Genomic DNA, 56,103 nt, shown 5'->3' with positions numbered 1-56,103 from the left:
GACTATCTAACATTTCTGTAAATATTAAAGAAGGGGCTATTCATTTAAGACGAGTGAATAACAGAGTTGAGTGTTCTTTCTATGCGGGGCGTTGGGACACTATTTCTTTTTACGGGAGCAGTAATCCTAAATTCACGAGGAAAAATCACGCCAAGCGAATGGATATTTTACCCCCTCCGAGAATACCAGCTGGCTTCCGTACACGCACGCCTATTATGCTTCCTTTTTATAGCGATGACGGTGATGAGGTTGCAGTGGTGTATGTTGCTAGTCTAAGTGATAGAGCTTATATTGAGTTAAGATTTAGGGATAAAGTACCAACAACAGACCTTGATTATATGCGTCTTCCAGTCGTCAGTTGGATAACTGACGACCCATTCCCTGAAGTTCTGCCTTAATTTAAATAAAATGCGGTCAATTTTGGCCGCATTTTGTTACCCCGTTTTTCACACTTCCAACCGCTCGCACTGCTCTATTCTCTCGATCACAATAAAGACATTATTTAACCAATAGAAACCATAGGGCTAAAATATGTCTGATGAATATCTCCATGGGGTCAAGGTAACGGAAATTGCCGAAGCCTTGCGAACACTCACCACATCATCCACTGCCGTGATCGGTTTAGTGGCAACGGCAGCAGATGCAGACGCAACTGTTTTCCCACTCAATAAACCCACTCTTTTAACAGGTATCACCGCCGAAGTTCAAGCGAAAGCCGGTAAACAAGGCACATTATCCCGTGCGTTAGATGGCATTGCGGACATCGTGAATTGTAAAGTGGTCGTCATTCGTGTGGAAGAAAACGACGATGAAAGCACCATGAAAGCAAACGTCATCGGCACAGTGGACAGCGACGGCAATTACACTGGCTTAAAAGCGTTCTTGGTATCTGCTGCCGTTTGTGGCGTGAAACCGCGTATTTTCTGCGTGCCGAAGTATGACAGCCAAGATGTTACCACCGAGCTTTTAAGCGTGGCGAAAAAACTGAATGGCTTTGTGTATGCATCGTGCGGTTCAGCCAAAACCAAAGAAGAAGCGGTGACTTATCGCCGTAATTTCTCACAGCGTGAATTAATGCTGATTTTCGGTGACTTCTTATCGTTCAACCCGAACACCAAAGCAACTGAAGTGGATTATGCCGTTGTCCGTGCGGCAGCAATGCGTGCGTATCAAGACAAAGAATACGGCTGGCACACTTGCATTTCAAATAAAGGATTAACTGGCGTGACTGGCGTCACTAAACCACTTTCATTTGACATTAACGACAGTGCGACCGATGTCAACTACTTGAACGAACAAGGCATCACCTGTTGTGTGAATCACAATGGCTTCAAGCTATGGGGATTACGCACCTGTTCAGCCGACAAATTATTCATCTACGAAAACTACACCCGCACAGCACAAGTGTTGAAAGACACTATCGCACAATCCTTTGATTGGGCAGTGGATAAAAACATCAGTGTGATGTTGGTGAAAGAAATCGTGGAAGCGATTAATGCGAAATGGCGTGAATATGTGGCGAAAGGTTACTTAGTCGGTGGTAAAGCATTTATCAATTCATCACTGAACACTGCCGCAACCTTGAAAGATGCAAAATTACTTGTGTCTTATGATTACTGCCCTGTTCCGCCATTAGAACAATTAGGCTTTAACCAATACATCAGCGATGAATACCTTGTGGAATTCGCCGCAGAGATTGCCAAAGTAGGAGCATAACAAATGGCTTTACCACGTAAATTAAAACTCATGAACTTCTTGGCAGACGGTAATTCTTACCGTGGCCAAGTCACCGAAATTACCCAACCTAAATTGGCAATGAAACTGGAAGAATACCGTGCAGGCGGCATGATTGGTCCAGTGAAAGTGAATTTAGGCGTGGAAGGCTTGGAAGCGCAATTCAAAATGGGCGGTTACATGACCGAACTCATCAAAGAATTTGGCGGCAAAATTGACGGTTCAGCATTACGTTTTGCGGGTGCATATCAACAAGACGACACGGAAGAAGTCACCGCCATTGAATTGATTATGCGTGGTCGTTTCAGCGAAATTGACAACGGCACAAGCAAATCAGGCGATGACACCGAACAAAGCTACACCGTGCCATTAACCTATTACAAAATCATCGAAAACGGCAAAGATTTGGTCGAGATTGATTTGCTCAACTCAATCTTTATTGTCGGCGGCACTGACCGCTTGGCAGAACACCGTTCAGCGATTGGCATCTAATCTCCACCTAGCCCCGCAAGGGGCTTTTATTAAATCACTCCACCACGCTTAAGCGTGGCATTTTTAAAGGTATAAAAAATGAAAAACGAAAACAGCAAAGTGATCACATTAACGAATCCGCTTGTGCGTGGCGAAACTAAAATCACCGAAATCACAGTAAACAAACCAACCGTGCCGGCATTAAAAGGCTTGAAAATGTTTGACGTGTTACAAATGGACGTGGACGCATTACAAGTGTTACTCACACGCGTGACAAATCCTGTGTTGCACAAATCTGACTTTTCCACAATGGAAGTGGCAGACTTCACCGAGCTTGCGGCGGTGGCTGTCGGTTTTTTAGGGAAGAATTCGGAAGCGGAAGCGACCGAATAATGATTGCCGCCACGGTAGAAGATGCCATGGCGGACATTGCATTAATTTTCCATTGGCAACCACAAGCCTTTGAGCAAATGACATTTGCCGAATTAATGACATGGCGAGAAAAAGCAAGGGAACGAAATGAAACAGAAAATGATTAATTATTTATTGAATATGCCACGGCATATTGTGTGGCGTGGAATCTTTATTCTTTCCATCTCATTTTGGTTGCTTGTGATTTTCGGCATTGCATTTCTCTTTCGCTAACTCACCAAGTGCGGTCAGAAATCACGGGATTTTTTGACCGCACTTTTCTTTAGGATAAAACATGAAATCAATTCTAATCTTCTTTTTCTATTTTTTATCAATTATTGCTGTCACAGGGTACGCCACGTTTTTGATGTATCACAACATTGACGGGTGGGGATGGGTTATTTTTATTGATGTTTTATTGATGTTAATGACCGTCAAAGTTGAGGACGATAAATAATGTTTCAAAACTTTGCTTTAGCCGCACTTGGGATGTTTGTTTTTACACGGCAAACCGTGCCTTTCCAAAGCTTAGACCGCACATCAACGTGGCGACATCCAACTAATGCGATTGTGGGCGCAATGCCGAAATCACAATTCACCGGAAAGGAAAGCGAAACCGTGACAATCGGCGGGCGACTTATCCCTGAAATCACGGGCGGCAGATTTTCCATTAAAGCGTTGGAATTAATGGCAGACAGTGGCGGTGCATTTCCGCTGATTGATGGTGCAACTTTTGAGATTATCGGCTTTTTTGTGATTGAAAATATCCAAGAAACCCGCACAGAATTCTTTGGCGATGGCGCACCCCGTGCCATTGACTTCACGATGAACCTTAAACGCACTGACGATCCGATGCTGATTGCCATTGCAGACAGTTTAATGAGTAATCTTTAATGTTAGGCTTAGACTTTAACGACAATCACCGCACCCCCGCTTTTAAAGTGGTGATCACCACGAAAGACAACAAACAGCAAGACATCACGCAAGTGGTATCAAGCCGTCTGATCAATTTGTCTTTAACCGACAATCGCGGATTAGAAGCGGACACGCTCGACTTAGAATTATCCGACCATGACGGCAAACTGGCTTTGCCGCCACGCAATGCCACAATCAGCCTTGCCCTTGGCTGGAAAGGCGCACCACTAATTGACAAAGGGAAATATTCTGTCGATGAAGTGCAGTTTTCAGGCGGTGCATCATCTGCCGACAAGCTCACCATTCGGGCAAGAGCGGCAGATTTAAAAGGCACGTTCACCGAACAAAAAGAGCGGTCATTTCATCAAAAGAAATTGGGCGAAATCGTCAACGAAATTGCACAAGGAAACAAGCTCAAAAGCCAAGTGGCGAAAGAGCTTGCAAACCGCTTAATCGACCACATCGACCAAACCAACGAAAGTGACATTAATTTGCTGACACGCCTTGCCGAAGAACACGGGGCAATGTGTACGGTGAAAAATGGCACGTTGCTATTTATGCCATTAGGCAAAGGGAAAACCGCCACAGGGAAAGATATTCCACTGCGTAAAATCACCCGCAAAAATGGCGACAACTACAATTTTTCTATTGCTGAAAGTGAAAACTACAAAGCCGTGAGGGCGTATTGGCACGATACGGACAGCGGCAAGCGTGGCGAAATCACAGTGGATGAAAACACCAAGATTGTGAAAAAACAGCGAATGACGAAAGGCAGAACGCTGAAAAACGGTACCGTGAAAGGAAGACGATTAAGCAAACGCAAATACAACGAAATTGAGCAACAAGAACCCATTACAAGTGACAGTTCTCAAATAAAATCACTGCGGCACACATACGCAAGCGAAAAAACTGCCATCACTGCCGCCAAATCCGCCTTTGATAAGCTGAAACGTGGCGTCGCAACATTTAGTCTTGGTCTCGCTTTTGGTGAACCTGATTTAATGCCAGAAACGCCGATTGAACTTTCAGGGTTTAAAGCCGAAATTGATGCAACCAATTGGCTAATTACAAGAGTAACACACAATCTTTCAGACAGCGGCTTTACCAGTCAGATTGAATGCGAATTGAAAGTGGAAGATGAAGAAGTGGACGTGAAAAAGGTGAAAAAATAAAGCCCTCAAATGAGGGCTTATATTATGGATTTTTATTTAATAGCATTTTCATAATTTGCGACACTCGCTTGTTTGCCTGTTCTCTTTGAACGGTAAGAATTACAAAGGCAACAAATAGCACAAAATTTGAAATCACAAATATTACCATGCCATGTTTTGAATCGTAGAAATTAGAGCTTATATTAATAATAAGATTGAATACCCAACCTAATAGCAGTGATGTTCGCCAAGTTCCATAAGAATCATAACTACTCTTTTCTAAATTATAAAGATTAAGTAAGTCATTGTTTGTCATAAGCACCCCGCACATAAATAAAATGTAGCATTATTATATAATATCAAAGGGACCATCTTCTGGCGTTTGCTTGTTGTCTTGTTCTTCACTGGCTTGAGACTTTAAAGACTTAATTTCATCTAAAATGACTTTATTCTGTTCTTTAAGTTCTTTTAATTCTTTTTGGTCTTGTTCTATCATTGCCATTACGTGTTCTTGTTGATGATCATCAAAAATATAATCGAGTCCTTTCTCTCCTGAATATTGCAAAATGAAAAATAATATGTGAAACAAAACAGGAATTATTTTAGGCTTATTTTGCTGAAAGGCTTGTAGAATTAATACCCAGATGGAACAGGCAACTTCTTGAAGCGCAAGATCTTCTTCATTTTCAAATGCATCAACATCTTCAGAAGAAACACTTGGTAAATCTTGGATGCTAGAATCAAATTCATCATCAGTAATTTCATTCTCAAGAGCAGACTTTGAAATTATCGCCACCTTATTAGCTATCTTTAATGCGCTATAAATAGAATCCGAATTGAACATTTTATTTAATTCTATTTCCATTAGCGAATTTTTAAGCAATTCAGAATGTGATGGTTTTAAAAGGTCTTGTATATCTCTTAGATTTATATTTTTTAGTATATTATTTGCTGAAGCATGCAGCGTTTCTGTAAATGATTCTGAATTATAAATAAGGTTGTAAAGCCGTATAGGAAGATCTAATTTATTGTTATTGTTAATCGTCACAAGTTCAGCCCACAGTTTCTCTTTATCAAAATCATTCATTTTATTTCACCAGTCTCAAGCATATAGAAAAAAGCATCTTCATAAATAACTTTCACACCGTGCTTTTCTGCTTTCGCTAATTTAGATGGGCCGACTGTTTTTGACTTCTCACAGATAACCAAAAAATCAGTTTTACTGGAAACATCTGAAACAACTCGCAAATTGTGATCGATTGCGAGTTGTATCATCTCTTCTTTTGCAGCAGCTTTAAATCCACTAAAACAAAACGTAACAGAAAGGCAAGGTGGATTTTTCTTTAATTCCCGCTTTTGAGAATTGATTAAGCTATCGTAAAGGTGGAATTTATCATCGGGAACGTTCAAAGCATATTGTTTCGCATCTTCAATATTGTCAAACTCTTGAATTATTCTGTCATGACGAAGTGTCAATACTCTGCCATAAGCGTGACAATAGCCGATTAAGTAAACATCATTTTCGGCAATATTGGTGATGTGATATGCATTAACTTCCTTGTGAGCATTCATGTAAACAACAAACTTTTCCATTGCCATGTTAGTTCCTACCACTTCCGCCACTTCATCGGCATGCTGAAAACAACACGTCCGTGGATAAATACATCGTCATCTTGCGTGAATGTCCATTCTTTGTATGTTGGGTTGTCGGAAATGACGAGCATTTCTTTTCCCACTTTTTGCAAGCGTTTGATGAATGTTTGGCCGTCAAAGGTGAAAACATAAAGACCATCGGCGGCAAAGTAATTTTCGGAAATATCCACATAAAGCAAATCACCGCTTTCAAGGGTTGGCGCCATGCTATCCCCTTTCACTGTGATCAACTTCAAATGTTTTGCATCAGCACGTCCAAATTGTTGACGGAAGAACGTTAAATCAAATTCTTGTGAAAGCAAGCCTTGTTCGGTTGGGCTTAAATATGCCCCGTTTCCGGCACTCGCTTCCACGTCCAAAATATCAATCCGCACTGTGTTTGGGTTTTGCGGTTCGCTCACTTCTACAATGCGATAAGACGGATCAGGGTCGCCTTCACCTGTTTTTAACCAATGCGGGTCCACATTAAGTGCGGTCGCAATTTCTAAAATATTTTTAGGGTTTAAGGTTTCGCCTCGAACTATTTTTGAAATAGCTTGTTGAGAAACGCCAACCTGCTTTGAAAAAGCATTAACGGAAAGGCGGTTTTCGTGCAATAAATCTTGAAGGCGAGTTGCTAAATCTGACATAAAAATTCTCCTGTTTGTAAAAATACAACTTAAGTTTTAAAAAAACAAGTGAATAATAGTTGCATCTCTTCAACTTTGGTAGTAATATCTATTTCAACTTAGGTTGAAAGGTGATTTTATGAAAGGAATTAAACAAGCAGTTGCACTTTGCAACGGGCAATCTTCCCTTGCTAGAGCTTGCGGAGTGAGCCAAACAGCGGTGCTTAAGTGGCTTTGCGGTGGAAAAATGGATGTGAAATATATTCCCGCCATTATCAAAGCAACAGAAGGCAAAGTAAGAGCCGAAGATTTACGCCCCGATGTGGATTGGGCAGTGATTCGGAATAGTTAAACAATAAAAGGTGGTGTGTATGTGTGAAACAGCAATTCAAGCGGGCGGAAAATTTCTTCTTCGCAAAACAAAAGACGGCAAATACCGTCTTTCATTCACGTTATTTTATGACGATTCTACTTCTGTAGAACATCTTCAAGCGCGTCAAATATTGCTTCAATCTTTTCTGCTTGATCTTCATCAAGAGAAAAATTGTTTAGATGCTGGTCGCGTATGTATTCGTAATATTGATGGAGTGCTTGATGCTGCTGGACAGTTTTATGATGCAAAAGCAGAGCAAGAATTTGCTCAAGCGCGTGAATGCGTAGGCGATTTTGTGAATTTTCTACGGTCAATTCGATAAATTGTTCTTCATTCATAGTGTCGGTTCCTTTGTTAATCGTGAATAAATCAAATTGAGTATAACAAATTAGGTGGGTAAATAGTGAACGTAGATCATAAATGCGCAAATTGCGGAAGCAACAACATCCGTGTGCGAACTTCCGAAAAGATCGGTTTGTTGTCAATCGACGTGTTGGCTTACTGCAACAACTGCGGCACAGAATTAAGAGTGCAAAGCCAAATTACAAGAGTAAGAACGCCAATCTATAACGACCGCCCAGAAGCATTAAGTGCGAATAAGCCGTTAAATCAGATTGACGAGCGTCAGCAAGAAATCGACATCTAGTCTTTAACTTCAATCAAGATTTTTAAACACAGTCGTTTGAAGAAATTCATGCGACAGGATTTTTGCAACCAAAATTTAGGGAGAACAAGAAAATGTCACGTAAAAACTATGTGTACGACAACGGGAAAACACACAAAGAACGTGTGAATGTGTATCAGTTAGAAAAACGTGTAAAAGCGTTGGAAGTACAGAACCAAGCAATTAAACGTCATCTTCAACATCAAATCAACTTAAACCAACAACAAGTGCTATTGAATGAAACACTTTCCGACCGTGTGGCACTGCTTGAAAAAGCAAGTTGGAGCAAGCAAGGGATGTTTGGCCGTTGGTTAAGTTGGGTTCAAGGGAAATAAGCAAGGGGGCGTGTGATGTACGTTTCAGGCAAAGAAAGTGCGGCGGCAAAATTCTGCAAAGAAAATCAAATTGCGGTTGAGCCTGTGCAAAGTTGGGGCGATTGCCGCCATGTGATCGGTAAAAGTCGCTATCGCGTGGAATACGCTTTCAGCAACCTTTCACAAGGCGAAAGAGAAATCCTGTTGGCAATGGCAGAACTCGACATCAATGATTTAGTTAGCACCACATTTTCAGGCGAGAAACTACACCACTACACCGAAAACGGACAACGCAAAATCGCCAAGGCATTTCGCAAAGTGCGGTTGATTTCGGGGATGTTTCCGAAAGGCATTACCGAACGCGAATTCACATTGATTGATAAAGCATTGAATTAGGGGGACGTATGGCAACCGTGATTTTAAGCCGTGGCGCATTGAGCATTGTGGCAAAGGAATATTATCAAAAACTCGATAAGGCACAGGAAAAATTATTCGCTTACATCTATCACTTAGACAAAGGCGATGAAGAACAAGCAAGACAAGCATTTAATGAATTTATTGAAAACGGCGACTTGGCGACAAAAGCACGCCAAATCTTTTTACAAAAATACAGAGATTGGGAGCAATGGCAAGCCAATCCACGGAGAAAAACAGCATGAGAACAAAATTCATCGCCTTTAGAACGGCAAGCGAAACTGCAGCAGAAGCAGAACGTGCAGAATAATATTTAAAAGCCGCACAATTTTGGCGCAAAGCCTATCAGTTAGCACCAAGTACACCGGATGAAGATTGGTGCTTTGCACGTGCAGATCGTTGTTTTAAAGCCGCCATTGATACAGGCGCAATCAAGGTTAGAAAAAGCAGACAGTTAGATTTCAAGGATTTCTTGGAGAAAGGCAATGAGTGATTTTTTCATTGGATTGGCGGTAGTGATGTTGGGCTGTTTTATGGCTGCCGCCTTATTAGATGCCGCCTTGTGTTGGTTGGCAAGTTGGATAAGCAAGCACTTTTAAGGAGAAAACAAAATGAGTACCGATATTTACATCAATTTAGATTGCGGAGCCGAATTACAAATCACCAAGATTGGCGACCGCTTTCAAGTCTTAGAGATTGTCGCAGATAGTGACGGTTGGCGAAAACAAAAAGCCAGAGTGATTGGGCGATTACACAACACCATCATTGGTGCAGTAAATGAAGTCCGCAACTTTGCCTTAGCACAATATGAAGTGCTTTCACTCACTGAAATGGAAAGTGCGATCAACTCAACCAATCAAGCCATTAAAGATTACTTTGATCAGCACAATGAATATTTAGCAAACTTACAAAGAGCATAGAAATAAAATGATGAACTGGGAGCAACAACGAGACAATAACATCGCTAAACGTGATTCAGCGATGGAAGAAGCTCGTTTGGCAAGAATGGAAAGTGCGGCTAAAACTCACCGCACTTTAGACTTGCCGCAAGCAACTGCCGCACAAATTGAGCTATTTGCGGTTGCGCCTAATCATTTTGATTATGTTGAAAAACTGCTTTCAGATTTACCACGCAAACGCCAACGTGAACACTTCCGCAATGTGTGGCTGCGAGCTTATCGCAGTGTGAAAGATGATGGGTCAATTAGTTTTAGCTTAGGCAATAAACAAGCCCGCATTGCCAACACAACCTTGCGTGATGTGTTGACAAATCGTTTGGAAGCCGTTTTTGAGCAATATCGCATTTCTGTTTCGTGGTTGCTTGAACGCAAACACTATTCAGCCAACTTGGCCATGCAAAAGCCTGTGGATAGTAAAGGCTTGCATTTCTACCTATTAGGCGAACGCCAATTAAAAGAAATCGCCTATAAACTCGCCTTACACTTCAACGGATTGCAAAGCGATTTCGTGGAAGATTGTGCCAATCAAAAAGCCGTTGGGCTATTAAGTGCGGTCGATTTTTCACGTTTAAGCAGTGAACTGCACCGCCTTTGTGCTGATGTTTGCAAAAACATTGGCTTTCCGCTTAAAAGCCAACACCGCCTTGAAGAAGGTAAACGCCTTTCTGTGCAACAGCAAGAAGGCGAATTGTTGCGTGTGGTATGCGAAAAATACTGGTTCCGCACATTACGCAGCACGCAAAAACGCCTTGTCGAGCATTTGGCGATTGGTTGCGGCGAAGTGTCGGCAAAAGTCAGCCCTTACATTTCAACAGGTGCATTGAGCGATTACCGCAATCAACAAAAAGCCAACTTGGAATATTTAAAACAGATGATTATTGAAAACATTGACGATCCATCCGAACAGGTGGAATTGATGGCAATGTGGCAAAAATCTTCCGGTAATCCTGCCATTCGTTTTAACGAGATGATGAACCGCTTGCGTGGCGTGGACGAATGGGCAACAGAAAAAGGCTATGTGTCATTGTTCTTAACCATGACCGCCCCATCATCTTTCCACGCAACCCATAACAACGGAACAAATAATAAGAAATGGAAAGGTGCAGACCCACGCACAACACACGCTTATTTAAGCAAGAATTGGGCGCAGTTGCGGGCATTGTTTGCTAAACGTGGCATTGGCTTTTTTGGCATGCGTGGCGTTGAACCGCACCATGACGCCACTCCACACTGGCACTTGCTTGTGTATGTGAAAGCAGAAGATAAAGAAGAAGTGATCCGTTTATTTAAATCAAAAGCTTTAGAGCTAGACGGCGATGAATTCGGGGCGAAAAAACACCGCTGCAGAGTAGATGAAATTGACCCTGCAAAAGGTTCTGCCGTTTCTTATATTGCGAAATACATTGCCAAAAATATTTATGCGGGCAATCAGAAAGACGAAACATCGGACGAAGTGGAAGGATTGAAACTCGACGAAAACGTGCAACGGGTGCGTGCGTGGGCGAACCTTTGGGGCATTCGTCAATTCCAGTTTTACGGCAACCCGCCAATTTCTGTGTGGCGTGAATTACGCAAATTGGAGAAATGGCAGTTAGATGATGTGGATGACAAAACCATTGCAGACGCGCAAGCAGTTTGTGATGTGTCTTGTTTTGCAAGCTATTTAGAGTTGCAAGGGGGCGCAATGGCTAAACGTGAAGATCAGCCGTTGTGCGTGGAATATGAAGAAAGCGAGCCGAACCAATACGGCGAAACAAGAAAGAAAATTGTGGGGGTGAAGAATCGTTTCAGTTTAGCAAGCGTAAGAACAAAATTAAAAAATTGGGTTATCAAAAAAGGCACAGTGGCAGATGTTGCAACTGATGCCAATGCGGAGACCACCGAAACAAACAAGGAGCGTAGCGACGCTTGGACTTGTGTCAGTAACTGTAACCGTTCAGAAATTGAACAAAAGGTAAAAAATGCACTTTTACCTATCGGATTTATGATTAATCGTTCACAAATTGATCTATTAATCAAACATAAACGGTTACGGATTAATGACTTTCAGTGGATTTGTTATGAAAACGACAACGTTTTTATAAAAGAAGAAAAAATCCCGCTCTTTTCTGTGAAAAAATTTAGTCAGAAAGTGACTGGATTTTGGGAAAGATTGGGGAAAATGTAGGTGAATTATGGAAAAAGTGAAAAAAACAATAAAAGTAAAACCGTCAGTGGAACGGATATCTAGTGGCGTAAATTCGCCAGTAAGAAAAATTGTGCAAATAGCTATGTCAAATAATTTGAGCAACCATGGGTACATGGGAGAAATTATTGCTTTGTGTGATGATGGTACTTTATGGCAAAGAGGGATTCAAATTACCGATGAAAAATTTGAAGGTGGTGAATGGTTCAGACTTAATGATATTCCGCAGGATTAAAGTTAAATATCATGATTGTAATTAAGGAACTTATTCAAGTTATTTATTTTAATGAAAATGACCCACAAGCGGGTGGATTGGCTTTATATAATGATGGCACAGTACATGAATTAGATTCTTTTAATCGGCAAAGTAAAAAACAACTATCAATAGACAAAATTAACACAAATGAGGCATTAAATGACAACATTAACACAACTTATTAAAAATATCGAAAATTGGGCAGAAGCTCGCAATTTGATTGAAGGTTCTACACCGAAAAAACAATTCATTAAATTAATGGAAGAATTCGGGGAGCTATGCAGTGGCGTATCTAAAAATAAAATTGATGTGGTGAAAGATAGCATCGGGGATTGCTTTGTGGTGATGGTGATTTTGGCCGCACAACGCAAGAAAGATGAAATGCTTTCAGCGGGTGCAGTTGCCGAATTTGTTGAACCATACGGCAACAATAAAGTTGATATTGAAGATCATTTAATTAATTCATTGTATGCGTTGCATCTTTTAAGACATGAGTTAAGCAGTCATGCAAATATTAGTGTTTTTTTTATGACATGCTTTGTTCAACTGTTAGAAGTTACAGATCATTTTGATTTAAATATACACGATTGTGTGCAAGCGGCATGGGATGAAATCAAAGACCGCAAAGGGCGTATGATTGACGGCGTGTTTGTGAAAGAAGGTGATTTATAATGGAACGTTATTTTTCAATAAAAGAGATCGTGCAGACTGGCATTTGTTCAGAAGCCACCGTGAAACGTTGGATTTCTAGTGGCAAGTTAAAGTCTTATAAATTCGGTCGCTCCCGCAAGATTGCGGAAAGCGACTTGAACGAATACATTAAGACTTGTCGGCAATAATTTCTTTGAATAAACCATTCGCACATTTTTCAACATAGTTTGCCCATTCTTGAAACGTCTTTAATCTGTAAGGAAGATATTCCGCCCGATTATAGGCGTTTCTTATTTCATCGGAATTCAAATGGCTTAGGCAAATTTCGATGACTTCTTTATCTAATCCGAGTTCTAGGCGATTATCATTGCAATAGCTGCTGAATATCGACCGAATACCATGATTTGTCATGGTGCCTTTGTATTTGCCACCGTCCATTGTTTTAATAACTTCATTCGGCGTTTGGCTGTTGATATGCTTTTCATTTCTCGCCTTTGACAAAGTGGACGGGAACAAATATTCCTTGTTTGTGTGTTGCTTGATATATGAAAGCAAGGTTTCTGCCTGTTTGCTTAATGGCACAAGGTGCAGCCGCTCCCCTTTCCCGCCTTTTGAAATGACTACTTGCCACACTTTGCCATTCGGTAAATTCTCATGTTCGATGATGTCAGAATATTTTGCACTGACGGTTTCGCTCGCCCTTGTGGCATTGAGCAATCCCCATAAAATCGCAAGTCGCACCGTTTGGGATATGTTGGCCCGTGCAAGGCTAATCATAAATTCCGGTAAAGCTTTGTAATGAATTGACGGGTGATGTTTGTTTTTATTCACTGCAGGGAGATCATCGCCAAGATATTTCCATTTGTTGTTTTCCCAATATTCAAAACGTTCGGCATATTCTGCGATTGACTTTAAAACCAAGTAACGCTTTTTCAATTCAGCCGTTGCACCTGATTGGCGATGGGGTTCAAGCACGGATAAGCCGTGTTTTAAGGTCAATTCTTTGAAAGGCACGTCACCAATTAAATCAATGGCAGCATTGACACGTCGTTCTGTGTCAATTTTCGTTCTCTCTGTGTAATTGCCTTGTTCTTTGCCGATTTTCGCGCGATATAACAGCCATTCATTAGCAACATAAGCAAATGTACTGCACTGCTCTTTCAATGCTTCTATGGCTTGTTTTTGCTCAAATTCGTGCGGGTCAATCTTATTGGCTAAGAGTTGGCGGAATTCTTGCGCTTTTTGACGTGCATCTTTTAACGATACAGTGGGATAAGTGCCGATGGTTTTTTCGGTGCGTTTTAATGTGTAAGGGCGTTTGTAATTAAACACCCACGTTTTCACGCCGTTGGGCTTGACGACAAGTTTCAGCCCTTCCCCATCGAATAAATAATAGATCTTCTCCGCCGCTTTGGCGTTGTTCACTTGTGCAATAGTAAGCTGTTTGACGATTTTTGCCATAATCACAAAATTCTGTAAATGGTAGTAAGATTTTGCGCATTGTAAGTTCTTACTTCCATTTTTACTACTAAAAATTGTGATCGTTTGTGAAATCAACTGATCTTTTAAGCAGTATTAAGACACTAAACAAAAAAGGTCAAATCATTGAATTTTCAATAAATTTGACCGTTTATGATCTTTTTAGATCTTGTTTTGTGGTGGAGCTGGCGGGAGTTGAACCCGCGTCCGAAATTACTCTACCTTCAGTACTACACGTTTAGTCTCGTCTTTAATTTCACTTAAGCATGCGGACAGACACGCTAAACTTAAGCTAGTTTGATTCAATTTAGTGCTTCGATCCTCAAACAGCGGCTTCCACACGATCTCGTTTTGGTTTGACTCCGCTTTATCCCCGTCTTACGAGCGGAAGCTGGGGAGCGAAGGCTATGAGCAGGTTATTAAGCTGCTAAAGCGTATTGTTCGTCGTTTGCGACTATTTTTTTGCGGTTTATTTACGAGGCCTACCGCACCTCGACGTGCACCTTGGGCTTCGCTAATCCCGTCGAATCCAGAATCAGCCCCAAAATCGTTCGGCAGTTTATCAAAAAATCCAAGAAAGGAAAAGAAGCTATTTATTAACCATAGAAGTTAGGGTAAAATTTTGCCACTTTTTTATAAGGAATCGAATAATGAAAACATTAAAATCTCTGACCGCACTTTCATTAGGTGCATTATGTTTAGCATTTAACACACAAGTTATTGCAAAAGAAGCAACACCCGCAAAAACAACACAAGCAACTCAACAAGTGACAAAAGCGAGTGATAACATTGACAAATATCTTGCCATCAATATTGGTAATCGTGAAATGGTGGTTGATGAAAATGGCCAAGCATTAAGTGCATTCAAACATGAAATCACTAACATTGGTCAAAAACCAATCAAAAACATTCAATGGGTGGGCGTATATGTGAATAACCGTAAAGTTATTTACAGCCAAGATATGCAAATCAATTTAGAAACTCCATTACAACCGGGTAAATCCATCAATATTAATTTACAAATTCCGTTTGTTCAATTGGCTGAAGATGCTCGTAAAGTCTTTATGAACCAACAAGAAAAAATTGATGTTTATCCTATTGAACGCGTTATCCTGTTTGGTGATAAAACCGTTCTTTCTGATCGTTAATTTTCTTATCTAGCCCACGTAATGTGGGCTTTTTAATAACTGTATACTTGAACAGTTATTTTCTTTTCGATATACTAAAAACACGCCTAATTTTGACCGCACTTATAGCATGAACTCCACCCGAAAAATTATTCACATTGATATGGATTGCTTTTATGCCTCTGTTGAAATCCGTGAAAATCCAACGCTACAGGGCAAACCTGTCGCAGTGGGTGGTAGTTCTCGACAACGTGGTGTGCTCACTACCTGTAATTACGAGGCTCGAAAATTTGGGCTACACAGTGCGATGCCTACGGCACAAGCCATCAAAAAATGCCCGAATCTGATTTTAGTGCCAGTTAATATGCCCCTTTATAAACAGGTATCCGCACAAATTCATCAGATCTTTCAACGCTATACTTCTATTATTGAGCCACTTTCCTTAGATGAAGCTTATTTGGATGTTACGGATTGTACGCAATGTTCAGGATCTGCTACTTGGATCGCACAAGAAATTCGCCAAGCCATTTTTGATGAATTAAAGCTGACCGCCTCTGCTGGTGTGGCGCCCCTTAAATTTCTCGCCAAAATTGCTTCCGATATGAATAAACCGAACGGACAATTTGTGATTCAACCTCATGAAGTTGAGCAGTTTGTAAAAACGTTGCCATTGAAAAAAATCCCTGGTGTGGGCAAAGTCACCTCTGAACGTTTACTGAAAATGGGGTTAGAAACTTGCGAAGATGTACAAAAACTTGATCAATCTATTCTGTTAAATATCTTCGGGAAAATGGGCAAGCGAATTTGGGATTTTAGCCATGGCATTGATGATCGTGAAATTCAAGCACATCGAGAACGAAAATCTATCGGCGTAGAACGCACTTTGTCCGAAAATATTCGTCATCTCGAACAAGGTATAGCGCTGCTGGATAATCTCTATGCCGAACTTATTCGTCGCATTGAACGAAGCGCACCAAATATCCCCTTAACCGCTTTTCGAAAAATTGGGGTGAAATTAAAATTTGAAGACTTTCAGGTGACGACCTTAGAAAAAACTGGCTTAACTTTATCGTTAAAAAGCTTTCAGCAATTACTGGAACAAATTTGGCAACGTAGCCACGGAAAATCCATTCGTCTCGTGGGATTACACGTAAATTTACCGGAAGAAAGCCATTTAGAACAAATGAGCTTGTGGTAAGACACAAAAGAAAATGACCGCACTTTTATTCATTCCGTTCAAATTAGAATTGAAAAAACAAAAGTGCGGTCATTTTTTATGAATTTGTTGAGTTGGTCGATAAGCCGAGTTCTGTCGTGGACAATCATTCCTCTAGGCGACAAATTACTCTGTCGCTCAAGCAACCTACCCGAACTCTGGACGGGTCATCCATTGAGTTCCTATTTGGTCTTGCTACGAGTGGAGTTTACCTTGCTGCACGTTGTTACCAACGGCACGGTGTGCTCTTACCACACCCTTTCACCCTTACCGTTTTCACGGCGGTCTGCTCTCTGTTGCACTGGTCGTCGGCTCACGCCGCCCGGACGTTATCCGGCACTCTGCCCTTTGTAGCTCGGACTTTCCTCTCGTTTACTTGTCCCACTAGGTCGTGCGAACACGGTTAAGGGCTTCAATAAACCAGCGATTGTCTAACCAACTCGCGGCGTAGTATAGGGGGAATTCAAAGAGCGGTCAAATTTTCATTCTTATTTTTAATAACTTCCGTTAGAATAGCCCTGCAAAACACGGTTATTTTCAACCGCACTTTTATCATAAGGATTTCCTATGAATTATTTACAAATCGCACGAGAAACCCTTTCCGTTGAAAGCCAAGCGCTCGCACAACTAAGCCAACGCTTGGATGATGAGTTTTCTCAAGTTGTCGATCTTATCCTTGCTTGCGAAGGTCGTTTGGTCATTGGTGGCATTGGTAAATCGGGGCTAATTGGCAAAAAAATGGTGGCGACTTTTGCTTCTACAGGAACACCAAGTTTCTTCCTTCACCCGACAGAAGCCTTTCATGGCGATTTAGGTATGTTAAAACCCATCGACATTGTGATGCTGATTTCTTATAGCGGTGAAACCGATGATGTAAATAAACTCATTCCAAGTTTGAAAAACTTTGGCAATAAAATTATTGCATTAACCAGCAATAAAAACTCAACGCTTGCTCGCCATGCGGATTATGTTTTGGATATCACTGTCGAACGCGAAGTCTGTCCAAACAACCTCGCACCAACCACTTCTGCGTTAGTGACTTTAGCCTTAGGCGATGCTCTTGCGGTTTCATTAATTACGGCACGTCATTTCCAACCGGCTGATTTTGCGAAATTTCATCCAGGTGGCAGCCTTGGCCGTCGTTTGTTATGCAAAGTAAAAGATCAAATGCAAACTCGATTGCCGATTACCACACCAGATACCAGCTTCACTGATTGCTTAACTATTATGAATGAAGGTCGTATGGGTGTGGCATTAGTCATGGAAAACCAACAACTTAAAGGCATTATTACCGATGGTGATGTGCGCCGAGCATTAACGGCTAACGGTGCTGACACGCTTAATAAGACCGCGAAAGAATTGATGACCTCGTCACCAAAAACTATTCATGAAAATGAATTCTTATCGAAAGCGGAAGACTTGATGAAAGAGAAGAAAATTCACTCTCTTGTTGTGGTCAATGATGAAAATAATGTTGTGGGCTTAGTGGAGTTCTCAAGCTAATGATTAACGAAAAATTAAAGAAAATTAAATTGGTCATCACCGATGTCGATGGCGTATTAACTGACGGACTACTCCATTATGATGCAAATGGCGAAGCGATTAAAAGTTTCCATGTGCGCGATGGACTTGGTGTCAAAATGTTGATAGATGCAGGTATTCAAGTAGCCGTATTATCGGGCAGAGATTCGGCGATTCTGCGTAAGCGAATTAGTGATCTCGGAATTAAATTATTCTTTTTAGGTAAGCTTGAAAAAGAAAGTGCTTGTTTGGATCTTATGAAACAAGCCGGTGTTACCGCGGACCAAACAGCCTATATTGGTGATGACAGTGTCGATCTCCCCGCTTTTGCCACCTGTGGCCTTTCTTTTGCCGTGGCAGATTCTGCACCTTATGTGCAAAATGCCGTGGATTATGTGCTTGCACTTGGAGGCGGGAAAGGCGCTTTCCGAGAAATGTCCGATATGATTTTACATGCTCAGGGCAAAGATGAAGTCTATACTTCAGCCAAAGGCTTTTTAAAATCAGTCAAAAATATGGGACAATAACACCTATAACACTATTCAAAATATCTAAAAAATAACCGCACTTTGATTATTAAAAGTGCGGTTATTTCTTTTTTATGTTTTATTGATTTGCCGGTAAAGCACCCGAATTCCAAGTTGGTGCTTCAGCTGGTTTCTTCACTTGCAACATAAAGCGCTGATTTTCCGTAGCTTGTGGTTGAACGACCGTACCCGATGGAGTCGAGAACGAAATACCGCCTTTCAACAATTGTTGTACACTACCGGTATTAAACTCTGCGCCTTTCCAACCAAGGTTGAAATCATAACCCGATGAAACCCAGAACTCTGAATTTTTACGTACCAAATGTTGATATTTCGGTGTAATCGCAATATGTACCAACACTCGATCGCCTAAAGAATTCAATTCAAACTTACGAACGGTTCCCACTTCAACACCGCGATAAAGCACTGGTGATCCTTCCGTTAAATTCATCGCATCACTCGTTTCCAAAATAAATGGCACGCCATTGCTGTATTTATTTCGAGGTTGTGCGGTTTGCGCTAAATTAAACTGTGTTTTTGCTGGACCTTTGCCTAACTCAATATCAATGTAAGGCTGTAAAAGGCTATCTAAGTTTTCAATTCCACCCGCTGAGATTTGTGGGGAAATCACTTTAAATACCGTCCCCTCTTTTGCAATCATGCCCATATAACTTGGGTTAATTAATGCTTTTGCTGTGATACGATTTGTTTTTTGATCAAGGGCAATCTGCTCAACCTCACCAACATTCATACCAAGATAACGCAAACTCATTCCTTTACTTAAAGCGGTTGCATCATCTGTTATTAACGTAATCACTTGCCCAGCTGATTTAGCTCGAAGTTCACTTGGATAAAGTGTTTTATTTTTGCCTGAACCCGTATTATCAAAACTAATTGCGCCTTTTAATGAACGAGCAACCGGTGATGCCTGGATACTAATGCCTTTCGGCGTAATATCAATCTGTGCCGCACTTTCAACCCAGAATACGCTTTTATCTGTTAGAAGATCTTGATAAGCCGGATAAATGTACACATCAATATCAAAATTATTGGCTTTTGGTCTTACGTTAATAATTTTACCCACTTCAAACTGACGATAAAGCACCACAGAACCTTTACTAATACTTGGCAAATTAGTGGAATGTAACACAATCGTTGGATTCACTAAGTTGCCCGTAACACCTGTTTCTGCACTGCTAATATCCTTATAAAGTGGATAGGTAGAATGCGGTGCGCCACTTCCTTTTTTCGCTAAGACACGCACGCCACCTTGCAACCATTTTGATGGTGTCGCAGATTCAAAACGTAAGCCATCAATACCCAAACTCACATCAAAATTAGAGGCAGCGACAAACTGGGTGTTTTCATGAATAAGATTGCGATATTCTGATGCAATCGCCACTTCAAATTTGACGCCATCAACATTTAAGTGCTGCTTCACAATTTGACCAATGGCAATATTGTTATAAAACACGGATTGTCCTTCCGCGATACCATAAGTCTCTGGTGCCGTTAAGGTTAAAACCAACGTATTTGGAGCTTTGAGCAATAACTCATTTTCTCGAATGACTTCGAATTGCGTTTTGCTTTCTCCACTTCCTGGAATAATTTCGAAATAATCACCACGGAAGAATTTCTGTGGATTAGCAATATCACCTAAATCTAACTTACGACTTTTCAACACAATATGCGTATTGGTTTTTAAGAGATTAGCCTGACTTGGCTCAATTAATAATGTCCCTTGCAAAATATCTTCATTGTTTTCGACTGTTCTTAAAGACGAAAGCAAACCAACTTGCTCATCACCATAATAAACAGAGGTTTGTCCTGCTTGTAACCCAGCAGAAACAGGTAGAGTCACCTCAACTTCAATCCCGCGTTTAGCCGCTTGTAAATTAGAATAAAGGATATAATTGCTATTAGTCACCGCTTGAGGGCTATCTGATGGCGAATCGAATGATACGGCACCTTGCACCACCGCATTTAAACTTTCCACCGACACATTCATACCGGATGAATTAATATTGGCGTTAATACCGCTAATATTCCAGAAACGTGAATCTTTCTTCACAAAATGCGCGAAGGCTTTATCAATTACTACATCAATTTCAACTTTATTGTCTTTATTAAATCGGTAATCATAAATTTTCCCGACTGGCATTTTTTTGAAATACACAGAAGCACCAATCGAAATTGATCCTAAATCATCTGAAATTAAATGAATTAATAAATCCCCAGGATTGACTTGTGCAATAGGGCCTTGCTCTTCCGCAATAAATTCATCTTCTGAATCACCATCACCTGGTTGGAGGGTAATATAATTTCCTGAAACCAAAGAATCTAAGCCTGAAATCCCTGCAAGAGACACACTTGGCTGAACAAGCCAGAACTTGGTATTTTCTTTTAACACCTCTGTCGCTTCAGAATAAATATTTGCCTCAACTTTCACTTTTTGCATATTGTCGGTAAAGTTAACCTTCTTCACGACACCAATTTGCAAACCTTGATAGCGAATAGGGGTTTTATCTGCAACGAGCCCTGCTCCATTAGAGAACGTGATCGTAATAGTCTTTCCTCGTTCTTGTACAATTTGGAAAAATAAAATGGCACCAATACATAATGCGATAAAAGGTAACAACCAAAACGGTGAGATGCGTTTATTCTTACGTAATAACGCTTCTACATTGTTAGATTGCTCATCAATAGATTGAGATTCTGGTTTATTGTTTTCTGTCATAAATTTTCCAAATTAATCGACTATCAAACTGAGAAGTTGAAATCATAGTTAAAAACACTGCTGCACCGAAATAAAATGCCGCAGGGCCTACAGTAAAATTAATAATCTGTCCGCGTGTTACTAGAGACATCATCAAGGCTAGCACAAAAAGATCCAGCATTGACCAACGTCCCACAAAGTGAACGATATGTAATAATCGCATTTGCCATTTAATTGAATGTCGCCATTTAAAATGCACGCTAGCCAGTAAATACAACATAATCAGGATTTTGCTTACGGGCACAAAAATACTGGCGAAGAATACCACGAAAGCAACAAAATAGCTGCCCATGCTTATAAATGACATCACACCCGACATCAAGGTATCTTGTGACAAACTTCCTGTCAAATAAACGCCAGATATTGGGAGTAAGTTTGCAGGGAAAAGCATGATAATCCCCGCCACTAATGTCGCCCAAACACGTTGTAATTTTACACTCTCTGGTATTTCAATAAGCGACGCACAACGTGGGCAAATGGCTCGATGACGGTGATCGTATTGTTGATCTTCTTTTAAAAAAGTGTAATCGCAAGCGGTACAAAGCTCTAACGGTTTATCACTTTTGGTAACCGGTTTCTGATCGGGATAAAAATCATGCCATAAATCATCTAAATTAATTTTAATAAATAATAAAGTGGTTAAAAGCGCAGTAAAAACAAAAGCAATTAAATACACATCCACTTCTAATGTGGCATATTCGCGCACTTTAAACATGGTAACAGCCAGTGCAACTAAATAGACGTCGAACATCACCCAAGGCTTAATATAACCCACAAATAATAAGACATTACGAGGCTTAATTTTGAGTAATTTAGAAATCTGCAACATAATGACTAAAATTGCAAAAGAGACAGGCATTAAAACAGCACAGATGAAAATCATAAATGCAGTATAGGAATATCCCTCTACTGCCATTTTCCAAATCCCTTTCCAAACAGAAGCATCAATTTTGGTACCTAGTAAATCTAAGCTCAATAAAGGATAGCCTAAAGCAAATGGCATTAAAATTAAGATAGAAAGGGCGATTAATGAACAACGTTTAAGTGACCAACGACTTCCCGATTGCAATTTATGATGGCAACGCGGACATTGCGCGTATTCCCCTTCTTGAGGACGACAAACAGACACCGTTGCATCGCATCCTATGCAACGCACTAGTTTATAAGTAGCATGAGTAAAATCAGGTGTTTTTGTCATTGTTTCATCAAAAATTTAAAAAGTGAACTATTTTAGCCTTAATTAAGGGGATTTGTGAAGTTATACATCTGTACTAAAAACGGAATTATTCCGCCCAACCATTGTCAATCCTTATAAAAGTGCGGTAAACTGTGCAAGTTTTTATTTTTATCCTAGGAAAACGCAGAAATGACAGATTCTCAAGTTGAAGCCCAAGCTGAAAATAATGCTGAAGGCGTTCAAAAATTAACTGATACAAAAGCGATTATTGCATATCTTGTGGAAAAATTCCCGCTTTGCTTTATTGCAGAAGGTGAAGCAAAACCATTAAAAATTGGTCTTTTCCAAGATCTTGCTGAAGCATTAAAAGATGATGAACGTGTCAGCAAAACTCAATTACGTCAGGCTTTACGTCAATACACTTCTAACTGGCGCTATTTACACGGCTGCCGTGAAGGAGCTGAGCGTGTAGATTTATACGGCAACCCTGCTGGTGTATTAGACGCAGAACACGTTTCTCATGCGGCGCAACAATTAGCAGAAGCAAAAGCTAAATTTGCAGAAAAACGCAAAGCAGAATTAGCAGCGAAAAAAGCACAACAAAAACGACCTGCTCGTAAACCAAATTCAAATCAAGCCCCTCGCAAACCAAAAGCCCCACAAGTAAAACTAAGTGCGGTTGATTTCACAACACTTTCTGCAGGGAGCAAAGTGAAAGTGAAAGTGGCTGAACAAGCGAAAAATGCGACCGTATTAAATGTGGAAAAAGATGGCGCACGCGTAGAACTTGAAAATGGTTTAGTGATGACTGTCACCGCAGATCGTTTATTTGCCTAATAATTTATTTCTTATCGGGAAAGGTTAAATGAAATTACATACAACCAAAAGTCTTATTGCGACAGCAATTTTAGGTGCGTTATTTCTTCATTCGTCTGACACATTTGCTGTACAGCCGAAATTAAAGCAAAGTGATATTACGATTCCTTCGGCAACTGATGCAAATCAGTTAGCAACTAAGCGTGCAACGACACGTTTAACCCAATCACATTATCGTAAATTCCAGCTTGATGACGCCTTTTCCGAAAAGATTTTTGATCGTTATATTAAAAGTTTAGACTATAGCCATAACACCTTTTTAAAATCAGATATTGATGATTTACGTGCTAAATATGGCTCAAAATTAGATGACCAACTTAATGAGGGCGATCTTTCAGCAGCATTTGCTATTTACGATCTGATGATGAAACGTCGTTATGAGCGTTATGCTTATGCTCTATCTCTATTGGATAAAGAACCTGATTTAAAAGGTAATGATCAAATTGAGATCGATCGTGAAAAAGCCGCTTTCCCAACAACGGAAGAAGAAGCGAATAAGCTTTGGGAAGAACGCGTCAAAAATGATGTAATCAGCCTGAAATTAAAAGATAAAAAATGGCCTGAAATTAAGGAAAAACTCACTAAACGTTACAATTTAGCGATTCGTCGATTAACTCAAACCAAAGCAGATGATATTGTTCAAATTTATATTAATGCCTTTGCTCGAGAAATCGACCCACATACAAGCTACCTTGCGCCACGTACTGCAAAAAGCTTTAATGAAAGCATGAACCTTTCTTTAGAAGGGATTGGTGCAACATTACAATCTGAAGATGATGAAACCAGCATTAAGTCTTTAGTACCTGGTGCGCCAGCTGAACGCAGTAAAAAATTACAAGCGGGTGATAAAATCATTGGTGTGGGCCAAGAAAAAGGCGAAATCGAAGATATTATCGGTTGGCGTTTAGAAGATATCGTTGACAAAATCAAAGGTAAAAAAGGAACAAAAGTTCGTCTTGAAATTGAACCTGCAAAAGGTGGAAAAAGCCGTATTGTCACTTTAGTACGCGATAAAGTCCGTATTGAAGACCAAGCAGCAAAACTCACTGTTTCTAAAGTAGAGGGTGAAACTGTTGGTGTCATTAAAATTCCAAGTTTCTATATTGGCTTAACTGATGATGTGAAAAAATTATTAGTAGATGCTGAGAAGAAAAAAATTGGCGCTTTAATTGTGGATCTTCGTGAAAATGGCGGTGGTGCATTAACAGAAGCCGTGGCATTAAGCGGTTTATTCATCACTGACGGTCCAGTGGTACAAGTACGAGATGCGTATCAACGTATTCGTGTACACGAAGATGATGACAATGCTCAGCAATATAAAGGGCCATTGTTGGTAATGATTAATCGTTTCAGTGCATCAGCCTCTGAAATTTTTGCTGCGGCAATGCAAGATTACAATCGTGGTATCATTATTGGGCAAAATACCTTTGGTAAAGGTACCGTACAACAAAGTCGCTCATTAAACTTTGTTTATGATTTAGACCAAACACCACTTGGTGTGTTGCAATATACTATCCAAAAATTCTATCGAATTAATGGTGGTTCAACCCAATTAAAAGGTGTTGCTGCAGATATTAATTTCCCTGAAATTATTGATGCCAAAGAAATTGGTGAAGAAAAAGAAGATAACGCATTACCTTGGGATAAAATTCCACCAGCGACTTATTCTGAAACCAATAAAGCACGTAAAGATGTTGAAGCATTAAATGAAAAACATCTAGAGCGTATTGCAAAAGATCCTGAATTTATTGCTTTAAATGAAGATCTTAAAATCCGTGATGAACGTCGCGAGCGAAAATTCTTATCATTGAATTTCCAAGAGCGCAAAGCGGAAAATGATAAAGATGATGCGAGACGTTTAAAAGATCTCAATGATCGTTTTAAACGTGAAGGCAAAAAAGCATTAAAAGACATTGATGATTTGCCAAAAGACTATGAAGCACCTGATTTCTTCTTAAAAGAAGCGGAAAAAATGGCAGCTGATTTAGTTAAACTTAATGCGAATCAACAAAAAGTGGATGCTGAAATAAAACAAGAAGCGGCAAAAGCAACAAAATAACGATTATTTTGACCGCACTTTAGCAGATGAAAAAAACTGAAGTGCGGTTATTTTTTATGAATATTTTTAAAGGTACAGCAATGTTAAAAGGAACAATGAAATTAAGCGCATTAGTCTTATCATTATCAATGATGACGTCAGGTTGTGCGTTAGCTGAATGGGCCAAAACAGTTGGGCAACCTCAACAAGCCGAAAATAAAGGCGTTGATATGTCTAAATTAAGTCCTGAAGAGCGAGCAAAACTTGAAGCTGAAATCAAAGAAGATCAAGCTCGTCTCGCCGCAGAAAAGCAGGCGATGCTAGAGATGTCATTAACGCATGAAATTGGTGAACAAAATCTACAGTTCAAACCAATTTTGGCTAAATTATATGCCGATAATAAATATGACCTAATGTGGAAAGACAAGGCGGCTGAGAAACAATTCCTACGTGAATATGCAGCCATGGTGGCATCTGGTATTTCTAAACGTTCAGCTCAATCGTTAGTCAATTTACATAACGCTGAAAAAACGGGCGGGCTCACCTATGATGTATTGTTAAGTGATGCTTTCCTTGATTACTTGTATTACAGCAAGAACGTAAATCAACAAGCACAACGTTGGTTATACGCAACGAATGCTTATAAACCAGAATTACCAAATCAAGAAATTATTGACCAATGGCAAAGTGCGGTTAAAAACAATGCTGTTTCTGGTTTTATAAACGGATTATCTAACCATAATCGTTTATACCGTGAAACCGTACAAGCACTTCCATCTATGATTTCAGCTTCAGGTATTTCTGCAATGGGTAAAAAACTTGCCCTTAATGCACAACGTTTACGCGTTATTCCTGATTTTGAAAATGGAATCTTTGTTAATATTCCAAGCTATCAATTGAAATATTATCGTGATGGCAAAGCAATTTTAGAATCACGCGTTATTGTAGGGAAAAATGAACGTCGTACACCGGTGATGTACAGTCGTTTGAGTAACGTGGTGGTGAATCCACCTTGGAATGCTCCAACACGTTTAATCAATGAAGATATTTTACCGAAATTAAAACGTGACCCTGGCTATGCGGCTGCACACAACTACTCTATTTTGGATAGCAAAGGTAATACTATCGATCCTTACTCAATTAATTGGAGTAGCATTGGTGATAAATTCCCGTACCGTATCCGTCAAGCAGCTGGCGACAGTGCATTAGGTAACTATAAATTTAATATGCCAAGCTCTGATGCGATTTATCTTCACGATACACCAAATCATAGCTTATTCAGCAAAAAAGACCGTGCATTAAGCTCAGGTTGTGTGCGCGTAGAAAAATCCGATCAACTTGCCTCTATTCTGTTACAAGAAGCTGGCTGGTCAGAAGATAAAAAACGTAACGTTTTAGAAAGTAAGAAAACAACGTCTGCGAGCATTCGTACAAATGATCCTGTATTCTTATATTATGTGACTGCATGGGTTGAAAACGGCCAAACACAAGTTTTACCGGATATTTATAAATACGACGATGCCGCGACGTTTAATGGTATTGACTGGGCTGTTGTAAAAAAATATCTTTAAACAATGTTCACACTAGAACTTTTTAAAGAAAAAATTGTCTAGGGTGAGAGATGGGTAATAAAAGAGACTAAAAAAATGGATAATATTGACAAAAATCGTCGTAAATGGCTTTCATTAGGCGGCATCGTTTTAGGCGCAAGCATGATGCCGAGTACGGTGTTAGCGATGGTCTCTACCCCTAAACCTCGCATTCTTAGCTTCTATAATGTCAATACCAATGAACGATTAAGCGGTGAGTTCTCTGCAACGACTGGATTTAATCGTTCATTACTTGGTAAACTTGATTACTTCATGAGAGATCGCCGTACAGACCAAGTACGCAGAATGGATCCGAATCTCTTCATGAAGTTTTATCATTTACAAAGTAATTTAGGTTTACGCACTGCGCAAATTGATGTGATTTGTGGCTATCGTAGTGCTGCGACAAATGCCATGCGTCGTAGACAAAGTCGTGATGTAGCAAGCAACAGCTATCATATTAAAGGCCAAGCGATTGATTTTAAAATCCCTGGTGTGCCTTTAGCTAGATTACGCCAAGCGGCTGAAAATCTTGATAGCGGTGGTGTAGGATATTACCCGTATAGTAATTTTATTCACGTGGATACTGGCCCTGTAAGAAAATGGCGTGGTGCATAAAAAACAGTTTAATTTTAGACCGCACTTTAGTGCGGTTTTTTGTTATCAACAATAAGGAAAAAAGATGAATATTGAAATTATTCCAGTTACAGCCTTTCAGCAAAATTGCTCTCTTATTTGGGATGATGAAAAAAATGCGGCAATTATCGATCCTGGTGGTAATGCGGAAAAGCTTATTCAACGCATTGAGGAATTAGAATTAAACCTAAAAGCAGTCTTATTGACGCATGGTCATCTTGATCATGTAGGTGCGGCAGAAGCGATTCGCGATCATTTTAACATTGAAATCTGGGGCTCACAGGAAGAAGATCATTTCCTTTTTGAAAGTCTACCACAGCAATCTCAGCAGTTTGGCTTACCTTATATTTCTGCATTTACACCTGATCGCTGGTTTAATCAAGAAGGCGAAAAAATTCAAATTGGTACATTTACCTTTGAAATTCTTCATCTTCCTGGTCATACACCTGGCCACATTGGTTTTATTGAACATGAAAAAAATATTGCTTTTACTGGCGATGTCCTTTTCCAAAACAGTATTGGTCGTACAGACTTCCCTCGTGGAAATTTCGACACATTGATCTCATCAATCAAAAATAAATTATTTACATTGAACGATGATATGGTTGTTATTGCAGGACATGGCCCTTACACAACCATTGGACAAGAAAAACGAAGCAATCCGTTTTTGAAGTAAAGATCTGAATTTTGGATAAAAAAAAGCTCCTAATTTCTTAGGAGCACCAAAAAGGAATTTATGAATAAAATCTCTAAAGTTTAGCTTTATCAAAGGAATCTCGATAAAACGCTAACGATTATATTGACATATTCTGACAAATGCAAGCTTTTTCTTTACACTAATTTACAAATCTTTACAGTTTGCTATTTTTATAACCACTTCGACGGCTTTTTCCATCCCTTCAAGGGTCACTAATTCATGTTTGCTATGGAAATTATAGCCACCAGTAAAGATATTTGGACAAGCTAATCCTTTTTCCGCTAAAAATGCCCCATCGGTTCCACCTCGTATTGGTTTGTGATTTGGTATAATACCGCAAGCTTTCATTGCTGCATCCGCGAGCTTAATCGCCTGTGGGACATTTTTGACTGTGTCATACATATTTTTATAACTGTCTTCAATCACACATTCCACAGGGTCTTTTAGGCTTTTCTCTCTATTAAATTTTTCTACAAGTTGATAAATAAACGCTTTACGTTGCTCAAAATTAGCTTGGTCAAAATCTCGAATCAGATAATGTAGCTCAACTTTCTCAATATCCCCTTTAAAATCATCTAAATGGAAAAAACCCTCTTTTCCTGATGTTTTTTCGGGAACATCATCTTTTGGAAAACCTTGTTGAAACTCACAAGCTAACGTAAGCGCATTCACTAATTTGTTTTTCGCATAACCAGGGTGAATTCCCCGTCCTTTAAAGGTGATTTTTGCCGTTGCCGCATTAAAATTCTCATACTCGAGCTCACCCACTTCCCCACCATCAATGGTATATGCCCAATCACAAGGGAAATCGTCTAATGGAAAATAATGCATCCCTAAACCAATTTCTTCGTCAGGCGTAAATGCTACTCGAATATTACAATGTGGGATATTTTCCCGTTGTAAGACAGAAAGTGCGGTCATAATTTCTGCGATTCCAGCTTTATTATCCGCACCAAGTAAAGTGGTTCCATCTGTCACAATCAAGGTTTTGCCAATAAGCTGGTGTAAAAATGGATAATAAACAGGACTAATAAACTCTTCCCCTAAACCTAATGCGATATCTCCCCCCCGATAATTTTCGATCACTTCGGGTTGAACATTTTTACCGCTACATTGTGGTGAGGTATCAAGATGGGAAATAAAACCAATAGTGTGTGTTAAATCAGGATGATTTGAGGGTAAATAAGCCGTGACGACGGCATGTTTTGTCACATTAACATCTTGTAAACCTAGTTCAATTAATTCTTGCTGCAAATGCAAAGCTAATTTCATTTGTCCTGGCGAACTGGGTGAATGTTTTGCAGACGATTTAGATTGCGTATCGAACGCAACATAAGTTAAAAATCGCTGTAATAATTCATTGTTATTATGTTCTTCCATTTTTAAATTCTCCTTTATAGAGCACTAGTCTAATCCCAAAATTCGTTACAGTTCTTGATATATAACAAGAAAGTGAAGAGTTATAAAATTTTCTGACAACAGTGCGGTCAAATTTTAGATAAATTTTTCCTAAAAACATGATTAAATCCTTTTCATCATTAACAATTCGCTATATCATATCTGTTCAATTTTATGTCGCCCCTGCATCATTTTTGCAGGTTTATTTCTACTCAGTACCAATCAAATTGGTGAAATTAGGGAGAAAACCAAAGCTAGTGGAAAATCTGGTTCAAAACAAGCCTATTATTGAGCTTCGTTCTATCAAAAAATCCTATGGTTCCAACACAATTATTAATGATTTCAATCTAACCATTAATAACGGTGAATTCGTCACAATTCTTGGCCCTTCAGGCTGTGGTAAAACGACAGTTTTACGTTTATTAGCAGGTTTAGAAGAATTAGATGAAGGTCATATTATTTTGGACGGTGAGGACATTACTAATGTTCCGGCTGAAAAACGCCATATCAACACTGTATTCCAAAGTTATGCATTATTCCCGCATATGACTATTTTTGATAACGTGGCTTTTGGTTTGCGTATGCAAAAGGTGTCAGAGAGCGAAATTAAACCTCGTGTTCTAGATGCATTGCGTATGGTGCAATTAGAGGAAATGGCCGACCGTAAACCAGCTCAACTTTCTGGTGGTCAGCAACAACGTATCGCGATTGCTCGTGCAGTAGTAAATAAACCAAAAGTGTTGCTACTGGATGAATCATTATCTGCGCTGGATTATAAGTTACGTAAGCAAATGCAAAACGAACTTAAGCAATTACAGCGTCAACTTGGCATTACCTTTATTTTCGTTACTCACGATCAAGAAGAAGCGATCACCATGTCAGACCGTATCGTCTTGTTGCGTAAAGGTAAAATTGCACAAGATGGTTCACCACGTGAAATCTATGAAGATCCAGCCAACTTATTCGTCGCTCGCTTCATCGGTGAAATTAACGTATTTGATGCTACTGTTATTGAACGTAAATCTGACGATGAGCTACTTGCTAACGTAGAAGGTCGTGTATGTGATATCCACACGAGCATCTCTGCTGAAAAAGAACAAAAACTACAAGTGTTATTACGCCCAGAAGATATTGTGATTGAAGAGCTTGACGAAAATGAGCACTCAAATGCCATTATTGGTCGCATTGTAGATCGTACCTATAAAGGGATGACACTTGAGTCTACAGTGGAATTTGATCACAACGGTAAACGCGTATTAGTAAGTGAATTCTTTAACGAAGATGACCCACATATGGATCACAGCGTTGGTCAACGTGTAGGTATTACATGGCACGAAGGTTGGGAGGTTGTACTCAACGATGAAGATAATCAATAATAAATTCCAGAAAATTACTGTTGCAATTATCTTCAGTTGGTTAATCTTCTTTGTGCTAATTCCAAACTTATTAGTATTAACCGTAAGTTTTTTAACCCGAGATGGTAGTGACTTTTATGCTTTGCCATTTACTTTAGATAACTACACTAACCTGTTTAATCCGCTTTATGCACAGGTTGTGTGGAATTCATTGTATATGTCTGGCATTGCGACGATTATTTGTTTACTCATTGGCTATCCATTTGCCTTTATGGTCAGCAAAATTAATCCAAAATATCGCCCATTTTTGTTATTCCTCGTGGTATTGCCATTCTGGACAAATTCACTGATTCGTATCTATGGGATGAAAGTATTCCTTGGTGTGAAAGGTGTGTTGAATACCATGTTAATGGATATGGGCATTTTGAGTGAGCCTATTCGTATTTTAAATACCGAAGTAGCTGTAATCATTGGTTTAGTGTATCTCCTTTTACCATTTATGATTCTACCGCTCTACTCTGCTATTGAAAAATTAGATGGACGCTTATTAGAAGCGGCAAGAGATTTAGGCGCGAATGCGGTTCAACGTTTCTTCCGTGTGATTTTGCCATTAACCATGCCAGGTATCGTAGCAGGTTGTCTATTAGTATTACTACCAGCAATGGGTATGTTCTACGTAGCTGACTTACTTGGTGGCGCGAAAGTATTATTAGTCGGTAACGTGATTAAGAGTGAATTCTTAATTTCCCGTAACTGGCCATTCGGTTCAGCAATCAGTATCGGCTTAACCATCTTAATGGCGTTATTGATTTTCGTTCACTATCGTGCAAATAAATTGTTGAATAAGAAAGTGGAGTTAGAATAATGAGTCGTTTACTACGTAATATTTTTATGTTTGTGGTATACGCTTATTTGTATATCCCAATTATTATTTTGGTGACTAACTCCTTTAACGAGGACCGTTATGGTTTAAGTTGGAAAGGCTTTAGTTGGAACTGGTATGAGCGTTTATTTAATAACGATACCTTAATCCAAGCGGCGTTCCACTCTGTCACTATTGCTTTCTTTGCTGCAACGTTAGCAACTATTGTGGGTGGCTTAACTGCGATTGCACTTTATCGCTATCGTTTCCGTGGTAAACAAGCAGTAAGTGGTATGTTATTTATCGTCATGATGTCACCAGATATCGTAATGGCGGTTTCTCTACTTGCCTTATTCATGGTTGTAGGGATTTCGCTTGGTTTCTGGTCATTATTATTGGCACACGTAACGTTCTGTTTACCTTATGTTACCGTAACGATTTTCTCTCGCTTAAATGGCTTTGATGCAAGAATGCTTGAAGCAGCGAAAGATTTAGGTGCTAGCGAAGTCACTATTTTGCGTAAAATTATCCTACCACTTGCTTTACCTGCAGTGGTATCAGGTTGGTTATTAAGCTTTACTATTTCATTAGATGATGTTGTTGTATCCTCTTTCGTAAGTGGTGTAAGCTATGAAATCCTACCATTGCGTATCTTCTCTCTTGTTAAAACAGGGGTAACACCAGAAGTAAACGCGTTAGCAACGATTATGATTGTGCTTTCATTAGGATTAGTCATTTTAAGTCAATTAGTTACACGCAAAAATAATCATTAAACATTGATATAAAAAGGTTTCACAAATCTTTTAAGATCAAATAAAATACGCCTTGACGCACAATCAAGGCGTTTTTTATACCTGCATTAATGCAGGTGGTTTTTTACCCCTCTTTTACGGAGAACAAAGAAAAATGAAAAAATTTGCAGGTTTGCTTACTGCCGGTTTAGTTGCCGCTACATTAACTGCTTGTAACGACAAAGAAGCCAAGTCTGATGCAACAAAAGCACAGACTCCAGCAAATGATACTGTGTACTTATATACTTGGACTGAATATGTACCAGATGGTCTTTTAGATGACTTCACAAAAGAAACTGGTATCAAAGTTATCGTAGCAAGTCTTGAATCTAATGAGACGATGTATGCCAAAATGAAAACCCAAGGTGATGCAGGCGGTTATGATGTTATTGCACCATCTAACTACTTCGTATCTAAAATGGCACGCGAAGGTATGTTACAAGAATTAGATCACAGTAAATTACCTGTTATCAAAGAATTAGACCCTGATTGGCTCAACAAACCTTATGACAAAGGCAATAAATACTCGCTTCCTCAGTTGTTAGGTGCGCCAGGTATTGCATTTAATACCAATACCTATAAAGGTTCTGACTTCACTTCTTGGGGCGATTTCTGGAAACCTGAATATGCAAACAAAATCCAATTATTGGATGATGCGCGTGAAGTATTCAATATTGCGTTATTAAAAATTGGTCAAGATCCAAACACCAAAGATCCAGCAATTATCAAGCAAGCTTATGAAGAGTTATTGAAATTACGTCCAAACGTACTTTCTTTCAATTCTGATAACCCGGCAAACTCTTTCATCTCTGGTGAAGTAGAATTAGGTCAGTTATGGAATGGTTCTGTACGTATCGCGAAAAAAGAACAAGCTCCATTAAATATGGTGTTCCCAAAAGAAGGTCCTGTTCTTTGGGTTGATACTTTAGCGATTCCTAAAACTTCTAAAAACCCAGATGGTGCACACAAGTTAATTAACTACTTATTAGGTGCAAAAGCAGCGGAGAAATTGACTTTAGCGATCGGTTACCCAACAGCTAACCTTGAAGCGAAAAAAGTCCTTCCAAAAGAAATTACAGAAGATCCATCTATTTATCCACCAGCAGAAATTCTTCAAAAAAGCTACTGGCAAGATGATGTAGGTGATGCAATCCAATACTATGAACAGTATTACCAAGAGTTAAAAGCAGCAAAATAATGTGCTTTTAAGTGATAACAAAAAGTGCGGTCAAATTTGACCGCACTTTTTTATATTTACCATTTTCGAAGAAACTATTTATAGCGTTTTTTTGATGCGTTTTTATCTTGCTCTTGTAAACGTTCAAGTTTTTCTTTAATTTGAATTTCCATCCCTCGATTAGTTGGGAAATAATACTGGGTATCTTTCAGTTCCGGTGGAAAGTAATTTTCTCCTGCGGCATAAGCATTTGGCTCATCATGTGCATAACGATATTCAGCACCATAGCCTAATTCTTTCATTAAAGCCGTTGGCGCATTACGTAAATGAGGCGGTACATCAAAATCAGGAAAATCTTTTGCATGCTGTTTGGCTGCATTAAATGCGTTGTAAACCGCATTACTCTTCGGTGCTACCGCTAAATAAATAATGGCTTGCGCAATGGCCCGTTCTCCTTCATAGGCGCCCACTCTCGTAAAACAATCCCAAGCTGCGAGAGCTACTTGCATTGCTCTTGGATCAGCATTGCCCACATCTTCCGAAGCAATTGCTAATAAACGTCTTGCAACATAAAGAGGATCGCCACCTGCGGTAATAATTCGTGCATACCAATAAAGTGCAGCATCGGCTGCTGAGCCACGAATGGATTTATGTAAAGCAGAAATCAAATCATAGAAGCGATCACCTTGCTTATCAAAACGCGCTTGTCGTTCACCTAATACTTCTTTCAACAAAGTGCGGTCTAATTTTTTACCGTTTTCTGTTTCAGGAGCCATATCCACCATCAATTCAAGGCAGTTTAAAGCCAGGCGAGCATCACCATTCACATATTCGGCTAATACTTGTAGTAAATTCTCTTCTAAAACTAACCGCTCTTTACCTAATCCTCGTTCAGGATCAGAAATCGCCTGTTGTAGAACTTGTTCGATTTCAGCAACTGTCAATGACTTAAGGAGATAAACTCTCGCACGAGAAAGTAAGGCATTATTTAATTCAAAGGAAGGATTTTCTGTTGTCGCACCAATAAAAATAATCGTACCATCTTCAATATGTGGCAAAAACGCATCTTGTTGGCTTTTGTTAAAACGATGCACTTCGTCCACAAATAAAATCGTTTGGCGATCTGCAAGTCGATTTTGTTTAGCTCGCTCAATTGATTCTCGAATTTCTTTCACGCCGCTTGTTACCGCTGAAATTCGTTCAACTTCTGCATTGATACGATGAGCAATAATTTCCGCCAGTGTTGTTTTACCTGTACCCGGCGGTCCCCACAGAATCATAGAATGAACATGCCCAGCTTGAATTGCTTTACGAAGCGGCTTTCCTTCCCCAATTAAATGCGTCTGCCCATAATATTGCTCCAAATTAGTTGGACGCATACGGGCAGCTAAAGGTCGAAAGTCATTTTCAGCAAAATCAAAATTAAGATTAGACATATTCTTTCCTTAATAAGCAAAAGGTGTGAAGATTATCATTCACACCTTATGGATTATTTTTTACCTTTACGTTGATCATCCAATTCTACACCTTTCGGTACGCTAAATTGGAATAAGCTATCAGCTAAGGTTTGGTTTGTAATGTTGCGCAAGACATAAAGATTGGTTTGACCATCTTTTTCTGTAGTGCTGAAATTTTTTAACACACCATTTGCATCGACACGAATATCAAATTGTTTAATATTGCTATTTTTTGCCTTTGGTTTTAACACAAAGGTATCCGCATTCTGTGTCACTGAATATTGATTCCAGTGGCTTTTATCGTTACTGGTTAAAAGTACGAAAGGTGTATTATTGACAGCATCCTTTACCCATTGAGCGGTAACTTGTTGCACGAATGGATCGTAATACCAAAGGGTTTTACCATCTGCAATAATTTGTGTTTCTTGCGGTGATTTGGTATCCATACGGAAGAGATTTGGGCGTTTAATTTGAAGTTTTCCACTTCCTTGTTGGACGTTTTTACCGCCAACAGAGGTCACAGTTTGAGCAAAATCAGCACTCAATACTGTCACTTGATTTAAGCGATTTTGCAGCTCATCTGCCGCATCCGCAAAAGCAAAACTACTCGCACTCAACAGTGCAGTAAGTGCGGTCATTTTTAATAATGTTTTTTTCATTCTACTTTCCTTTTTGTAAAGTGAAACTTAAGAGAATTAATATTCGGAACGTCGAGCTAAAATTTCTCGTTTTCCATTTTTCATTGGGCCTAAAATACCTTGTTCTTCAAGCTGATCCATAATCCGAGCTGCTCGGTTAAACCCAACACTAAATTTACGTTGAACATAAGAAGTCGATGTATTGCCTGTGCTTAAGACAAACTCAACGACGTCATCAAATAATGCATCAAGATCGCCACTACTTGCAGTTGATTTTTCACCTGAGTCTTCATCATCCGCGCCATCTAAAATGCCATCAATATAATTTGGTTTACCACGTGCACGCCAATCATCAGCCACACGTGCCACTTCGTCATCACTCATGAAGGCGCCATGTACCCGAACGAGATCAGAAGAACCTTGACCTGAATATAACATGTCACCACGGCCCAATAAAGCTTCAGCACCGCCCTGATCCAGAATCGTTCTAGAGTCAATTTTACTTGCTACAGTAAAGGCGATACGGCTTGGAATGTTAGCCTTAATCAAACCTGTAATCACATCTACTGATGGCCGTTGTGTGGCTAAAATCAAGTGAATACCAATTGCACGAGCTTTTTGTGCTAAGCGCGCGATCAACTCTTCAATTTGTTTACCCGCAACCATCATTAAGTCCGCAAACTCGTCGACGATCACGACAATATAACTCAATTTTTCTAATGGAGGCGGCATCTTATCCATTGTATCGCCAGGCTTCCAAATTGGGTTTGGAATTGGCATATTGAGTTTTTCATATTCTTCAATTTTTTCGTTATAGCCTTCAATGTTACGCACACGTAAGGCGGATAATAATTGATAGCGGCGTTCCATTTCTTCTACGCACCAACGCAGTGCATTTGCCGCTTTCTTCATATCCGTCACTACTGGAGTAAGTAAGTGTGGGATATCGTTATAAATAGAAAGCTCAACCACTTTCGGGTCTATCATAATAAATTTCACTTGATCCGGTGTTACACGGAAAAGCAAGCTTAAAATCATGGTATTCACCCCAACAGACTTACCTGAGCCTGTCGAACCTGCCACAAGCAAGTGAGGCATTTTAGCCAAATCAACCACAACGGGTTTTCCGCTGATATCTTTACCTAAAGCCATTGAAAGCAATGATGTTGAGGAACGGAATTCATTACTATCGAGCACATCACGCAATGGCACCATTTGGCGGTGAGCATTCGGTGTTTCAATACCAATATAAGGTTTGCCTGGAATCACTTCTGCTACACGAATCGCGCGGAACATCAACGCACGAGCTAAATCGGTATCAATACTGGTTACTTTTGATGCTTTTACACCCGGCTGTAATTCAAGTTCATAGCGAGTCACCACTGGGCCAACTAACACATCTTGTACCGTTGCTTTGACATTAAAATTCTTTAATTGTTGTTCTATACGTGCGGATGTGTCTAAAATTTCTTCACGCGTAATATCTTGAGCCTGTGTAGGACGATGCTCAAGTAAATCTAAACTTGGTAATGGTGTCGTTGGTTTTTCACGTTTATTCGTTGGTTGTTGGAATGCTGGGTGAACAAGCGTATCAGAATACGGCTTATATGTTGTTTCAGTTGCATTCTCAATATGAATTTCACGCGCTTTAGGTGCTGAAACTGCCGGTTCATTTAAGATCACTTTTAGTGCATCTTCAGCATTTGCAGCTTTTGCACGTACTTCCATTTCTTGTAAACGCGCTTGCTCTTGTGCGGCAAACTGACGCGCTAATTCATCTTCTAAACCATCATTTTCTGATTCTAAAGGTTCATCATAAGTTGGATAAAGTGCGGTCGTATTTTCAGGTGTTTTAAGCGACACTTTTGGCATCACATTTTCTTCAAAAATGTCATCTGATTCATCCACACTTTGATGATTCACTTGCGGATTTTTCCATGTTGCTGAAAAATCTTCTTTTGTCGGTAATTCAACAGAAGAAACCGCAGAAATAGACACATTCGGTAAATTGTCAGATTCAACCGTGAAGCCTTTAAACTTATCCTCTAATTTTTCAACATCTGCATGCTCTGAAGCACTCGGTGAGGATAAACCACTGATATTAATTAGCTGCTCAGGCTTAACAAAGGTATTTTCAGACTCATCCTCTTTTTTATCTTCTGCTGATTCTGTTTCCAATTGAGAATCAGAAAAAGCGAGTTGTTGAGGTGCCTCAATCACAATTTGTTCAAGATCATCTACAGAAGTATGCTCTGCATGCTCCTCTTCTGCAGGGTGATTTTTCATGGTTAGCCAATGGTAGAATTTCACAATTAAACGAATTAATGATGCACCAGAACAGAAAATAAAGCCCACTACCGCACAGATAAAGCCGACTAAAATACAGCCAAACTTGCCAAGCGTAGGATATAAGTTCACTACTAAGCTGCCACCAAACACACCGCCAGCTAAATAGTAGTTCGTATTTGAAAGCAACAATGTGGCCATCATGGTTAAACCAACGATGAGAGCAATAAAGCCAAAGGAACGTAATGCAATGCGAGTTGCCGAGAGAGAATGAACCGCTTTGGTTTTCAGTAAATAAATTGGTACGATGAAAATGACAAACGGAATGAGATGACCTACATAGCCGAGAAAAACAAAAAACGCATCAATTAACCAAGCACCAAAAGCGCCGGCTTTATTAATGGTTTCAGTTTGAAAACTTGCCGTCGACCAAGAGTTATCTAATGGCGTATAGCTTGACCATGCCACGATTAAATATAAACCTAAAAGTGCGGTCAATCCGAGTAATAATTCTGCTAAATATTGTTTCGGTGTAAATCGTTTTGTAATTCGTTTAATCATTTTTATTTTAGTACGAGATAATTAGTTTGTTTTACTTCTTCCATGACGACATAAGTTCGGGTGTCATTCACACCGGGTAAGCGCAATAATGTGGTACCTAATAATTTTCGATATGCCGCCATATCTGCTACACGTGTTTTGAGTAAATAATCGAAATCACCTGATACCAAATGACATTCGAGAATTTCATCAAGCGCTTGAATCGCAGCATTAAACTCTTCGAAAACATCCGGTTTACCACGCACAAGCGTGATTTCAACGATCACCAATAAAGGGGCATCCAGTAATTCAGGATTTAGTAGTGCACGATAGCCCATAATCACACCTTGTTTCTCTAGGCGTTTTACCCTTTCTAAACAAGGCGTTGGCGATAACCCCACTTTCTTTGATAAATCGATATTAGAGATTTTACCGTTGCGTTGTAATTCATTTAAGATTTTGATATCAATGCTATCCAACGCTTTATTTAATTTCTTTTCCATAACCTTTCCTTATGTACGGCGCATATTCTATCTAATTTATCAAAAACTTTCAGTAATCAGACAACAATAGGACAACGTTTTTTTAGAAATTATCCAAAATGGCAAGTGCATCAGAGAGTTTTTTCACCGTAAAAACTTCCATATTTTCGACCGCACTTTTGGGTTTATTGGAGAAAGGCACAATCGCACGTTTAAAGCCATGTTTTGCCGCTTCACTAATACGTTCTTGACCACTGGTCACCGGGCGAATTTCACCCGCTAACCCTACTTCACCAAAGACAACTAAATCTTGTGGTAACGGTCGATTACGGAAACTCGAAATTAATGCGAGCAATAACGCAAGATCTGCTCCAGTTTCCCCGACTTTTACACCGCCAACGACATTCACAAAAACATCTTGATCCGACATTTGTAGTCCACCATGACGATGTAATACTGCAAGCAATAAAGCTAAACGATTTTGCTCTAACCCCACTGCCACACGGCGCGGATTTGCAAGCATGGAATGATCCACCAACGCTTGAATTTCAACTAAAAGCGGACGCGTTCCTTCCCAAAGAACCATTACCGAGCTACCAGGCGTTTGTTCATCACCACGGCTTAAGAAAATTGCCGATGGATTTTTCACCTCACGCAAGCCTTGCTCTGTCATACCAAATACCCCTAGCTCATTCACTGCGCCAAAACGGTTTTTATGGCTACGCAATGTACGGAAACGGGAATCTGCCTCCCCTTCTAGCAATAATGAACAGTCAATAGCATGCTCCAATACTTTCGGACCCGCAAGGGTGCCGTCTTTGGTGACATGCCCAACCATAATGATGGCAACTTGTCGGGTTTTCGCATAACGAGTCAGGAAAGAGGCACATTCACGCACTTGAGCCACACTTCCTGGAGAGGATTGAATATCTGAAAGGTGCATAACCTGGATCGAATCCACCACAATAATTTGAGGTTTCAACTGATCCGCCAGATTACAAATTTGCTCAACTGAGGTTTCAGATAACATATTTAATTTATCTGTCGGCAGATTTAAGCGATTAGCTCGCATAGCCACTTGTTGAAGCGACTCTTCCCCTGTTACATAAAGTGCGGTCATATTTTTTGCTAATCCACACATCACTTGAAGTAATAAGGTACTTTTCCCCGCACCAGGATGCCCACCAATTAAAATCGCACTCCCTGGCACGATCCCGCCACCTAACACGCGATCTAATTCTTTAAATCCACTGGTGAAACGCGGTGTTTCTTGTAAGCTAATTTCAGAAAGCGTTTGGATTTTTGCGCGAGTTTCTCCTGCATAACCACTAAAACGATCATTTTTTGTGGAATTTGAGGCTGAAATTAACCGCACTTCACTAATGGTATTCCAGGCTTTACAGGCTGAACATTGCCCTTGCCAGCGCGAAAATTCAGCACCACAATCATTACATACATAAGCGGTTTTAGGAGCTTTTGCCATTTTTATTATCCCTTAGAGAACCCGTTTTACGCCATCAACATCATTAAGCCAAGCATTCTTTCAAAATACGCACGGCTCTTTAACAACGCTTTTAACTTATCAATAGTTTGAACATTATCTTTTGTTTCACTATGAAAGGTAATTAATCCTTTTATTTCATTAAGGAAAAATTGATTACTTGCTAATAACTCAGCTGATCGATTTTCGTCCAGTTTTTCAAACAAAGCTTTGTTGTCATCATAATAATGATAAAGATTGAAAAATGCGCCGACACGTTCAACGGTTTTCATAAAATCGAAAGCAAACACATCCGTTGGGAATGAAAGCGTTTCTTCAATTAATTGCTGCTCCATTTTCATGACTGCACTTAATTGTTCACGAGAATCAACCGCACTTCCCTCTCGTTCCTCTTTTAAGAAATCACGCCATTTATTTAACCAATCAATCAGAAGTGGTTTGCTGTCTAATTGATAGCCGCGTTTTGCTTTGCTTGCTGAACTAAAATAAATATCCTGTTCAAAAGGTAAAAGTGAGACAAAATGGAAAAGATCTGAAACGAACCCTTCTTTTAATTCGAATTCAATTTCACAAATAGGCTGTGTTTTTTCCCCTGATAAAATTTGCCCTTGATCGAAGGCCACTTCAATTTTTGATGCGCCAAACGCAATCAACCAAAAAGTGCGGTTAAAATCTGTTGAGAAAATCGGTTGTAATGTAGCGGAAGGTAAGTTTTCAAATGGATACAATGAGGTTAATTGTTCCGTTGTGGGTACTGAATCATCAGGTATAGATAAATTATATTCTGGACGACTATGCAATCCGCCAACCACTTTTCCGTCAGTTTTTAAGGTAAGTGTGAAATCATTATTTTCTCGACGGATACGCAATCCCATTTTTTGTTTAGCCAAAAAATGGTCGGGATAATCGAAATAGGCATTTCCCAGAAAGACTGTATTTTGTTCTAAGATATTGAATTGATTGAGATGTGTTTTTAGGGTATCGAAAGCATCAGAGGTAACTGCAAGCTTTAATTCAACTTCATTACTCATTTTATTTTTCCTTATTATTTTTAACTGTTTAAATATACAGATATTTTTATACAAATCAAGATCTTTTTCGTGTATTTCCTTATAAAATCAGGTAATATGCAACCGAAATTTTAACCCTTGTTATGGAGTAAAACACCTATGGCAATGAATAATATTCTCGGATTATTTGCCCATTCTCCTTTAAAACCACTGCAGAAACATTCTGACAAAGTGACTGAATGTTGTGATTTATTAATTCCATTCTTCCAACATACCTTTGTAAAACAATGGGATGATGCAGAAAAAACACGTCTAGATATTTCTCAATGTGAACGTGAAGCAGATAGTTTAAAACGCGAAATCCGTTTGAAATTGCCTCGCGGTTTATTTTTACCTATTGATCGTACCGATTTACTTGAGTTAGTCACCCAACAAGACAAATTAGCTAACTATGCTAAAGATATTGCGGGTCGTATGATTGGTCGCCAGTTTGGTATTCCTGAAGAAATGCAGGAAGAATTTTTGCATTATGTTCAACGTAGTTTAGATTCTATTCATCAAGCTCATTTAGTGATTGAAGAAATGGATAAACTACTTGAAACCGGTTTTAAAGGCCGTGAATTAAAGTTAGTGAACCATATGATTCAAGAGCTAGACAGCATTGAAGATGATACGGATCAAATGCAAATTAAATTGCGTAAAATGCTCTACACGATTGAAAGTCGTTATAACCCTATTGATGTGATGTTCTTATATAAAATCATCGAATGGGTAGGCGTATTAGCCGATCAAGCTCAACGTGTTGGATCTCGCATTGAATTAATGCTAGCCCGTTCCTAATTCTGACGACATTAACTACAACATAGGAAATCACTATGGAAATTATTAATGCATACGGTTCGTGGTTAGTCTTAATTACCGCGGTATTCGGTTTTTTTATGGCATTTGGTATTGGTGCCAACGACGTATCAAACTCAATGGGTACCTCAGTTGGTTCGGGTACCATTACAGCTAAACAAGCCATTATTATTGCCCTCATTTTTGAATCTGCCGGGGCTTATTTAGCCGGCGGTGAAGTAACAGAAACCATCAAAAGTGGTGTGATCGATCCCTCTCAATTTGTCGAGATGCCAGATGTATTGGCATTAGGAATGCTTTCTACTCTCTTTGCATCAGGTGCTTGGTTATTTATCGCCACAAAAATGGGTTGGCCTGTTTCTGGTACTCACACCATCATCGGAGCTTTAATTGGTTTTGCTTGTATTACTATTGGCCCAAGTTCTGTTGACTGGTCTACTATCGGTGGGATCGTTGGAAGTTGGTTTATCACCCCCGTGATCGCAGGACTTTTAGCTTATACCATCTTTGCCAGTATCCAGAAACTCATTTTCGATACCGAAGAACCACTTAAAAACGCACAAAAATATGGGCCTTACTACATGGCGATTACCGTATTCGTACTTTGTATCGTGACCATGGCGAAAGGGTTAAAACACGTTGGTTTAAATCTTTCTAACAATGAAACGCTCGTTATTTCATTGCTTATCAGTGTTGTTGGTATGATTTTCTGCCATTTCTACTTCCGCAGCAAAACATTTACTGCAAAAGCAAGAAAAGGATCATTCGGATCGGTTGAAAAGATTTTTAGTATCTTAATGCTTCTAACCGCTTGTGCAATGGCATTCGCACATGGGTCTAATGACGTAGCTAACGCAATTGGTCCGCTTTCTTCTGTGGTATCAATCGTGCAAAATGGCGGGAAAATCCTGAGTGGTGGTGATTTAGCCTGGTGGATTTTACCTTTAGGTGCATTAGGTATCGCCGTTGGTCTTATCGCAATGGGACAAAAAGTAATGGCAACCGTAGGATCGGGTATTACCGATTTAACCCCTAGTCGTGGTTTTGCCGCACAATTTGCAACTGCGATGACTGTTGTTGTCGCATCAGGTACAGGTTTACCAATCTCCACAACACAAACTTTAGTGGGCGCAATCTTAGGTATCGGTTTCGCACGAGGTATTGCGGCGCTTAACTTGACAGTTATCCGTAACATCATTAGTTCATGGGTTGTAACGTTGCCTGCTGGTGCATTCTTTGCGATTGTGATTTTCTACATCCTTCGCGCGATTTTCCACTAGTATAATTATTATAAGTGCGGTTTGTTTCATTTTCCGACCGCACTTTCTTCATGAATCTAGGAAGTATTATGTCAAAAGTGAGCAAACTTTTATTTTCTTGTGTTCTATTGGGAGCAACCATTGGAACAGTACAAGCTGAAACGCAATATGTGACAGAAAATCTGAACACATATTTACGTCGTGGTGCAGGTGATCAATTTAAGATCGCGGGTGCAATCCAATCTGGCGAAGCGGTAACAGTCTTAGGACAAGAAGGAAAATACACCCTGATTCGTGATAATAAAAATCGCGAAGCTTGGATTTTAACCTCTGAACTAAGTACTACACCAAGTAGCCGTGAAGAAAATCCAAAATTAAAAGCACAGGTACAAGAATTAACGTTAAAACTGAATCGCGTCGATTCAGATTGGCAACAACGTACAAACGAAATTCAACGCCGTAGTAAACAAGCGGAACAACAAAGCAGTGAATTGCTTGAACAAAATTCACAACTTAAACGTGAATTAGAAATGACGAAAAACAAAAATCGTGATTTAGAAGCGATGCTTGATGCCAATAAACGTGAAATTGCGATTCAATGGTTTATTTATGGCGGCTCGGTACTAGGCGTAGGTTTGTTAATCGGTCTTGTATTACCTCACATTTTACCTAGACGTAAACGCCGTGATAGCTGGTAATGATTCATCATTGAGGTAGGCATTTGCCTACCTTTTCTTTATATTTTGACGGGAGAGCAAAATGGAAATTTATCTTGTCGGCGGTGCAGTACGTGATCAACTTTTAGGTTTGCCGATTAAAGATCGTGACTGGGTTGTCGTAGGCGCTACACCAGAAATGTTGTTAGCTCAAGGTTACCAACAAGTTGGCAAAGACTTCCCCGTTTTTCTCAATCCTGAAAACCATGAAGAATATGCACTTGCCCGTACAGAACGAAAATCAGGCAAAGGCTACACTGGATTTATTTGTGATTTTTCAGATGAGATTACGCTTGAACAAGATTTAATTCGTCGAGATCTCACCATTAATGCCATTGCCCAAGACAAAGATGGCAAGCTGCACGATCCTTATCATGGCGTAGAAGATATTCACCAACGTATTTTACGTCATATTTCGCCCGCTTTTGATGAAGATCCACTGCGTGTATTGCGTGTCGCACGCTTCTCTGCTCGCTTTCATCATTTAGGTTTCTCAATTGCCAAAGAAACCCTTAAATTAATGGCTGAACTCACAGAACAAGGCGAACTTATGCACTTAACTGCTGAACGTGTTTGGATGGAAACAGAAAAAGCATTAAATGAGCCGCATCCTGAAATTTATTTTGAAACGCTGCATCAAATTGGTGCGCTCAAAGTGCTCTTCCCTGAAATTGCCGCCTTAGATGGTGTACCGAATCCAGCCAAATACCACCCTGAAATTGACAGCTTTATTCATACCATGCTCGTATTGCAGCAAGCGGTTAAACTCACAGAAAATACCAATTTAAATAAAAGTGCGGTCCGTTTTGCAGCAATTTGTCACGATCTAGGTAAAGCCCTTACACCAAAAGAAATGTGGCCAAGTCATCATGGTCATGAAAAAGCTGGGATTAAACCAACTCGCTCATTATGCAAACGCCTTAGAGTGCCTAATTATATTCAAGAATTAGCCGAATTAACTTGTGAATATCATACGCATGTGCATAAAGCCTTAGAACTTCGCCCTGAAACAGTGGTGAAACTCTTTAATACGTTTGATGTTTGGCGTAAACCTCAGCGCTTCGAAGAATTTCTATTAGTATGTTTATCTGATACTCGCGGGCGAACGGGTTTTGAAAATAAAGAATATCCGCAAATTGATTATCTCAAAGCGCTTTATCAAGCTGCCCTTGCTGTTGATGTACAGCAAGTCATTGCAGATGGTTTTGAAAAACAAGGTATTCGAGATGAATTAACGCGTCGAAGAATTACCGCGGTGAAAGCGGAGAAAACACGCTTAAATGCTTAATCCATCTTTACTAAAAGTAAACTAACCCTTACAATATGTGCAATTTTTTAGTAAATATTTTGTTATGAAATTATTAAAATCTCTTCTAGCACCTGTATTTGCAAGTGTGATCTTATCCGCTTGTACTCTTGATGCAGAGCGCCCAACAGATGTTCAGCATATCGATAAAAACGATATTACGTGGCAACAGCACCTCAAAAAAATCAAACAAATTCAATCTTATAGCACCAAAGGACAAATTGGTTACATCAGTCCACAAGAGCGTTTTTCGAGTCGCTTTGAGTGGCAATATCAAAACCCGAAAGCCTATAAGTTAAAACTTTATTCTCTGATTAGCAAAACAACACTAACTATGGAAATGCATCCAAACGGTATGACGATTTCAGATAATAAAGGCAACCAACAATCTGATAAAAATGCCAAATTATTGTTACGCGAAATCATCGGAATGGATGTGCCATTAGAGCATTTATCTTATTGGTTAAAAGGTCAGCCAGCGGATAACGCAGATTACCAAGTTGGAACGAATCATCTTTTATCCGAATTTAGCTACCCACTTGATGGCTCGATGTGGACAGCCGATTACTTAAGTTATCATGCAGATAATTCGATGCCTGAAAATATTCTGCTAAAGAACAAAAGTACATCGCAAACCCTAAAAATTCGTGTGGATGAATGGGCGTTCTAATGAAAACACATCATTTTTCAACCACACTTTCAACTTCTCTTGGAAAGCCTAACCGCTTTCCAAGCCCCGCAAAACTCAATTTATTTCTCTATATAAACGGTAAACTGCCAAACGGCTACCACGAATTACAAACGCTTTTCCAATTTCTTGATTTCGGTGATTGGCTCACCATTAATATTCGCCAAGATAAACAAATCCACATCACACCAGAAATTCCTGGCTTACCTCTAGAACAAAATTTAATCTATCGCGCAGCGACACTACTACAAGAAAAAACAGGCTGTACGCTCGGTGCCACCATTCATTTAGATAAAATTCTGCCAATGGGCGGTGGTATTGGGGGTGGTTCATCCAATGCGGCGACTACTCTCCTTGCTTTAAACTATTTATGGCAAACCCATTTATCTATTGATGAACTTGCTGAGCTTGGATTAAAACTCGGGGCTGATGTGCCTATCTTCGTTCATGGCCAAGCTGCTTTTGCAGAAGGCGTAGGTGAAAAAATCCAATACTGTGAACCACAAGAAAAATATTATGTGGTACTAAAACCTGAGACTGCGATTTCTACTGCGGTGGTCTTTAGCGATCCCAATTTGCCTCGCAATACAGAAAAAAGATCCCTTGCCGAACTTTTGAATCAACCGTTTGCAAACGATTGCGAAAAAGTCGTGCGAACTCAATATCCTGAAGTTGAAAAAGCCCTACTATGGTTGCTACAATATGCACCAGCCAGATTAACCGGAACCGGGGCTTGTGTTTTTGCTGAATTTGATGATGAAAAATCAGCACAAGCTGTTTTCCAACAAAAACCGAAGGAATTTTTCGGCTTTGTTGCTAAAGGATTAAACGTTTCACCATTACATGCGATGTTGAAACAACTCTCGACCAACCAATCTATCTACACTCAACCTGAGGTTATATAAAATGCCAGACATTAAACTCTTTGCTGGAAATGCTACGCCTGAGCTAGCGAAAAAGATTTCTGAACGTCTTTACATTTCATTAGGCGATGCCACTGTTGGACGCTTTAGCGATGGTGAAATCCAAGTGCAAATTAATGAAAATGTGCGTGGTGCAGACGTGTTTATTATTCAATCCACTTGTGCACCAACGAATGACAACCTGATGGAATTGATTGTAATGGTTGATGCTTTACGTCGTGCATCTGCCGGCCGTATTACTGCCGTTGTTCCTTATTTTGGGTATGCTCGTCAAGATCGTCGTGTGCGTTCTGCTCGTGTGCCAATCACTGCAAAAGTGGTAGCAGATTTACTTTCCACTGTCGGAATTGACCGCGTATTAACTTGTGACTTACACGCAGAGCAAATCCAAGGTTTCTTTGATGTGCCAGTTGATAACGTATTCGGTTCACCTGTTTTACTTGATGATATCTTGAAAAAAACCGACCTTGTAAACCCTATCGTTGTTTCTCCAGATATCGGCGGTGTAGTACGTGCTCGTGCAGTAGCGAAATTATTAAATGATACAGAGATGGCGATTATCGATAAACGTCGTCCACGTGCAAACGTATCACAAGTTATGCATATTATCGGGGATGTTGCAGATCGTGATTGTATCCTTGTGGATGACATGATTGATACAGGTGGTACATTATGTAAAGCGGCTGAAGCATTAAAAGAACGCGGTGCAAAACGCGTATTTGCTTACGCAACTCACGCCGTATTCTCTGGCGCAGCTGCACAACATTTAGCGAGCGATGCCATTGATGAAATCGTGGTAACGGATACCGTTCCACTTTCACCTGAAATGAAAGCACTTGGTAAAGTACGAGTGCTGACTCTTTCAACTATGCTTGCTGAAGCAATTCGTCGTATCAGCAATGAAGAATCTATTTCAGCAATGTTTGAATAATTCTTTCGCTTAGTATTCGTTTTATAAAGTGCGGTCAGAAAATCCAGTGTTTTTTGACCGCACTTTTTTATGCTTAGACTAAAAATAAGGCAAAAAAAGTGCCCCACTGGGGCACTACTCGGAAAGCAAAATAGATGTCGGCTATTTAAAAATAGCACTTGTTTTTAGTGATTTAAGAATACGGCAAAGTCCTTTATATTGCAAATAGCAATGTTCAAATTTGTGAGCTAAATCACGCTTTTTCTTCACTTTTTTATGTTTAATCATTTTCGTATAAAAAAAGAGGAGCATACAGCTCCTCTTCTCTAGAAATAGAATTAAATTAACCGTTAATAAATTTTTCGCCTAATTCAATATCTGCACGCAATGTTGGTAACATTGCTTCTAAAGCTTCTTGTTCAAATTTGCTTAAGGTACCGATTGGTAAAATTTCTTCTACACCTTCTTTACCTAAACGAACTGGTTGAGCGAAGAAACGTGCATATTTACCGTCACCTTCTACATAAGTACATTCAACCACAGTTTCGCCACTTAAGCCTTTCACTAATGAACGCGCAAAACGTGCTGCCGCTTGAGCCATAGAAAGTGTCGCAGAACCGCCACCCGCTTTTGCTTCAACCACTTCAGTACCTGCATTTTGGATACGTTTTGTTAATGGTGCAATTTCCTCTTCTTTCCATTCAGCATATTGAACTTGTGAAAGTAATGGAAGAATGGTTACACCTGAGTGTCCACCAATAACGGGTACACTTGTACGAGAAACATTTAAGCCTTTTAATTCTGATACGAATGTTTCAGAACGTAACACGTCTAAAGTGGTGACACCGAATAATTTACGTTTGTCATAAACACCCGCTTTTTTCAATACTTCTGCAGCAATCGCAACAGTCGTGTTCACAGGGTTGGTAATAATGCCTACACAAGCTTTTGGACATGTTTTTGCAACATGTTCAATTAAGTTACGCACGATACCCGCATTAATATTGAAAAGATCTGAACGATCCATACCCGGTTTACGTGCTACCCCTGCAGAAATTAAAACGACATCAGCACCTTTAAGTGCAGGTGTTGGATCTTCTCCCGCAAAACCTTCCACTTTAACCGCTGTTGGAATATGACTCACATCTTTAGCCACACCTGGTGTCACTGGTGCAATATCATAAAGTGCTAATTCACTTTCAGCGGGTAATTGTAATTTAAGTAATAAGGCTAATGCTTGACCAATACCGCCTGCTGCGCCTAATACTGCAACTTTCATAAAATACTCCTCATGTATTAATTAATCCTAACTAGGTAGAATTTTAAAGTCTTAGCCATTAAATTACAAACAGAGAAATTCAATAATGAGATCTAGCTCAAACTTTTCAAACTGTAAATTTATTTTAATTGCTTAAAATGAATTTTTATGCAATTCTTATGCAAATTCCCCTATATGAGAATAACTATGTCAGATCAATTAACAAAAGCATTTAAAGAACTGCTCCATCAAGAACGATTTGCTTCTCAGAGTGAAATTGTTGACGCCTTAAAAAACCAAGGATTTCAAAGCATTAACCAGTCTAAAGTTTCACGTATGTTAAGCAAATTTGGAGCGGTTCGTGCGAGAAATACGAAAATGGAAATGGTGTATTGCTTACCAAGCGAATTAAGTGTACCAGCCACCAGCAGTCCATTAAAAAATCTGGTTTTGGATATTGATCACAATGATTTCGTTATCGTCATTAAAACCTCTCCAGGTGCTGCGCAGTTGATTGCCCGCTTATTGGATTCCATAGGTAAACCTGAAGGCATTTTAGGCACGATTGCAGGAGATGACACCATTTTTGTGACACCAACAAAAGACACAACAATTAAATCGCTTTTAGGACAAATTCAAACGCTCTTTGAAAGCAATCTATAATGAATATCTTAGTGACCGGTGGAACCGGATTTGTTGGGAAACCCTTAGTTGAATCACTACTTTCACGTGGCGATAGCGTTACTGTGTTAACTCGCTCTATTGAAAAAGCCCAAGCTGTTTTTCCTGAAAAAACACCGCAATTTTTGACCGCACTTTCAACACTCAAAGACTTAAATGCCTTTGATGCGGTCATAAATCTTGCCGGAGAACCCATCTTCGATAAAAGATGGACTATTCAACAAAAAGAGAAACTGCGTCACAGTCGTATTGATTTAACCCAACAGATTGTTCAACTCATTAACCAAAGTGAACATCCGCCTGTATTGATTTCTGGTTCTGCAACGGGAATTTATGGAAACTGTGGCGAAGACAAGATCACTGAAGAGACAAATCCAAGTAGTCAATTTACCGCACAACTTTGTATTGATTGGGAAAATACAGCAAAACAAGCCAACACGAGAGTCTGTTTAGTCAGAACGGGATTAGTGCTTTCTCCAAAAGAAGGGGCTTTTGCAAAAATCCTTCCGCTCTATCGCTTCGGATTAGGCGGCAAATTAGGGAATGGCGAGCAATATTGGAGTTGGATTGCGTTAGAGGACATGGTAGAAGGCCTTCTCTTTTTACTTGATCATAATAATTGTGGAGGTGAATTTAATTTTACTGCTCCACATCCGGTTAAAAATAAGACCTTTAACCAATTATTAGGTCAAGCGTTACATCGACCTTGTTTTGCTCAAGTGCCTCAATTTTTACTCACTTCTCTTCTCGGTGAACGCGCTTGCATTCTATTAGACAGTCAGAATGCCTATCCAAAACATTTGTTAGATTGCGGATTTACATTCCAATACTCAGAATTAAATGATTACTTTCACAAAATACTTTAAAAAAAACAAAAGGCTGGTCAAAACCAGCCTTTATTATTTTTCATATCCATTAAGCTAAATATTCTAAAAATTCCCCTACCGTGTGGAAGGATCCAAATACCAGCACAATGTCATTTTTATCGGCATTTTTAACCGCACTTTGCACACCTTCAGCTACAGAATCTTCAGAAACACTTTTTGCTGATGGGCAAACTGTTGTTAATTTTGCATTTAAGTCGTCACCGGATTGACCACGGTAACCACCTAATGTTACACAATACCATTGGTCAATAACAGATGTCAGTTGGTTAAACACCGACTCCGCATCTTTATCTTTCAGCATACCGCAAACTGCAATGATACGACCTGAAATCTGTGTTTTAAGTGCGGTCAATTTTTCGGCTAAATATTTTGCCGCATGAGGATTATGCCCCACATCGATGATCACTTTTGGTAACTGTGAATAAGGGACATTCAAGCGTTCTGCCAGTTTTTCTAGCTGATTACCTTTCAATTGTTGGAAACGACCAACTAATTCCACTTCAATTAATGAACGTTTAATGGTCTCGACAGAAATATCAAAAGGCATCTGTTCAACAGCAGCCAAAGCTGTTGCCGCATTAGCTAATGGAATTTGGCAAAACGGCAGATTTTCTAACCGCACTTTATTGCTCTGCCACATCCAAGTTTGCTCATTGGCTTTAAACGACCAAGTGACATCTCGGCGTGAAACGTGGCAATGTAATTTCTCCGCTTGTTCTAACATAGGCTGCGGAACATTGGGTTCGCCAATTACAACCGGTTTATTCGCACGGAAAATCCCCGCTTTTTCAAAGCCAATTTCTTCGCGAGTTGAACCTAGAAAATCTGTATGATCAATATCAATACTGGTGATAACCGCCAGATCATTATCGACAATATTGGTTGCATCTAAACGTCCACCAAGCCCTACTTCTAAAATCACGACATCAAGCTTCGCTTGTTTGAATAAATGCAAAGCTGATAAGGTGCTAAATTCAAAATAAGTGAGGGACTGCGTTTTATGCTTTTCGATGAAATCAAAAGAAGCGGTATGCATTTCATCCGGCAAGTCTTGATTTTGAATACGAACACGTTCGTTATAACGCAATAAATGAGGTGAGGAATACACGCCAACACGCAAACCATGATTTAACAAAATGGTTTCAAGCAAACGACAAGTCGTGCCTTTACCATTTGTTCCCCCTACCGTGATCACATAAGGTGCGGGATTCAAAAGGTCCAATTCTTCTGCTACTGACTTAATACGCTCTAGCCCTAAATCAATGGCTTTAAAGTGACTGTTTTCCAAATAAGAAAGCCACTCAGCGAGTGGCGAAGTGGCTTTTAAATTCATTGTATTACTCATGTTCAACAACTTCTACTTCAACAAAAGGTGAAGGTTGATTAGTGAGTTTGCTTAAAAGGTTTCCAAGGGTTGAACGCATTTCTGAACGTTTCACGATCATATCAATCGCCCCTTTCTCGAGTAAGAATTCACTGCGTTGGAAGCCTTCCGGTAATTTTTCACGTACGGTTTGTTCGATAACACGTGGGCCCGCAAAACCGATTAATGCTTTTGGCTCAGCAATGTTTACATCACCTAACATCGCAAAACTTGCAGATACCCCACCTAATGTTGGGTCGGTTAATACAGAAATAAACGGTACGCCTTTTTCACGCATTTTTGCTAATACTGCACTGGTTTTCGCCATTTGCATTAAGGAGAAAAGTGCTTCTTGCATACGAGCACCACCACTTGCAGAGAAACAAACAAACGGACAATTTAATTCCATTGCTTTTTCTGCTGCTTTCACAAATTTTGCACCCACAACTGATCCCATTGAGCCGCCCATAAAGCTAAAGTTTGAAGCAGCAACAACAATCGGCATATTGTAAAGTGTACCTGTCATTGTGATTAACGCATCTTTTTCGCCCGTTTCTTTTTGAGCTGCAGAAATACGATCTTTATATTTTTTTAAATCTTTAAATTTAAGAATATCTTTTGGTTCTAAATCAGCCGATAATTCTTGGCTTGACCCTTCATCTAACAAGGCTAAAAGGCGCTCACGAGCATCAATACGCATATGATGACCGCACTTTGGACAAACATACAAATTACGTTTTACTTCTTCACCGTAAAGAACTTGTTCACAAGAGGTACATTTTGTCCAAACCCCTTCTGGTACGTTAGCTTTACGTGATGCAGAGGAAGAGGTTCCTTTGCTAAAAATTCTATCAATCCAGCTCATTTTTTACCTTTTTTATTAACTAGAAAAGTTTGCGTATTTAATCATAATTTAGCGAAATTTGCTAGTCAGATGAGATTATCTTCTAAAAACAACGGTCCTAAATTTTTCTGTGGAATCGCAAATTTTTCAGGGTAAATGACATTGACTAAATATAAGCCTTCGGGTTTCGCTGTTGGCGCCGCTAATTTGCGATCTTTTTGCTCTAACAACCATTTTATCCACTCAACAGGTTGATTGCTGGCACCAACTTCAATCAAGCTTCCCACAATGTTGCGTACCATATGATGCACAAAGGCATTCGCTTGAATATCCACAATAATGTACTGCCCTTTTCGCACCACATTTAAATGATGCACATTTCGCCAAGGGGTATTTGATTGACACTGTGCCGCACGGAAAGAAGAAAAATCATTTTCGCCCAATAAAAACTGCCCCGCTTGGTGCATTTTCTTTTCGTCTAAATCTAAATGGCAATGGGTAATCCCTTCCGGCAAAATGGCTGAACGCAATTTATTACAATACAAAATATAACGATAGCGACGCGCGGTTGCCGAGAAACGAGCGTGAAATTCATCATCCACCACTTTTGCCCAACTCACTGAAATATCATCAGGCAAATTCGCATTGGTACCAAATGCCCAAGCTTTTTCTGGACGAACTGCTGTGGTTTCAAAATGCACCACTTGCCCCGAGCCATGCACACCAGAGTCTGTTCTGCCCGCACAAAATACTTCAATTTTTTCATTTGCCACAAAAGATAACGCTTTTTCTAATTCTTCTTGTACACTACGCACTTTCTCTTGTCGCTGCCAGCCACAATACTGTTTTCCGTTATATTCAATGCCTAAGGCTATCTTCATTGGAAAATACTCCTAAAACGATTTCAAATTTGACCGCACTTTGCCCGAAAAGAAAAAACACCAATAACTCATCATTATTGGTGTTCTTATCACAAGCTAAAAATTAAGCACGTTTGAAGTCAAAACGTACAAATTTTAAAACACCAAATTTAAATCAATAAAATCAGATTATTATGTGTCTGCAATATTGTTTATTTCCGAAACTTTACATATTTTTCCGAAACTACGAAAGTTACAGGGCTGTAATAATGCCATAAAATAAGGCGTAAAGACATTCAGATATTATAAAATGTCTATTACGCCCCGAATATGGAAGAAGTCGCTGAATTGTTAGATTAAAAAATTTACAAATCTTTACAATTCTTTTCTTGACTTGTTCGCTAAATGCGAACATAATGCATCACATAAAGAGAACGCAATGGTGCGACTCTAATCTCAAGGAGAAAATTATGAAAATCACATCTTCAAACTTCGCTACAATCGCAACATCTGAAAACTTTGCTAAACTTTCTGTTTTGCCGAAAAATCATAGAGAGCCGATTAAAGGTTTATTTAAATCAGCAGTTGAACAATTTAGCTCTGCTAGAGATTTCTTTAAAAATGAAAATTACTCAAAAGAATTAGCTGAGAAATTTAACAAAGAAGCAGTAAATGAGGCGGTTGAAAAGTTACAGAAAGCTATCGACTTAGCAGAGAAACAAGGTATTCAATTTTAAGCAAAGAGCCGTCAAATGACGGCTTTCCTATAAGGATTAAGCCATGACACCACTTGAATTAAAAGTCGCGAGAAAACTATTAGGATTATCGACTGTTGAGGCAGCCGAACATATTGGTAAGGTTAGCAAGCGTTCTTGGGAGTATTGGGAAAATGGACAAAGAACTATTAAGCCAGATGTTGAAGAATTGATTAACTCTTTGCTCGTGCGAAGAAGAGAAATTATCGCAGAAGTATATAATATGGGAGAGGAAGCGAAAGGCATCTCTGTTATTTATTACAAAACTCCCGAACACTGCGAGAGTGTTCTTGAGTGGCGATTTTCTCAATCTCTCGCCTCTACTCTATCGCTAGACTTTGGAGCTAGATTAGTTGAGTTTGACAAGCAGGATTTTGAACGGTTCATTAGTGAGAATATGCTGAATGATAGTAAGCCATCTAGAGCAATGTGGGCTGCATCTAGATAGCTTGAGTTATGGAAGAAGTTGCGGAACTTCTAGATTAAGGCAGAGTTTCAGGGAATGGGTCGTCTGTTATCCAACTAATAACAGGCATACGCATATAATCAAGGTCTGCTGTTGGCACTTTGTCCCTGAACCTTAATTCAATATAAGCTCTATCACCTATACTAGCAACATACACTACTGCAACCTCATCACCGTCATCGCTATAAAATGGAAGCATAATAGGTGTGCGTGTACGGAAGCCGACTGGTATTCTTGGAGGGGGTAAAATATCCATTCGCTTGGCGTGATTTTTCCTCGTGAATTTAGGATTACTGCTCCCGTAAAAAGAAATAGTGTCCCAACGCCCCGCATAGAAAGAACACTCAACTCTGTTATTCACTCGTCTTAAATGAATAGCCCCTTCTTTAATATTTACAGAAATGTTAGATAGTC

Annotated in this window: 62 protein-coding genes, 2 other RNA genes and 1 pseudogene; 44 read left to right on the top strand and 21 right to left on the bottom strand. The window is 39.6% G+C overall.

The genetic code is table 11. The annotated features are described in order from the left end of the window. From AC979_RS10440 to AC979_RS02030, 7 genes are all read left to right on the top strand, one after another. Nucleotides 1-398, top strand: a 398-nt coding sequence (locus tag AC979_RS10440) for a hypothetical protein (protein WP_161797281.1), incomplete at its 5' end; no start/stop codon positions are given. A 133-nt stretch (nucleotides 399-531) separates the two neighbouring features. Then, nucleotides 532-1,716 (top strand): phage tail sheath subtilisin-like domain-containing protein, encoded by a 1,185-nt coding sequence (locus AC979_RS02055; RefSeq protein WP_049372672.1) that lies wholly within the window; start codon nucleotides 532-534, stop codon nucleotides 1,714-1,716. Nucleotides 1,717-1,719: 3 nt separating this feature from the next. Beyond that, on the top strand, nucleotides 1,720-2,226 hold the full coding sequence (locus AC979_RS02050; RefSeq protein ID WP_005700105.1) for a phage major tail tube protein: 507 nt from the start codon (nucleotides 1,720-1,722) through the stop codon (nucleotides 2,224-2,226). Nucleotides 2,227-2,304: 78 nt separating this feature from the next. Further along, nucleotides 2,305-2,598, top strand: coding sequence for a phage tail assembly protein (locus AC979_RS02045; RefSeq protein ID WP_005700107.1), 294 nt, complete (start codon nucleotides 2,305-2,307; stop codon nucleotides 2,596-2,598). Continuing rightward, the gene (locus AC979_RS02040) at nucleotides 2,598-2,744 is read left to right on the top strand and encodes a GpE family phage tail protein (protein WP_005700138.1); all 147 of its coding nucleotides are present in this window, start codon (nucleotides 2,598-2,600) and stop codon (nucleotides 2,742-2,744) included. Before AC979_RS02045 ends, AC979_RS02040 begins: the two co-directional genes overlap by 1 nt. A gap of 328 nt (nucleotides 2,745-3,072) precedes the next feature. Next, nucleotides 3,073-3,510 (top strand): phage tail protein, encoded by a 438-nt coding sequence (locus AC979_RS02035; protein ID WP_005700061.1) that lies wholly within the window; start codon nucleotides 3,073-3,075, stop codon nucleotides 3,508-3,510. After that, entirely contained in the window at nucleotides 3,510-4,703 is a 1,194-nt protein-coding gene (locus tag AC979_RS02030) for a phage late control D family protein (protein WP_049372671.1), read from the top strand. The genes AC979_RS02035 and AC979_RS02030 overlap by 1 nt, the downstream gene beginning before the upstream one ends. 22 nt (nucleotides 4,704-4,725) lie before the next feature. Here AC979_RS02030 and AC979_RS02025 read toward each other — a convergent pair whose 3' ends face one another. From AC979_RS02025 to AC979_RS02010, 4 genes are read right to left on the bottom strand one after another with little or no spacing between them, the layout of a single operon-like run. After that, on the bottom strand, nucleotides 4,726-4,998 hold the full coding sequence (locus tag AC979_RS02025; protein ID WP_049372670.1) for a hypothetical protein: 273 nt from the start codon (nucleotides 4,996-4,998) through the stop codon (nucleotides 4,726-4,728). A 33-nt stretch (nucleotides 4,999-5,031) separates the two neighbouring features. Then, the gene (locus AC979_RS02020; RefSeq protein WP_049372669.1) at nucleotides 5,032-5,769 is read right to left on the bottom strand and encodes a hypothetical protein; all 738 of its coding nucleotides are present in this window, start codon (nucleotides 5,767-5,769) and stop codon (nucleotides 5,032-5,034) included. Then, complete coding sequence (locus tag AC979_RS02015) at nucleotides 5,766-6,281, bottom strand: BRCT domain-containing protein (RefSeq protein WP_080971290.1); 516 nt, start codon at nucleotides 6,279-6,281, stop codon at nucleotides 5,766-5,768. The genes AC979_RS02020 and AC979_RS02015 overlap by 4 nt, the downstream gene beginning before the upstream one ends. An 8-nt stretch (nucleotides 6,282-6,289) precedes the next feature. Next, complete coding sequence (locus AC979_RS02010) at nucleotides 6,290-6,964, bottom strand: XRE family transcriptional regulator (RefSeq protein WP_049372668.1); 675 nt, start codon at nucleotides 6,962-6,964, stop codon at nucleotides 6,290-6,292. A 118-nt stretch (nucleotides 6,965-7,082) separates the two neighbouring features. Between AC979_RS02010 and AC979_RS02005 the strand changes: the two genes are divergently transcribed. The 13 genes and pseudogenes from AC979_RS02005 (at nucleotide 7,083) to AC979_RS01955 (ending at nucleotide 12,947) form a co-directional block, all read left to right on the top strand. Then, nucleotides 7,083-7,295, top strand: a complete 213-nt coding sequence (locus tag AC979_RS02005; RefSeq protein ID WP_014064343.1) for a helix-turn-helix domain-containing protein — start codon at nucleotides 7,083-7,085, stop codon at nucleotides 7,293-7,295. A gap of 19 nt (nucleotides 7,296-7,314) precedes the next feature. Beyond that, nucleotides 7,315-7,638: a hypothetical protein gene (locus AC979_RS02000; protein ID WP_049372667.1), complete on the top strand. Its 324-nt coding sequence runs from the start codon at nucleotides 7,315-7,317 to the stop codon at nucleotides 7,636-7,638. Nucleotides 7,639-7,719: 81 nt separating this feature from the next. Further along, complete coding sequence (locus AC979_RS10235) at nucleotides 7,720-7,962, top strand: hypothetical protein (RefSeq protein ID WP_080351297.1); 243 nt, start codon at nucleotides 7,720-7,722, stop codon at nucleotides 7,960-7,962. Nucleotides 7,963-8,054: 92 nt separating this feature from the next. Further along, nucleotides 8,055-8,315: a hypothetical protein gene (locus AC979_RS01995; protein WP_049372666.1), complete on the top strand. Its 261-nt coding sequence runs from the start codon at nucleotides 8,055-8,057 to the stop codon at nucleotides 8,313-8,315. A gap of 15 nt (nucleotides 8,316-8,330) precedes the next feature. Continuing rightward, on the top strand, nucleotides 8,331-8,690 hold the full coding sequence (locus AC979_RS01990; RefSeq protein ID WP_014064345.1) for a hypothetical protein: 360 nt from the start codon (nucleotides 8,331-8,333) through the stop codon (nucleotides 8,688-8,690). A gap of 8 nt (nucleotides 8,691-8,698) precedes the next feature. Beyond that, entirely contained in the window at nucleotides 8,699-8,953 is a 255-nt protein-coding gene (locus AC979_RS01985; protein WP_049367455.1) for a hypothetical protein, read from the top strand. A gap of 77 nt (nucleotides 8,954-9,030) precedes the next feature. After that, a pseudogene (locus AC979_RS10535) lies at nucleotides 9,031-9,201 on the top strand (ANR family transcriptional regulator); the annotation flags it as partial. A gap of 118 nt (nucleotides 9,202-9,319) precedes the next feature. Then, nucleotides 9,320-9,628, top strand: coding sequence for a hypothetical protein (locus AC979_RS01980; protein ID WP_005700155.1), 309 nt, complete (start codon nucleotides 9,320-9,322; stop codon nucleotides 9,626-9,628). 7 nt (nucleotides 9,629-9,635) lie between these two features. Further along, complete coding sequence (locus AC979_RS01975; protein WP_049372665.1) at nucleotides 9,636-11,834, top strand: replication endonuclease; 2,199 nt, start codon at nucleotides 9,636-9,638, stop codon at nucleotides 11,832-11,834. Between the two features lie 7 nt (nucleotides 11,835-11,841). Beyond that, nucleotides 11,842-12,087, top strand: a complete 246-nt coding sequence (locus tag AC979_RS10480; protein ID WP_049372664.1) for a hypothetical protein — start codon at nucleotides 11,842-11,844, stop codon at nucleotides 12,085-12,087. Nucleotides 12,088-12,098: 11 nt separating this feature from the next. Then, nucleotides 12,099-12,293 (top strand): hypothetical protein, encoded by a 195-nt coding sequence (locus tag AC979_RS01965; protein ID WP_049372663.1) that lies wholly within the window; start codon nucleotides 12,099-12,101, stop codon nucleotides 12,291-12,293. After that, on the top strand, nucleotides 12,268-12,780 hold the full coding sequence (locus AC979_RS01960) for a MazG-like family protein (RefSeq protein ID WP_049372662.1): 513 nt from the start codon (nucleotides 12,268-12,270) through the stop codon (nucleotides 12,778-12,780). Before AC979_RS01965 ends, AC979_RS01960 begins: the two co-directional genes overlap by 26 nt. Next, on the top strand, nucleotides 12,780-12,947 hold the full coding sequence (locus AC979_RS01955) for a helix-turn-helix domain-containing protein (RefSeq protein ID WP_049367448.1): 168 nt from the start codon (nucleotides 12,780-12,782) through the stop codon (nucleotides 12,945-12,947). Before AC979_RS01960 ends, AC979_RS01955 begins: the two co-directional genes overlap by 1 nt. On the opposite strand, the gene AC979_RS01950 is transcribed toward AC979_RS01955, so the two are convergent. Beyond that, entirely contained in the window at nucleotides 12,928-14,220 is a 1,293-nt protein-coding gene (locus AC979_RS01950) for an integrase arm-type DNA-binding domain-containing protein (protein WP_049372661.1), read from the bottom strand. The genes AC979_RS01955 and AC979_RS01950 overlap by 20 nt on opposite strands. Before the next feature lie 195 nt (nucleotides 14,221-14,415). Beyond that, nucleotides 14,416-14,781, bottom strand: a transfer-messenger RNA (tmRNA) gene (ssrA, locus tag AC979_RS10130). Between the two features lie 107 nt (nucleotides 14,782-14,888). On the opposite strand from ssrA, the gene AC979_RS01945 reads away from it, so the two are divergent. Together AC979_RS01945 and dinB are read left to right on the top strand one after the other, a co-directional pair. Further along, the gene (locus tag AC979_RS01945; protein WP_049372660.1) at nucleotides 14,889-15,386 is read left to right on the top strand and encodes a hypothetical protein; all 498 of its coding nucleotides are present in this window, start codon (nucleotides 14,889-14,891) and stop codon (nucleotides 15,384-15,386) included. Nucleotides 15,387-15,495: 109 nt separating this feature from the next. Continuing rightward, nucleotides 15,496-16,563, top strand: coding sequence for a DNA polymerase IV (gene dinB, locus AC979_RS01940; protein WP_049372659.1), 1,068 nt, complete (start codon nucleotides 15,496-15,498; stop codon nucleotides 16,561-16,563). Nucleotides 16,564-16,647: 84 nt separating this feature from the next. Here dinB and rnpB read toward each other — a convergent pair. Beyond that, an RNA gene (gene rnpB, locus AC979_RS10080) (RNase P RNA component class A) lies at nucleotides 16,648-17,024 on the bottom strand. A 124-nt stretch (nucleotides 17,025-17,148) separates the two neighbouring features. Here rnpB and AC979_RS01935 point away from each other — a divergent pair. Both AC979_RS01935 and AC979_RS01930 read left to right on the top strand, forming a co-directional pair. Then, nucleotides 17,149-18,084, top strand: a complete 936-nt coding sequence (locus AC979_RS01935) for a KpsF/GutQ family sugar isomerase (RefSeq protein WP_049372658.1) — start codon at nucleotides 17,149-17,151, stop codon at nucleotides 18,082-18,084. Beyond that, nucleotides 18,084-18,629 (top strand): KdsC family phosphatase, encoded by a 546-nt coding sequence (locus tag AC979_RS01930; RefSeq protein ID WP_049372657.1) that lies wholly within the window; start codon nucleotides 18,084-18,086, stop codon nucleotides 18,627-18,629. The genes AC979_RS01935 and AC979_RS01930 overlap by 1 nt, the downstream gene beginning before the upstream one ends. Before the next feature lie 79 nt (nucleotides 18,630-18,708). On the opposite strand, the gene AC979_RS01925 is transcribed toward AC979_RS01930, so the two are convergent. Continuing rightward, nucleotides 18,709-21,366 (bottom strand): PqiB family protein, encoded by a 2,658-nt coding sequence (locus AC979_RS01925; RefSeq protein ID WP_049372656.1) that lies wholly within the window; start codon nucleotides 21,364-21,366, stop codon nucleotides 18,709-18,711. Next, nucleotides 21,350-22,603, bottom strand: a complete 1,254-nt coding sequence (locus AC979_RS01920) for a paraquat-inducible protein A (RefSeq protein ID WP_032822728.1) — start codon at nucleotides 22,601-22,603, stop codon at nucleotides 21,350-21,352. The genes AC979_RS01925 and AC979_RS01920 overlap by 17 nt, the downstream gene beginning before the upstream one ends. A 168-nt stretch (nucleotides 22,604-22,771) precedes the next feature. Between AC979_RS01920 and proQ the strand changes: the two genes are divergently transcribed. The 5 genes from proQ to AC979_RS01895 all read left to right on the top strand — a co-directional run bounded on the left by proQ (nucleotide 22,772) and on the right by AC979_RS01895 (nucleotide 28,397). After that, complete coding sequence (gene proQ / locus AC979_RS01915; RefSeq protein WP_049372655.1) at nucleotides 22,772-23,419, top strand: RNA chaperone ProQ; 648 nt, start codon at nucleotides 22,772-22,774, stop codon at nucleotides 23,417-23,419. Nucleotides 23,420-23,447: 28 nt separating this feature from the next. Continuing rightward, the gene (gene prc, locus AC979_RS01910) at nucleotides 23,448-25,517 is read left to right on the top strand and encodes a carboxy terminal-processing peptidase (protein WP_049372654.1); all 2,070 of its coding nucleotides are present in this window, start codon (nucleotides 23,448-23,450) and stop codon (nucleotides 25,515-25,517) included. Between the two features lie 80 nt (nucleotides 25,518-25,597). Beyond that, the gene (locus tag AC979_RS01905; RefSeq protein ID WP_049372674.1) at nucleotides 25,598-27,067 is read left to right on the top strand and encodes a L,D-transpeptidase family protein; all 1,470 of its coding nucleotides are present in this window, start codon (nucleotides 25,598-25,600) and stop codon (nucleotides 27,065-27,067) included. 75 nt (nucleotides 27,068-27,142) lie between these two features. After that, complete coding sequence (locus tag AC979_RS01900) at nucleotides 27,143-27,703, top strand: YcbK family protein (protein ID WP_049372653.1); 561 nt, start codon at nucleotides 27,143-27,145, stop codon at nucleotides 27,701-27,703. A gap of 64 nt (nucleotides 27,704-27,767) precedes the next feature. Further along, the gene (locus AC979_RS01895) at nucleotides 27,768-28,397 is read left to right on the top strand and encodes an MBL fold metallo-hydrolase (RefSeq protein ID WP_049372652.1); all 630 of its coding nucleotides are present in this window, start codon (nucleotides 27,768-27,770) and stop codon (nucleotides 28,395-28,397) included. 165 nt (nucleotides 28,398-28,562) lie between these two features. Here AC979_RS01895 and pepT read toward each other — a convergent pair whose 3' ends face one another. Next, nucleotides 28,563-29,798 carry a peptidase T gene (gene pepT / locus AC979_RS01890; RefSeq protein ID WP_049372651.1) on the bottom strand — a complete coding sequence of 412 codons (1,236 nt, stop codon included), beginning with the start codon at nucleotides 29,796-29,798 and terminating at the stop codon, nucleotides 28,563-28,565. Nucleotides 29,799-30,073: 275 nt separating this feature from the next. Between pepT and potA the strand changes: the two genes are divergently transcribed. From potA to AC979_RS01870, 4 genes are all read left to right on the top strand, one after another. Continuing rightward, nucleotides 30,074-31,192: a spermidine/putrescine ABC transporter ATP-binding protein PotA gene (gene potA / locus AC979_RS01885; protein ID WP_049372650.1), complete on the top strand. Its 1,119-nt coding sequence runs from the start codon at nucleotides 30,074-30,076 to the stop codon at nucleotides 31,190-31,192. Continuing rightward, nucleotides 31,176-32,036 carry a spermidine/putrescine ABC transporter permease PotB gene (gene potB, locus AC979_RS01880; protein ID WP_049372649.1) on the top strand — a complete coding sequence of 287 codons (861 nt, stop codon included), beginning with the start codon at nucleotides 31,176-31,178 and terminating at the stop codon, nucleotides 32,034-32,036. The genes potA and potB overlap by 17 nt, the downstream gene beginning before the upstream one ends. Then, nucleotides 32,036-32,806 carry a spermidine/putrescine ABC transporter permease PotC gene (gene potC, locus AC979_RS01875; protein WP_005695832.1) on the top strand — a complete coding sequence of 257 codons (771 nt, stop codon included), beginning with the start codon at nucleotides 32,036-32,038 and terminating at the stop codon, nucleotides 32,804-32,806. Before potB ends, potC begins: the two co-directional genes overlap by 1 nt. 133 nt (nucleotides 32,807-32,939) lie before the next feature. Beyond that, nucleotides 32,940-34,022, top strand: a complete 1,083-nt coding sequence (locus tag AC979_RS01870) for an extracellular solute-binding protein (RefSeq protein ID WP_049368976.1) — start codon at nucleotides 32,940-32,942, stop codon at nucleotides 34,020-34,022. Nucleotides 34,023-34,096: 74 nt separating this feature from the next. On the opposite strand, the gene AC979_RS01865 is transcribed toward AC979_RS01870, so the two are convergent. The 6 genes from AC979_RS01865 to AC979_RS01840 all read right to left on the bottom strand — a co-directional run bounded on the left by AC979_RS01865 (nucleotide 34,097) and on the right by AC979_RS01840 (nucleotide 41,936). After that, nucleotides 34,097-35,437, bottom strand: a complete 1,341-nt coding sequence (locus AC979_RS01865) for a replication-associated recombination protein A (RefSeq protein ID WP_049372648.1) — start codon at nucleotides 35,435-35,437, stop codon at nucleotides 34,097-34,099. Between the two features lie 53 nt (nucleotides 35,438-35,490). Continuing rightward, entirely contained in the window at nucleotides 35,491-36,117 is a 627-nt protein-coding gene (gene lolA, locus AC979_RS01860; RefSeq protein WP_049365952.1) for an outer membrane lipoprotein chaperone LolA, read from the bottom strand. A gap of 36 nt (nucleotides 36,118-36,153) precedes the next feature. Beyond that, complete coding sequence (locus tag AC979_RS01855) at nucleotides 36,154-38,943, bottom strand: DNA translocase FtsK (protein ID WP_049372647.1); 2,790 nt, start codon at nucleotides 38,941-38,943, stop codon at nucleotides 36,154-36,156. Between the two features lie 2 nt (nucleotides 38,944-38,945). After that, nucleotides 38,946-39,425, bottom strand: coding sequence for a leucine-responsive transcriptional regulator Lrp (lrp, locus tag AC979_RS01850; RefSeq protein ID WP_005695827.1), 480 nt, complete (start codon nucleotides 39,423-39,425; stop codon nucleotides 38,946-38,948). Nucleotides 39,426-39,507: 82 nt separating this feature from the next. Then, complete coding sequence (radA, locus tag AC979_RS01845) at nucleotides 39,508-40,887, bottom strand: DNA repair protein RadA (protein WP_049372646.1); 1,380 nt, start codon at nucleotides 40,885-40,887, stop codon at nucleotides 39,508-39,510. A gap of 26 nt (nucleotides 40,888-40,913) precedes the next feature. Next, nucleotides 40,914-41,936 (bottom strand): inorganic triphosphatase, encoded by a 1,023-nt coding sequence (locus tag AC979_RS01840; protein ID WP_049372645.1) that lies wholly within the window; start codon nucleotides 41,934-41,936, stop codon nucleotides 40,914-40,916. 138 nt (nucleotides 41,937-42,074) lie between these two features. On the opposite strand from AC979_RS01840, the gene AC979_RS01835 reads away from it, so the two are divergent. The 7 genes from AC979_RS01835 to AC979_RS01805 all read left to right on the top strand — a co-directional run bounded on the left by AC979_RS01835 (nucleotide 42,075) and on the right by AC979_RS01805 (nucleotide 48,596). Then, nucleotides 42,075-42,755 (top strand): TIGR00153 family protein, encoded by a 681-nt coding sequence (locus AC979_RS01835; protein ID WP_049372644.1) that lies wholly within the window; start codon nucleotides 42,075-42,077, stop codon nucleotides 42,753-42,755. Between the two features lie 35 nt (nucleotides 42,756-42,790). Continuing rightward, the gene (locus AC979_RS01830) at nucleotides 42,791-44,053 is read left to right on the top strand and encodes an inorganic phosphate transporter (protein WP_049372643.1); all 1,263 of its coding nucleotides are present in this window, start codon (nucleotides 42,791-42,793) and stop codon (nucleotides 44,051-44,053) included. A gap of 68 nt (nucleotides 44,054-44,121) precedes the next feature. Next, on the top strand, nucleotides 44,122-44,730 hold the full coding sequence (locus AC979_RS01825) for a TIGR04211 family SH3 domain-containing protein (RefSeq protein WP_049372642.1): 609 nt from the start codon (nucleotides 44,122-44,124) through the stop codon (nucleotides 44,728-44,730). A 61-nt stretch (nucleotides 44,731-44,791) separates the two neighbouring features. Next, the gene (locus AC979_RS01820) at nucleotides 44,792-46,036 is read left to right on the top strand and encodes a multifunctional CCA addition/repair protein (RefSeq protein ID WP_049372641.1); all 1,245 of its coding nucleotides are present in this window, start codon (nucleotides 44,792-44,794) and stop codon (nucleotides 46,034-46,036) included. Nucleotides 46,037-46,100: 64 nt separating this feature from the next. After that, nucleotides 46,101-46,724: a lipoprotein insertase outer membrane protein LolB gene (gene lolB / locus AC979_RS01815; protein WP_005698818.1), complete on the top strand. Its 624-nt coding sequence runs from the start codon at nucleotides 46,101-46,103 to the stop codon at nucleotides 46,722-46,724. Continuing rightward, nucleotides 46,724-47,647, top strand: a complete 924-nt coding sequence (ispE, locus tag AC979_RS01810) for a 4-(cytidine 5'-diphospho)-2-C-methyl-D-erythritol kinase (protein ID WP_049372640.1) — start codon at nucleotides 46,724-46,726, stop codon at nucleotides 47,645-47,647. Before lolB ends, ispE begins: the two co-directional genes overlap by 1 nt. Before the next feature lies 1 nt (nucleotide 47,648). Further along, nucleotides 47,649-48,596, top strand: a complete 948-nt coding sequence (locus AC979_RS01805; RefSeq protein ID WP_005698775.1) for a ribose-phosphate pyrophosphokinase — start codon at nucleotides 47,649-47,651, stop codon at nucleotides 48,594-48,596. A 322-nt stretch (nucleotides 48,597-48,918) separates the two neighbouring features. On the opposite strand, the gene mdh is transcribed toward AC979_RS01805, so the two are convergent. Beyond that, a complete protein-coding gene (gene mdh / locus AC979_RS01800) occupies nucleotides 48,919-49,854 on the bottom strand; it encodes a malate dehydrogenase (protein WP_005698784.1) in 936 nt (311 codons plus the stop codon). A gap of 186 nt (nucleotides 49,855-50,040) precedes the next feature. Between mdh and argR the strand changes: the two genes are divergently transcribed. Together argR and AC979_RS01790 are read left to right on the top strand one after the other, a co-directional pair. After that, the gene (gene argR, locus AC979_RS01795) at nucleotides 50,041-50,496 is read left to right on the top strand and encodes a transcriptional regulator ArgR (protein WP_005698809.1); all 456 of its coding nucleotides are present in this window, start codon (nucleotides 50,041-50,043) and stop codon (nucleotides 50,494-50,496) included. After that, nucleotides 50,496-51,380, top strand: coding sequence for a TIGR01777 family oxidoreductase (locus tag AC979_RS01790; RefSeq protein WP_049372639.1), 885 nt, complete (start codon nucleotides 50,496-50,498; stop codon nucleotides 51,378-51,380). The genes argR and AC979_RS01790 overlap by 1 nt, the downstream gene beginning before the upstream one ends. Before the next feature lie 49 nt (nucleotides 51,381-51,429). Here the strand turns inward: AC979_RS01790 and folC are convergent, their stop codons facing one another. The 3 genes from folC to truA form a co-directional block, all read right to left on the bottom strand. Continuing rightward, nucleotides 51,430-52,734 (bottom strand): bifunctional tetrahydrofolate synthase/dihydrofolate synthase, encoded by a 1,305-nt coding sequence (gene folC, locus AC979_RS01785; RefSeq protein ID WP_049372638.1) that lies wholly within the window; start codon nucleotides 52,732-52,734, stop codon nucleotides 51,430-51,432. Nucleotides 52,735-52,738: 4 nt separating this feature from the next. After that, entirely contained in the window at nucleotides 52,739-53,629 is an 891-nt protein-coding gene (gene accD, locus AC979_RS01780; RefSeq protein ID WP_049372637.1) for an acetyl-CoA carboxylase, carboxyltransferase subunit beta, read from the bottom strand. Nucleotides 53,630-53,694: 65 nt separating this feature from the next. Then, a complete protein-coding gene (truA, locus tag AC979_RS01775; protein WP_049372636.1) occupies nucleotides 53,695-54,489 on the bottom strand; it encodes a tRNA pseudouridine(38-40) synthase TruA in 795 nt (264 codons plus the stop codon). A gap of 449 nt (nucleotides 54,490-54,938) precedes the next feature. Here truA and acrIIC4 point away from each other — a divergent pair, with 449 nt between their 5' ends. Both acrIIC4 and AC979_RS01765 read left to right on the top strand, forming a co-directional pair. After that, entirely contained in the window at nucleotides 54,939-55,205 is a 267-nt protein-coding gene (gene acrIIC4 / locus AC979_RS01770; RefSeq protein WP_049372635.1) for an anti-CRISPR protein AcrIIC4, read from the top strand. Nucleotides 55,206-55,248: 43 nt separating this feature from the next. Further along, nucleotides 55,249-55,671, top strand: coding sequence for a DUF1870 family protein (locus AC979_RS01765; RefSeq protein WP_049372634.1), 423 nt, complete (start codon nucleotides 55,249-55,251; stop codon nucleotides 55,669-55,671). Nucleotides 55,672-55,705: 34 nt separating this feature from the next. On the opposite strand, the gene AC979_RS10435 is transcribed toward AC979_RS01765, so the two are convergent. Then, a partial coding sequence (locus tag AC979_RS10435; protein ID WP_049372633.1) for a hypothetical protein occupies nucleotides 55,706-56,103 on the bottom strand: 398 nt, incomplete at its 5' end.

Origin of the sequence: Parahaemophilus parainfluenzae (genome assembly GCF_001053575.1) — a bacterium.
Classification (GTDB): Bacteria; Pseudomonadota; Gammaproteobacteria; order Enterobacterales; family Pasteurellaceae; genus Haemophilus_D; species Haemophilus_D parainfluenzae_S.
The sequence above is the reverse complement of the archived record's forward strand: the minus strand, read 5'-3'. Positions and strand labels throughout refer to the sequence as shown.

What these genes read in the sequence shown, in the direction of transcription:
- AC979_RS01805 (WP_005698775.1), top strand. Translation starts at nt 47,649, where the DNA reads ATGCCAGACATTAAACTCTTTGCTGGAAATGCTACGCCTGAGCTAGCG.
- AC979_RS01995 (WP_049372666.1), top strand. Translation starts at nt 8,055, where the DNA reads ATGTCACGTAAAAACTATGTGTACGACAACGGGAAAACACACAAAGAA.
- AC979_RS01950 (WP_049372661.1), bottom strand. Translation starts at nt 14,220, where the DNA reads ATGGCAAAAATCGTCAAACAGCTTACTATTGCACAAGTGAACAACGCC.
- lrp (WP_005695827.1), bottom strand. Translation starts at nt 39,425, where the DNA reads ATGGAAAAGAAATTAAATAAAGCGTTGGATAGCATTGATATCAAAATC.
- AC979_RS01840 (WP_049372645.1), bottom strand. Translation starts at nt 41,936, where the DNA reads ATGAGTAATGAAGTTGAATTAAAGCTTGCAGTTACCTCTGATGCTTTC.
- AC979_RS01985 (WP_049367455.1), top strand. Translation starts at nt 8,699, where the DNA reads ATGGCAACCGTGATTTTAAGCCGTGGCGCATTGAGCATTGTGGCAAAG.
- AC979_RS01905 (WP_049372674.1), top strand. Translation starts at nt 25,598, where the DNA reads ATGTTAAAAGGAACAATGAAATTAAGCGCATTAGTCTTATCATTATCA.
- AC979_RS01900 (WP_049372653.1), top strand. Translation starts at nt 27,143, where the DNA reads ATGGATAATATTGACAAAAATCGTCGTAAATGGCTTTCATTAGGCGGC.
- potC (WP_005695832.1), top strand. Translation starts at nt 32,036, where the DNA reads ATGAGTCGTTTACTACGTAATATTTTTATGTTTGTGGTATACGCTTAT.
- AC979_RS01765 (WP_049372634.1), top strand. Translation starts at nt 55,249, where the DNA reads ATGACACCACTTGAATTAAAAGTCGCGAGAAAACTATTAGGATTATCG.
- AC979_RS02030 (WP_049372671.1), top strand. Translation starts at nt 3,510, where the DNA reads ATGTTAGGCTTAGACTTTAACGACAATCACCGCACCCCCGCTTTTAAA.
- AC979_RS01855 (WP_049372647.1), bottom strand. Translation starts at nt 38,943, where the DNA reads ATGATTAAACGAATTACAAAACGATTTACACCGAAACAATATTTAGCA.
- AC979_RS01975 (WP_049372665.1), top strand. Translation starts at nt 9,636, where the DNA reads ATGATGAACTGGGAGCAACAACGAGACAATAACATCGCTAAACGTGAT.
- AC979_RS02010 (WP_049372668.1), bottom strand. Translation starts at nt 6,964, where the DNA reads ATGTCAGATTTAGCAACTCGCCTTCAAGATTTATTGCACGAAAACCGC.
- argR (WP_005698809.1), top strand. Translation starts at nt 50,041, where the DNA reads ATGTCAGATCAATTAACAAAAGCATTTAAAGAACTGCTCCATCAAGAA.
- dinB (WP_049372659.1), top strand. Translation starts at nt 15,496, where the DNA reads ATGAACTCCACCCGAAAAATTATTCACATTGATATGGATTGCTTTTAT.
- AC979_RS01980 (WP_005700155.1), top strand. Translation starts at nt 9,320, where the DNA reads ATGAGTACCGATATTTACATCAATTTAGATTGCGGAGCCGAATTACAA.
- AC979_RS02040 (WP_005700138.1), top strand. Translation starts at nt 2,598, where the DNA reads ATGATTGCCGCCACGGTAGAAGATGCCATGGCGGACATTGCATTAATT.
- AC979_RS01930 (WP_049372657.1), top strand. Translation starts at nt 18,084, where the DNA reads ATGATTAACGAAAAATTAAAGAAAATTAAATTGGTCATCACCGATGTC.
- AC979_RS01990 (WP_014064345.1), top strand. Translation starts at nt 8,331, where the DNA reads ATGTACGTTTCAGGCAAAGAAAGTGCGGCGGCAAAATTCTGCAAAGAA.
- AC979_RS01895 (WP_049372652.1), top strand. Translation starts at nt 27,768, where the DNA reads ATGAATATTGAAATTATTCCAGTTACAGCCTTTCAGCAAAATTGCTCT.
- AC979_RS02055 (WP_049372672.1), top strand. Translation starts at nt 532, where the DNA reads ATGTCTGATGAATATCTCCATGGGGTCAAGGTAACGGAAATTGCCGAA.
- AC979_RS01830 (WP_049372643.1), top strand. Translation starts at nt 42,791, where the DNA reads ATGGAAATTATTAATGCATACGGTTCGTGGTTAGTCTTAATTACCGCG.
- AC979_RS01925 (WP_049372656.1), bottom strand. Translation starts at nt 21,366, where the DNA reads ATGACAGAAAACAATAAACCAGAATCTCAATCTATTGATGAGCAATCT.
- prc (WP_049372654.1), top strand. Translation starts at nt 23,448, where the DNA reads ATGAAATTACATACAACCAAAAGTCTTATTGCGACAGCAATTTTAGGT.
- AC979_RS02025 (WP_049372670.1), bottom strand. Translation starts at nt 4,998, where the DNA reads ATGACAAACAATGACTTACTTAATCTTTATAATTTAGAAAAGAGTAGT.
- proQ (WP_049372655.1), top strand. Translation starts at nt 22,772, where the DNA reads ATGACAGATTCTCAAGTTGAAGCCCAAGCTGAAAATAATGCTGAAGGC.
- AC979_RS10480 (WP_049372664.1), top strand. Translation starts at nt 11,842, where the DNA reads ATGGAAAAAGTGAAAAAAACAATAAAAGTAAAACCGTCAGTGGAACGG.
- AC979_RS01965 (WP_049372663.1), top strand. Translation starts at nt 12,099, where the DNA reads ATGATTGTAATTAAGGAACTTATTCAAGTTATTTATTTTAATGAAAAT.
- truA (WP_049372636.1), bottom strand. Translation starts at nt 54,489, where the DNA reads ATGAAGATAGCCTTAGGCATTGAATATAACGGAAAACAGTATTGTGGC.
- folC (WP_049372638.1), bottom strand. Translation starts at nt 52,734, where the DNA reads ATGAATTTAAAAGCCACTTCGCCACTCGCTGAGTGGCTTTCTTATTTG.
- AC979_RS01870 (WP_049368976.1), top strand. Translation starts at nt 32,940, where the DNA reads ATGAAAAAATTTGCAGGTTTGCTTACTGCCGGTTTAGTTGCCGCTACA.
- AC979_RS01820 (WP_049372641.1), top strand. Translation starts at nt 44,792, where the DNA reads ATGGAAATTTATCTTGTCGGCGGTGCAGTACGTGATCAACTTTTAGGT.
- mdh (WP_005698784.1), bottom strand. Translation starts at nt 49,854, where the DNA reads ATGAAAGTTGCAGTATTAGGCGCAGCAGGCGGTATTGGTCAAGCATTA.
- AC979_RS02000 (WP_049372667.1), top strand. Translation starts at nt 7,315, where the DNA reads ATGTGTGAAACAGCAATTCAAGCGGGCGGAAAATTTCTTCTTCGCAAA.
- ispE (WP_049372640.1), top strand. Translation starts at nt 46,724, where the DNA reads ATGAAAACACATCATTTTTCAACCACACTTTCAACTTCTCTTGGAAAG.
- lolB (WP_005698818.1), top strand. Translation starts at nt 46,101, where the DNA reads ATGAAATTATTAAAATCTCTTCTAGCACCTGTATTTGCAAGTGTGATC.
- AC979_RS01825 (WP_049372642.1), top strand. Translation starts at nt 44,122, where the DNA reads ATGTCAAAAGTGAGCAAACTTTTATTTTCTTGTGTTCTATTGGGAGCA.
- AC979_RS01960 (WP_049372662.1), top strand. Translation starts at nt 12,268, where the DNA reads ATGACAACATTAACACAACTTATTAAAAATATCGAAAATTGGGCAGAA.
- lolA (WP_049365952.1), bottom strand. Translation starts at nt 36,117, where the DNA reads ATGAAAAAAACATTATTAAAAATGACCGCACTTACTGCACTGTTGAGT.
- accD (WP_049372637.1), bottom strand. Translation starts at nt 53,629, where the DNA reads ATGAGCTGGATTGATAGAATTTTTAGCAAAGGAACCTCTTCCTCTGCA.
- AC979_RS01790 (WP_049372639.1), top strand. Translation starts at nt 50,496, where the DNA reads ATGAATATCTTAGTGACCGGTGGAACCGGATTTGTTGGGAAACCCTTA.
- AC979_RS02050 (WP_005700105.1), top strand. Translation starts at nt 1,720, where the DNA reads ATGGCTTTACCACGTAAATTAAAACTCATGAACTTCTTGGCAGACGGT.
- AC979_RS02005 (WP_014064343.1), top strand. Translation starts at nt 7,083, where the DNA reads ATGAAAGGAATTAAACAAGCAGTTGCACTTTGCAACGGGCAATCTTCC.
- radA (WP_049372646.1), bottom strand. Translation starts at nt 40,887, where the DNA reads ATGGCAAAAGCTCCTAAAACCGCTTATGTATGTAATGATTGTGGTGCT.
- AC979_RS02045 (WP_005700107.1), top strand. Translation starts at nt 2,305, where the DNA reads ATGAAAAACGAAAACAGCAAAGTGATCACATTAACGAATCCGCTTGTG.
- AC979_RS01935 (WP_049372658.1), top strand. Translation starts at nt 17,149, where the DNA reads ATGAATTATTTACAAATCGCACGAGAAACCCTTTCCGTTGAAAGCCAA.
- AC979_RS01955 (WP_049367448.1), top strand. Translation starts at nt 12,780, where the DNA reads ATGGAACGTTATTTTTCAATAAAAGAGATCGTGCAGACTGGCATTTGT.
- AC979_RS01835 (WP_049372644.1), top strand. Translation starts at nt 42,075, where the DNA reads ATGGCAATGAATAATATTCTCGGATTATTTGCCCATTCTCCTTTAAAA.
- AC979_RS02015 (WP_080971290.1), bottom strand. Translation starts at nt 6,281, where the DNA reads ATGGCAATGGAAAAGTTTGTTGTTTACATGAATGCTCACAAGGAAGTT.
- AC979_RS01865 (WP_049372648.1), bottom strand. Translation starts at nt 35,437, where the DNA reads ATGTCTAATCTTAATTTTGATTTTGCTGAAAATGACTTTCGACCTTTA.
- AC979_RS02035 (WP_005700061.1), top strand. Translation starts at nt 3,073, where the DNA reads ATGTTTCAAAACTTTGCTTTAGCCGCACTTGGGATGTTTGTTTTTACA.
- potB (WP_049372649.1), top strand. Translation starts at nt 31,176, where the DNA reads ATGAAGATAATCAATAATAAATTCCAGAAAATTACTGTTGCAATTATC.
- AC979_RS01920 (WP_032822728.1), bottom strand. Translation starts at nt 22,603, where the DNA reads ATGACAAAAACACCTGATTTTACTCATGCTACTTATAAACTAGTGCGT.
- pepT (WP_049372651.1), bottom strand. Translation starts at nt 29,798, where the DNA reads ATGGAAGAACATAATAACAATGAATTATTACAGCGATTTTTAACTTAT.
- acrIIC4 (WP_049372635.1), top strand. Translation starts at nt 54,939, where the DNA reads ATGAAAATCACATCTTCAAACTTCGCTACAATCGCAACATCTGAAAAC.
- AC979_RS02020 (WP_049372669.1), bottom strand. Translation starts at nt 5,769, where the DNA reads ATGAATGATTTTGATAAAGAGAAACTGTGGGCTGAACTTGTGACGATT.
- AC979_RS01945 (WP_049372660.1), top strand. Translation starts at nt 14,889, where the DNA reads ATGAAAACATTAAAATCTCTGACCGCACTTTCATTAGGTGCATTATGT.